This window comes from Streptomyces sp. STR69 (genome assembly GCF_024519455.1).
Lineage (GTDB): Bacteria > Actinomycetota > Actinomycetes > Streptomycetales > Streptomycetaceae > Streptomyces.
In genome coordinates this window covers 57672-115342 of sequence record NZ_JALJRY010000013.1, presented here as the reverse complement: position 1 = coordinate 115342, position 57671 = coordinate 57672, and the positions used below count along the sequence as shown (strand labels likewise).

Here is a 57671-nt window from a genome sequence, read left to right as displayed (position 1 = left end):
CGGCGTCCCGGCCCGGGGCCGGACCCCGGCTCGACCGGCCGCGCGAGGCCGAGCGCGGCAGCGGCGGCGGTGTCGTCGACAAGACCCTGACTCATGCGGCAACCGCCTTCCGGCCCGAGGCCACCACGATCCGCGGATCGAGCAGCGGATAGACGAGGTCGACGAGCAGGTTCGTCATGACGAAGATCAGCGCGCCGAACACCACCACGCCCTGCACGAGCGGGATGTCCTGGGCCGTGACCGCGGCGGCCGTCACCCGGCCGAGTCCGTCACGGGAGAACACCGTCTCGACGACCACCGAACCGGCGATCAACTGCCCCACCAGCAGGCCGACTACGGTCAACGCGGGCAGGGACGCGTTGCGCAGGGCGTGCCGTAGGTGCACGCGCCATCGGCCGGCGCCCTTGGCGCGGGCGGTCTCCACATAGGCCTGGTCCAGCGCGGTGAGCAGGCTCTTGGCCAGTACTTGTGCCACCTGCGCGCCGGTCGGGATCGCCAGCGTCAGGGCCGGCAGGATCAGCCCCCGCAGGCCGTCGTTGCCGAACGCCGGGAACCAGTGCAGCCGGAAGGAGAACGACTCGACGAGCAGCAGCCCCACCCAGAACGTCGGGACCGACACCCCCAACGGCGGGAGGGACAGCAGCAGTTGACGCAGCCACCGACGCGAGGTGTAGGTGGCGACGATCGCCAGTCCACCGCCGAGGAGCACGGCGAGGAGCAGCGCGGCACTGGTCAGCTGGAGGGTCTGCGGCAGGGCGTCGGCCAGCGTCGAGGACACCGGTCGGCCCGTGGAGACCGAGTTCCCGAAGTCCCCGCGCACCGCCCGGCCGAGGTAGTCGGCGTACTGCACCAGAATCGGCTTGTCGAAGCCGTACTCGTGGCGCAGCGCGGCGAGTTGGGCCGGGTCGACCGTCCCGGAGTCCATTCCCGCACTGGCCATCGCTGTGACCGGATCACCCGGCAGGAAGTCGAGGACCAGGAAGGACACCGTGTAGGCGGCCCACAGCACCCCGACCGCCTGGGCGAGCCGCTTGATCGCGTAGCGACGCATGCGTCAGCCGATCCAGGTGTCGTGCAACTGGATCCGGCTGGAGGCGTCGAAGTTCAGACCGTGCACCTTCTTCGCCACGCCGATCTGGGTCTGGAGCTCCACCACCGGCGCGTAGTAGGCGTTCTGCACGATCAACTCCTGTGCCTGCTTGACCAGTTCAGCGCGTTTCGTGGAATCCGTGGTCGCCGCCTGGCCGGTCAGTGAGGTGTCCAGCGGGGTCACGGGAAGGCGGTAGAAGTTGGCCAGCTTGGTGGAGAAGGAGCTGCGCAGGATGTCCGGGTCGGCACGGGTCACGTTCCCCCACGCCGCGTCGTAGTCGCCCGACTGCAGCGTCGGGGCGAGCTGGGTGACCTGCAGCTGCTTGAGCGTCAGACCGACTCCCACGGCCTTCAGTTGCTGCTGGATCAGCTCCAACGCGGGCTGATTGGTCGCCGAGTTGGGGATCCAGTCGACCGTCAGGCTCAGCTTCTTTCCGTCCTTCGTCCGGATGCCGTCGCTGCCCGCCTTCCAACCGGCCGCGTCCAGCAGGGACTTCGCCTTGGCCGCGTCGGTCGTCAGGTCCGAGGACAGGTCGGCGTAGTCGGGTGTGGTGTGTGCCAGGACGCTGGTCGCGGGCTGGGTCCCGGTCGGGAACACCGTGTCGGCGATCTGCTTGCGGTCGATGGCGAACCCGATGGCCTGACGCACCCGCGCGTCCTTCAGAACCGGCCGAGAGTTGTTGAAGGACAGGCCGAACACCACGCCCGGATTGGCCCGCCGCTGAAGGGTGACCTGGCCGCCCTTGAGAGCCGCCTCGTTGGCCTTGCCGACGCTGCTGATCGCGTCCACCTGCCCCGACTGGAGGCTGCCGGCCCGCACTCCCGCCTCGGGTACGACCTTGAAGACCACCTTGTCCAGATAGGCCTCGCCGCTCTTGTGCCACAGCGAGGAACCCCAGGCGTACCCGGTGCGCTTGGCGAGCGTGATGGACTGGTTCTGTACGTACTGCTTGAGGACGAAGGGCCCGGAGCCGACCACTCCCTGGCTGCACTTCTGCTGCGGGGTCTTCTTTGCGCTCGCTGATGACTCGATGCCCAGCGAATGCGTCGAAGTGGCCTGCAGGAACTGGGCGTTGGGCTGCTGGAAGGTCACCTTGACGGTGAGCGGGTCGACCACGGTGGTGCTCTTGACGCCGCTCAGGTAGCCCTCGGCGAGGGTGCCCAGCGCGCCGAGCTTCGGCACGGCGTCGAAGTTGTCCTTGACCACCTGCGCGGTCAGCTCGGACCCGTCGCTGAAGGTGACACCTGATCTCAGGTGGAACGTGAACGTGGTCGCGTCGGAGCTGATGTCCCAGCTCTTCGCGAGCCACGGCACGATCTTGCCGGTCGTGGGGTCCTGGTCGGTGAGGGAGTCCACGATCTGCCGCACCGAGTAGATGGTGTCGTTGCTGGCCACCTGCTGCGGGTCCACGCAGCCGGCGTCGGAGCCCACCGCGAAGGTCAGGGTGCCACCGGACCTGGCCTGTCCGCCGCCGCCGTCGGAGCCACCGCCGCCCGATCCGCAGGCGGTCAGCAGGAAACTGGTGGTCAGAAGGGCGGCCGTAGCCGCGCGTCGAGTGGTTCGGGAGACCGGATGGCCTGTCACGGAGAGGTGCTCCTACTCATGTCACCGCGTGCTCGCGGACCTGTGCGGACCGTGGCTGGGCGCGGGCGGTGTCGACCCCGACGGGGGTGGGACTCCTGAGGCGTGGAAAGCGCGTCGACGGGCACGGGGCGCACCCGCGCATACGTCGACTCGTGGGAGAAGGGGGGAAGGGGCCCGTTCGAGACGGGCGACCGCAGATGTCAGCTTCGAAGGCCGGACAGATGTCAGCCCGGAAGGCCGGACAAGGTCAGCTGTGACACAGACAGCTGGTGAAGCGCTGCAGGTCGATGTGGCGCCGGCGCGACAGCCGGGAGAAGACGACGGCGTCGTGACAGGAGGCAGTCGGGTCGTAGCTGTTGGGCACGCCGTCCTCCATATCCGGGACCCCGGTCATGGGGCCGCGCGTTCGCAGAGCCATCAGCGTCCCTGCCGGGCTTTCGCCCTGAGTGCCCCACTGCGTCGGGGGGTTGCCGGTCGGTCGGCCAGGATTCGATGCTGACACTCAATGCCGCTGTTGATCGTATGGAGCGGTGCCGCCGTGCGTCAATGGCGGGTCAGAGGCGCGGAGTTGGTAACGCGTTCACCGCCATCTCACTCACACCTTCCACCACCCACGCGCAACTCGGCCCCGACCGGCGGACGGCGACCGGAACAACACCGCCTGGGCATCTGCGCCGCTAGCCGACAAGTTCGCGGACGAGTGCCGCGACCTGTTCCGTCTCGATCAGGAATCCGTCGTGGCCGTAGGGCGACTCGATCACGCGGAGACGGTCCGCGCCGGGGATGCCGGCCGCCAACTCCGCCTGCTGGGACGGGGGATAGAGCCGGTCGGAGTCGACTCCGGCGACGAGTGTCCGCGCGGTCACCCGGCGCAGAGCCGTCCGCGTGCCACCGCGGTCGCGGCCGATGTCGTGGCTGTTCATGGCCTCCGAGAGCGTGACATAGCTGCCCGCGTCGAAACGGCGCACCAACTTGGCGGCGTGATGGTCGAGATACGACTCGACCTGATACCGGCCGCCGTTCCACGGATCCTCTGCACCCTGCGGCGCACGGCCGAAGCGGACCGCCAACTCCGGCTCGCTGCGGTAGGTGACATGGGCCAGGCGACGGGCGAGGCCGAGTCCGGCATGAGGGCCCCGGTCGGTGTCGTGGTAGTCGCCGTCCTGCCAGTGCGGGTCCGAACGGATGGCGTGGAGCTGGATGGTGGTCCACGCGATCTGCTCGGCGCTCGCCGAGGCGGGGGTGGCGAGCAGCAGGAGCGCGTCCGTACGCTCCGGATACGTCACGGCCCACTCCAACGCGCGCATCCCGCCCATGGAGCCGCCGATCACCAACGCCCAGCGTTCGACGCCGAGTTCGTCGGAGAGACCGGCTTCCACGGCCACCTGGTCGCGCTGCGTCACGAACGGGAAGGCCGCGCCCCAGCGGCGGCCGTCCGGGCGGAGCGAGGACGGGCCGGTGCTCCCCTGGCAGCCGCCGAGCACGTTCGGCGCGACGACGAACCAGCGGTCCGTGTCCAGGGCCCGTCCCGGTCCGATCAGCGCGTCCCACCAGCCGGAGGTGGGGTGACCGGGGCCGACCGGTCCGGCGGCGTGGCTGTCGCCGGTGAGCGCATGCAGCACGAGTACGGCGTTCGAGCGGTCCGGCGCGAGCCGTCCCCAGGTCTCGAACGCCAGCCGTACGCCGGGCAGTTCACCGCCCGCCTCCAGGGCGAGGGGCTTCTCCCGGGCGTGCCACTGGCGGCGCCCGGGCGGGTTCCCCTCCCGCCAGGCCCCGGAGGCCGGCGGGAGGGGGACCGCTGACGGAGTCGGTACGGTGTTCAGGACGCGCCCTTGGCCGCGCGGAACCCGGCCTCCAGGTCGGCCTTCAGATCGGCGAGGTTCTCGATGCCGACGGACAGACGCACCAGACCCGGCGAAGTGCCGGTCGCCGCCAACTGCGCCTCGTCCAGCTGACTGTGGGTCGTCGACGCGGGGTGGATGATGAGGCTGCGTACATCCCCGATGTTGGCGAGATGACTGAAGAGTTCCACGGCGTCCACGAAACGCTTTCCGGCCTCGACCCCGTCCCGCAGCTCGAAGGCCAGTACCGCTCCGGCGCCGCGCGGAAGGTAACGCTGCCCCGCCTCGTACCACCTGTTGGACTCAAGTCCCGGGTAGTGGACGGCGGCCACCTCGTCGCGCTGCTCCAGCCACTCGGCGAGGGCCTGGGCGTTGGACGAGTGCCGCTCGATGCGCAGGCTCAGCGTCTCCACGCCCTGGAGGAGCAGGAACGCGGAGTGCGGCGAGATCGCCGGGCCGAGGTCGCGCAGCAGCTGCACACGCAGCTTGATGGCGAAGGCGCCAGGGCCCAGCGCCGGCCAGTACCGCAGGCCGTGGTAGCTGGGATCGGGCTCGCTGAAGTCGAGGAAGCGCTCGGCGTGCGCGCCGAAGTCGAAGGTGCCGCCGTCGACCACGACACCGCCGATGGTGGTGCCGTGCCCGCCGAGGAACTTCGTCGCCGAGTGGACGACGATGTCGGCGCCGTGCTCGATCGGCCGCAGCAGATACGGCGTCGGCACGGTGTTGTCGACGATCAGCGGGACGCCCGCCTCGTGCGCGACGTCCGCCACGCCTCGTACGTCGAGGACGTTGCCGCGCGGGTTGCCGAGCGTCTCGGCGAACAGGGCCTTCGTGTTCGGCCGGATTGCCGCCCGCCAGGCGTCGAGGTCGTCCGGGTCGTCGACGAAGGACACCTCGATGCCGAACTTCGGCAGCGTGTGGCGGAACAGGTTGTATGTGCCGCCGTACAGGGACGTGCTGGAGACCAGGTGGTCGCCCGCGGACGCCAGCGTCAGGATCGCCAGGGTCTCCGAGGCCTGCCCGGAGGCGAGGGCCACCGCGGCGACTCCGCCCTCCAGGGCGGCCACGCGCTGCTCGAAGACGTCCTGGGTGGGGTTGTGGATCCGGGTGTAGATGTTGCCCGGCTCGGCCAGCGCGAACAGGTCGGCCGCGTGCTGGGTGTCTCGGAAGACGAACGAGCTGGTCTGGTAGATCGGCGTCGCCCGCGCCCCGGTCGTCGGGTCGGGTACGGCACCGGCGTGGATCTGCTTGGTCTCGAACGACCAGGCCGAGGTGTCCGGACCTGCGGGTGCGTCCTCGGGCGTGTGACCCCCGGTGACGGCGTCGATGGGCTGGCTCATGGTTCTCCCTTGTGCGGGCGTGCGGGTGCGTGGGACGAGACGATCGCGGGGCCGCTGTCCTGAAAGAAGGCACGGCGAATACCGGCGCGGCGCGCCCGTGAAGTGGGGAATCGGATGCCGGAGCGGAGCGTCAGCTCAAGGCGGGACACCCCGTGCTGGTGACACGCACGTAGTCGACGTGGCGGCGGGTCACGAGCACGGTCATGCAGTGAGAGAACCACAGCCGTTGCCGGAGAACCAGCGTGACGTGGGCAGTTGAAACACGACTGCCACAACCACGCCGACTCCCGGCCCCGTTCACCCCGTGGACGCGAGCACGGCCGTGCGGCCTCTCAGCGCGCTGGAGAAGAGATCCGTGACCTGCTCCAGCGCCGAGGCAGCGGCGGGCGCCACGGTCAGGGTGCAGACGTGGGGCGGAGGAAGGGGAGTTGGGAGTCAGTCAGGTGTGGTCCGCCGTTCGCTGGCGTTCAGACCGCGGAGTGTCCAGAGCCCGTACAGCGCCAGCAGCGGTTTGACGATCAGCCACTCGCCGGGGCGGTAGTCGTCCGCGCGCACGAGCCTCTTCGCGAGATCGGGGCGCTGTCGCCGCAAGTACGCGCGGGCCTTGAGGGCGTGTGCCGGCTGGGAGGCGATCTTGATGCGGTCGACGTTCTCAAGCAGCGGGATCACATGGGTGACGTTCTCCCACGTCGTCGTGCTTTCCTCTTCGAGGAGCACTGTGCCGTCGAACTCGAGCACCGATCGGGCGTAGTCGGCCATCAGTCGGGCTTCGGAGACGCCACCGCTGGTCGTACCGCCGCTGAAGATCACGCGGGTGTCGTGCGTGCTGTCATCGGTGAGGGAGCGAATTCCGGCGCGGACGCGCCAACGGTTGATGAAGTTCGCCGTCGACTGAGGGTTCCGGTATCCCAGCACGACCACAGCCTCGGCATCACCCTCGTTGTCTCCCACGAGAGTTCGCGACCAGCGCCGGTTCATCCACTCGCCCCAGGCGAGGACCGCCACTCCAGCTGCCGCCACACCTGTCCTTCGTCGCATCCGGCGACTCTAGCCCCGCGGTTTCATGGTCGGGAGCAGACTCCTTGACGGACCGGCCGCCACATGGTGGTGACGATGTGGCCGGTGGCGATGGTCGCTCTCCTCGCTGTCGTCCGGAAGGGACGCTCGCCGCGGGCAGACGGCCCTGGTGTGCGACCGCGAAGGCGCGCAGTTCAGCTCGGGGGCGGTGAGCGGCAGCAGGCGGCCCCTCCGCCCTAGGTGTCGTACTGCTGGCCCAGCCTGGCACGGGGGCCTCGACGCGTTCAGGGCGGGATACGCGTCGGCCGCCGCGGCCTGCTGAGCCGCCTGCATCTCGCATTTCTCGCCCTGCGCCGCCAACGCTCCCAGTCCGGTTGACAGCATGGCTACCCTCTGCTGTTCCGCGGAAAGGAATCCACCGTGTCCGACCACCTCGACACCCAGATCCCCTATTGGGATGCCGCCTCGGCCACGAAGACTTTCACGCATCCCCTCCATCTGCCCTGGCTGGAGGGGATCAGCAGGCAGGCCGCGATGCTCGACTACGGATGCGGATACGGCCGCACGATGGACGAACTCCAACAGCACGGTTTCCGCGATCTCACAGGCGCCGACATCTCACCGGCAATGATCGAGCGGGCCCAACACCTCCACCCCGCCCTGCACTTCACCACCCTCGACACACCTCCGTCCTTGCCCTCCCCGGACGCCGCCTTCGACGTGGTTCTGCTCTTCGCCGTGCTGACCTGTGTCCCGGGTGACGAAGCCCAACACCGGCTGATCGCCGAGCTGCACCGCGTCCTCAAGCCCGGCGGAGTCCTCTACGTCAGCGACCTCCTGCTGCAGAACGACGAGCGCAACCGCAGCCGCTACGAGCACTACGCCACCCTCAACGGCGGCTACGGCGCGGTCGGTTACGGCGTGTTCCAGACCGGTGACGGCGCCGTGTGCCGCCACCACTCCCGGGAGTGGTTCACCACCCTGCTCCTGGACTTCGAAGGCATCAGTACCCGGACCGTGACGGTGTCCACGATGAACGGCCATGAGTCGACGGGGATCCAGATCCTCGCCCGCAAGGCCGCCGTGACGTGAACCCGGGCGGGATCAGGCATCCTTTCCGGCTCGGGCCAGTGCCTCCTCGGCCTGTGCGGCAAGGGAGTTGACGAGATCGGTGGCCGATGGGAGGTCGTTGATGAGGTCGACGGCTTCGCCGGCCCACACGGGCAGGGGTGGTATGTCGCCCTGAGACAGGGCGACTTGGTAGGCGTGCCGGGCGTGGGGATCGTCGGCGAGCTCCGTCTCCCGGCCGCGCCACTGGTCGAGGAACGGGTGGCCGAGCGTGCGGGCGGTGTACTTCGACGGCCAGCGGGAGCCCCGGGCGATGTCGAGGATCCTGTTGCGCTCGGTGTCCGCGCCGTGGCCCTGGATGATGGCCTTGCTGGTCGAAGCGGTGACCAGGGCTTCGGTGGTGGCCTGGAAGCGGGTGCCGATGAGTGCACCGGCGGCTCCCAGAGCGAGAGCCGCGGCCACCCCGCGGCCGTCGGCGATGCCACCGGCGGCGAGTACGGGTACCGGAGCGGCCAGATCGACGACGACCGGCACGAACGGCAGCGTGGAGCGACCGTGCCGGGCGCCGTGTCCGCCGCTCTCGCAACCCTGGGCCACGATGACGTCGGCGCCCAGGTCCGCTGCCCGCCTGGCTTCCTCCAGATCGGTGACCTGGATGACAAGTGCCGTGTCTGTGCGGCGAATTCGTTCGGCGAACGGGCTCGGATCCCCGAAGGACAGCATCACCGCCCGGGGTTGGTGTTCCAAGGCGTGCTCTATCGCGCGGACATCCATCTGCCAGGTGAGGAAGCCGATTCCCCACGGGTTCGTGGTGTTCTCGGTGACGATGGCCAACTCCCGCGCCAGCCAGCCGCGTTCACCGTTGGCGCTGCCCAGCAGACCGAGCCCGCCCCCACGGGAGACGGCCGCGGTCAGTGCGCCACCGGCCGATCCGCCCATCGGCGCCAAGGCGATGGGGTGTTGCACTCCGAAGAGCTTCGTGAACGCCGTCGTCAAAGCCATGGCCCCCATCATCACCCGACGGACCTCTCGGGGAAATGGGCGGCTTGGCCACGTACCCGCAGCCTAATCTCGGCCCATGAAGCAGCGGCAGCAGAAGAAGCTCACCCGGCGTCTCTTCGGGGCGATGGTCGTGGGTGACACGGGCGTGGTGAGGGCGGTGCTGCGGGCCGGAGCCGACCCCGGGCGGGCCGACAGCGAGGGCACCACACCGCTCTACGCCGCTTCCGTGAACGGGGAGGCCGCGATCGTCCGTCTGCTGCTGGAGGCCGGTGCTTTCCCCGACGTCGAGAGCAGCGGAACCGGCGCGGAGGGCCTGCCGTTGTGCGCGGCGGCTTGCTGGGGGCACACAGACACGGTCCGCGCACTGCTGGCGGGCGGCGCCGATCCGAACGTACGGGAAGATCACGGCACTGGTCGGTCCCCTCTGGAGTGGGCGAACAACGGTCCTCATCCCGAGACGGCCGCTCTCCTCACCGAAGCAGGTGCGAGCGCCGGGCATGGCGGATACTCGGGTGTGGAGTGGCACGTGGGTGCTGCGCGGGCTGGAGGTGCGCCGGCGTATGGAGAATCCTTGGCGTAGCCTGCCCGGGCGGATTCCGGCGTGGTTGCGTGACCATGATCCGGGGCTCGCGGCCACTCGCAGGGCCGCACGCACCGCACTGGTGATGCCCGCGTTGTTCGCCCTGTGCGGGCAGCTGCTGAAATCCTCGACGATGGCCACCTACGCGGCGTTCGGGTCGTTCTCGATGCTCCTGCTGGTGGAGTTCACCGGCCCGATGGTGCAGCGTCTGCGGGCTCACGTGGGTCTCGCGCTGGGCTGGGCGGCCCTCATCTGTCTCGGCACGCTGGTGGCGCGGACGACCTGGCTGGCGGTCGCCACCATGGTCGCAGTGGGCTTCCTGGTGCTCTTCTCGGGGGTGGTCAGCTCCGTTCTCGCGGGCGCCTCGACCGCGCTGCTCCTGGCCTTCATCCTCCCCGTGACCTCACCGGCCCCGCTGTCACAGCTGCCCGACCGGCTCGCGGGAGCGGGCCTCGCCGCGGGCGCCGCCATGCTCGCGATCTCCCTGCTGTGGCCCCGGTCCACCGCGGACCCGCTCAGCGCGCCCGCCGCCCGGGTCTGCCGCGCGGCGGCGGCACAGCTGCGCACCGACGCCTCCTGGATGGACGGTGGGCCGCAGGCGCCGACCGCCCGGCAGTGCGAGGTCGCCGCCGACCGGGCCACCGCCGCGGCGGCGGACCTGCGCGCCGCCTTCGACGCCACTCCCTACCGGCCCACCGGCCTGTCCGTCGGCTCCCGCGCACTGGTCCGCCTGGTCGACGAACTCACCTGGCTCAGCGCCATCGTGGAGGAGAGCGGTCCCGTGTCGGACGAACACCGGGTCTGCGACGTCGACGCACGCACCGTACGACGGGCGGCGGCCACGGCCCTGGACGAGGCGGCCGTACTCCTCGACTCCCCGCGCGAAGCGCCCGACGCGCTCCGCGCCGCCCTGGTGAACCTGCGCGCGGCGATGGACGGGATGGAGGACGGTGCCACCCACCGGCTGCCGGTGGAACAGCCGAAGCCGCGCACGGAGTCGGAGGTCCGCGCCTTCATCGAGACCCTCGATCTGTCGTTCCGCGCCCAGGAGTTGGGCTTCGCCACCCTGCAGATCGCCGGCAACGTGGATCTCGCCGCGGCGGCCGAGCGGCGCAGCTGGCCGGAGCGGCTGCTCGGCGGAGAACCCGGCGCACTGGCCCAGCCGCTCGGGTCGGCCGTCGAGCGCGCCGCCGCCCACCTGGAGCCGCGTTCGGTCTGGCTGCACAACAGCCTCCGGGGTGCGATCGGTCTCGGCATCGCGGTGGCGCTGGCGAACGCGACGGGTGTCCAGCACTCGTTCTGGGTACTGCTCGGAACCCTGTCGGTGCTGCGCTCCAACGCGCTCAACACCGGGCAGAACGCGCTGCGCGCCCTGGGCGGCACCCTGGTCGGTTCGCTCGTGGGGGTCGGGCTGCTGCAGGTCATCGGTCACCATGGCACCCTGCTCTGGTTCCTGCTCCCCGTCGTGGTGTTCGTCGCCGGTATCGCCCCCGCCGCCGTCTCGTTCGCCGCTGGACAGGCGGCCTTCACCGTCGCCCTGGTGATCCTGTTCAACATCGGCCAGGACCCCGACTGGCACATCGTGCTGCTGCGGATCCAGGACATCGCCCTGGGCTGCGCGGTGAGCGTGCTGGTGGGCCTGTTCTTCTGGCCGCGAGGTGCCGGGGCCGCCGTGGACCGGGCGCTGTCCGCCGCGTACGACGCCAGTGCCCGTTACCTCGCGGACGCGGTGGAGTACGCGGCCAGTCGCTGCAGCATCGGCTGCCTGCCGACCGACGCACCGCTGGAGGCGAGCCGGCAGGCGGCCGCCGCGGCCCGCCGCCTGGACGACGCCTTCCGCAGCTACCTCGCCGAACGGGGTGCCAAGCCGGTGCGCCTGTCCGACATGACCACCCTGGTCACCGGGATCGTAGGACTGCGCCTCGCCGCCGACGCGGTGCTGGAACTGTGGCAGCGCAACGGCGGCGACGAACAGATCCAGCCCGACCGCTCCGAGGCCCGGCTGATCCTGCTCGACACCGTCGTCCGACTGTCCGACTGGTACCGCGACCTGGCCGCAGGCCTCGGCCAACACACCGCCGTACCGGCTCCGTTGGCCCGCAATCCGGAGGAGGAAGCGCGTCTGGTCGACTCCCTGCGCCGCGACCTGCTCGACGACGACGGACGTGCCACGGCCACGGCCGTCCGCATCATCTGGACGGCGGACCACCTCAACGTGGCCCGCCGCCTCCAGTACATCCTGACGGCGGCGGCGAAGCCGGGCGCTGCGGTTTGACGGCTGCGCTGCGTCCGTGATCCTGGCCGCCGGGGTCAAATACGTTGGCCATGCCCCGAGTTGGTGCATTCCTTTCTGCCCGTGCCCGACGCCGCCGCCCCGCACCCGTCGAGACCGTTCCTCCGTCCGGGTTGCTGGGCGTGTGCACCCCGTCGCGGGATGGTGGGTGGGTGCCCCTACCCGAACGGAGGGCAACCACCTTGAAAGCCATCGTGCAGGATGTCTACGGCCCGGCGGACGTACTGGAGTTGCGGGTCGTCGACCGCCCGGCGCCCGGCCCCGACGAGGTACTGATCCGTGTGCGGGCCGCCGGTGCCGGGCCCGACGTGTGGCACCTGATGACCGGACTGCCCTATCCCGCGCGGCTGGTCTTCGGGCTGCGCAGGCCGAAGAATCCGGTCCCGGGGTGGGACGGGGCGGGGGTGGTCGAAGCGGTCGGCCCCGGCGTGGGCGACCTCGCGCCCGGAGACGCCGTCTACGGCCAATGCCGGGGCTCCTTCGCCGAGTTCGCCCTTGCCAAGGCCGGCGCGATCGCGCGCAAACCCGACAGCCTCACCTTTGAACAGGCCGCCGCCGTCCCCTGTTCCGGTGTCACCGCCCTCCAGGCGCTGCACGCCAAGGCAGGTCTGCGACCGGGCCAACAGGTCCTGGTGATTGGTGCCTCGGGTGGAGTGGGCAGTTTCGCCGTCCAACTCGCCACCGCGCAGGGCGCCGAGGCGACCGCGGTCTGTGGTCCGGGAGCGGCGGACTTCGTCCGTTCCCTGGGCGCCGTCGACGTCATCGACTACACCCGCGAGGAGATCACCGACCGGCCCCGCCGGTACGACGTCGTCCTCGATGCCGCGGGCAACCGCAGCGTCTCGCTCCTGCGCGGCGTGCTGACTCCGCACGGCACCCTCGTCCGCGTCGGCGGCGAAGGCGGGAGCCGCTGGTTCGCCGACGCGGGCATCCGGCTGGAGATGGGGCTGCGTTCGCTGCTCGGGGGCCAGAAGCTCCGGGGCATGCTCGCGATCGTACGCCGTGCGGACCTCCTGACTCTCAACGCGATCATCGACAAGGGCGAGCTGACTCCCGTGGTCGCCCGCACCTTTCCGCTGTCCGAAGCCGCCGACGCCGTCCGCCACTTGGAGAACGGCCACCCGCAGGGCAAGATCGTCGTCACTGTCGCGGGACCGAAGGGTTGACCGTCGACTGCCACAACTCCCGTGCCTCCGCCGCGACTCCGGGCGCGGCCAGCAGCAACGGTTCGTCGTAGGACGGGAGTTGGGGTACCGCGACGGCCCCTGCCTCCGTCGCGATGAGCAGCGCCGGGAGACCGTCCACCGGGTGGAACTCGCCGATCGCGGCGGCGGCTGCCCGGCCCGCCGCGACCTGCACCAGGGACAGTGCCGTCGAGCCCATCACGCGTACCGTGCAGTGCCGGACGGCCAGTTGGGCCAGCAGCGCGTCCAGGCCCGGCCAGTGCGCGTGCGCCGCCCACTCCGTCATGAACACATGGCCGGTCAGCGTCGTGTGGTCCGCGGCCTGGATCGGGACGCCGTTGAGGTGCGCGCCCTCGCCCCGCACGGCCGTGAACACCTCGCCCCGCCACGGGTCCGCGACCAGGCCCAGCAGAGGGGAGCCGTCCGGCTGCGCGAGGCCCAGCGAGAAGGAGCACCAGCCAAGCCCGTGGGCGTAGTTGGTGGTTCCGTCCACGGGGTCGATCACCCAGTGCGGGGCGTCCGACGCGCCCTCCTCGATGCCGTACTCCTCGCCGTCGATTCCCCAGCCAGGGAACTCGCGCCGCAGCACCGACCGTACGTGCCGCTCGACCGCCTCGTCCGTGTCCGTGACGATGTCGGCCGGGCTCGCCTTCTGCCGGACCGGCCCCGAGGCTCCGGCGTTGCCGTTGCGGATCGTGTCCGAGGCCCACTCGGCCAGCTCCACGGCCACCCGTAGCGCGTCGTCCAGGTCATGGTCTTTCGTCACTGCTCTTCACCACTCCAGTCGTGTGCGGGGGAACCTGGCCGGGCCGGCCTCGATCCAGGAGATCACGTCGTCGTACGCCTTCGTCGGCGCCCTCCACCTCGTCGAGCCGTACGCCCGGTCCACGGACGCCTCACGAGTACGGGGTGTGGGCGTGGTTGGCGGTACATGACGTGCGATGCGGCACGGTTGCGGTTCGGATAGGCGGTATGCGACGACGAATATCAACCTGGGACGGGTTCTTCCGTCTGTGCGTGGCCGTGGTGCTGTCGGGCCTTCTCCTCACCGTGACCGGTATGGCTCCCGCGCCGACCACGGACGAACCCTTGCCCGTGCGGGGCAGCGCCTACATGGGCATCGGCGTCATGGCCCATGACGGGACGGGCGGCAGGACCGGCGCGGTGTCCCCGGAGGAGCGGGCCGGGCAGACCGAGGGCGTCGATGTCTCCAGCTATCAGCGTGCTGTGGCGTGGCCCAGTCTCTGGAGCGCCGGTACCAGGTGGGCCTATACGAAGGCCACGGAAGGTACCTCTTACCGCAACCCGTACTACGACGACCAGTACGCGGGTGCGTACGACGTCGGCATGGTCCGTGGGGCCTACCACTTCGCCACACCGGACGGGAGCAGTGGGGCCGCGCAGGCCGACTACTTCGTGAACCACGGTGGAGGCTGGTCGGGCGACGGCCGGACCCTGCCGGGGGCACTCGACATCGAGTGGAATCCCTACGGGGACTCCTGCTACGGCAAGTCCGCGAGCGGCATGGTCACCTGGATCGGTGACTTCCTGAACCGCTACAAGGCCCGTACCGGTCGTGATGCCGTGATCTACACGTCCACCAGCTGGTGGAACAGCTGCACCGGCGGCTATCGGGGATTCGGTGCCACGAACCCGCTGTGGGTGGCCCGGTACGCCTCGTCGGTGGGGGCGCTTCCGGCGGGCTGGTCGGCGTACACGATGTGGCAGTACACATCGTCAGGGCAGACGGTCGGTGACCACGACCGGTTCAACGGTTCCCCGGACGCGTTGCGCGTGTTCGCCGCCCACTGACAGGGCGTGATGAGCCGGGGGCCGCGGCCCCCGGCTTCGACCCGGGCCCGGTTTCGTCGGAGAGGTGTCATCCGTTCTTGGGTTGCGCCGGCCCGGCCAGCAGGACGGGCTCGATGGCTTCGTAGCGGTTGCGCGCGCGGGTGTCGGACCTTCTGCGGGACAGCACGGTGGCGATGAGGCCGCTGAGGAACCCGGCCGGGACGGAGACGAGAGCGGTCGTGGTGAACGGGAACCAGTTGAAGTCGGCGTCGGGGAAAGCCGATTGGGGAGTGCCGGAGACGAGGCTGGTGCCGGGGAGGAGGACGAGGACGCTGACGGTGCCGCCGATGAGGGTGGCCAGCAGGCCGGCGCGGGTGTAGCGGCGCCAGAAGAGGCTGTAGAGGAGCGCCGGGGCGATCGCCGAGGCGCCCAGACAGAAGGAGAGGATGGCGAGGGGCTGGAGACTGCGGTGCTGGGCGAGCACGGCCAGCGCGATCACGGGGATGCCCACGGCCAGGGCGGCCAGCCGTGCCAGTGCCATTTCGCGCAGCGGCGGTGTGCCGGGGCGGGCCGCGATGTCGTGGGCGAGGGAGTTGGCGCAGGCCAGGGTCATGCTCGCCACGGAGGCCAGCAGGGTCAGGAAGATGGCCGTGGTGACGGTGGTGAACAGCAGGCTCTCCGGACGGGAGAGGTCGGTGCCGAAGGCGGCGCGCGCCCCGAGCAGATAGGCGGTGCTGCCGCGCGGATCCGCGGCGCTGATGGTCTTCGCGCCGATGAGGGCGGTGGCGCCGACCGCGACGACGGTCATGACGGCGATGAACAGGGCGACCGCCGACACGGCCCAGGACATCGCGCGGCGTACCTGCCGGGTGCTGCCGGCGGTGTACATCCGCATGGTGACGTGGGGGAGGGACGCACCGCCGAGCACGATGGCGCACTGGGTGCTGACCATGTCGAGGGCGGGGTGCCGTCCGCCGGCGAACTGGAGCCCGTAGCGCAGGTAGTTGGGGCCTGCCCCGCTGTTCTGTGCGGCGGTCCGGAACATGGCCGGGGGGCTCCAGCCGAACGTGTGCAGGATGAGCGCGGCGACGACCAGGCCCGAGCCGAGGAGGATCACGGTCTTCAGGATCTGGATCAGTGCCGTGCCGCGCATGCCTCCGAGGGCCGCGTACGTGATCATCAGCCCTCCGGCCCCGACGACGCAGCCGGTGCGCATCGTGCTGTCCGAGAAGCCGAGGACGTATGCCAGCAGCTGTCCCACCCCGGCGAGCTGGACGACCATCATGGGCATCAGTGCGGCGAGGGTGACGGCGCACGCGGTGATGCGTACCGCGCGGCCGGGCATCCGGCGGGCGAGTACGTCGCCCATGGTGAACCTGCCGGTGTGGTGCAGCGGTTCGGCCAGCAGGAACATCAGGAGCAGCAGGGAGAGCAGAGTGCTCAGGGCCAGGACGACACCGTCGTAGCCGCAGAGGGCGATGATGCCGCCGACGGTCAGGACGGTGGCCGCGGAGATGTAGTCCCCGGCGATGGCCAGGCCGTTGCGCAGCGGGGAGAGGAACCGGTAGCCGGTGTAGAACTCGTCGAGGTCGTCGCGGTCGGGGCCGGTGACCACGCACAGCAGCAGGGTGAGGGTGACGACGCTGAAGAACGCCACGAGTGACCAGGACTGTGCGGCGCCCTTGAAGTCGGTCACGGCCCGGCCTGCTCGTCGCGGGGGCGCGGCGTCTGGTGGCGCACCCGGCGGGCGAGGGGGTCGACGTGGCGTCGCGCGGTGTACTCGTAGAAGAGCACGGCCAGCCAGGTGACGGGGAGTTGGACCAGGGCCAGGCAGAGCCCCGTGGGCAGGCCTCCCAGGGCGGGAGCGGTCATGACGGAGGGGAATGCGACGGTGAGGGTGAGGAAGACGACGAAGTAGCCGAGCGCGGCGAGTGCGGCGACGCGACGCTGCCGGCGGCAGGCCCGGCGCAGGAGTCGTAGATCGCGGTGTGGTCCGGTCCATGAACGGGCCCGGACCGCACGCCAGTTGCTGCTGTGCGCGGCGGGTGGCGGAGAGGACGGGGTGGGGGAGGCGTGTCGTGCGGGCCGGTGGCGCAGCGGGTGTAACTCGGAGCTGTCGGTGGACATTCCAAGGTCTCCTAGTGGGTCGTGGGCCCCAAGAAGTGCCGACCGTGAGAACGCGGGGGAGCGGTCCCGGTCACCGCACGCTATGCGGGTGTCGGAGCGCGCGCAGGACTTCCGGCGAACTCCCTGGTGAGGACCGCTGCACCGCGCTGACCTCGGATGTTGTGGGTGTGAGGGGTGAGATGGAACACCACGGGAGTGTCGTGTGAGCCCCTACTCAAGGACGCCGACAGCGGACCAGGCGTCGAGAACCGCGCGGTGTTCGTCGCCCTCGCCGTAGAGGCGGAGAGCCGCGGTGGCCGTCAGGCGGGCGAAGTCGGTGAACTGTACGTTCTCGCGGAGTTCGGCGCTGGTGAGGGCCGCCCACCAGATCTGTCCGGCCCGCTCCCACGCCTTGCCGCCGAGTCGCTCGGCCACACGGTAGAACGCGTGGTTGGGAATGCCCGAGTTGAGGTGCACGCCCCCGTTGTCGTGTTCCGTGTGCTGGTAGCCGTCCATCGTCCCGGGCTGCGGGTCGGTGCCCAGAACGGCGTCGTCGTAGGCGCTGCCGGGATCCTTCAGCGAACGCAGCGCGCGGCCGTTGACGCCGGGAGCCAGCAGACCGGCGCCCAGCAGCCAGTCCGCCTGATCGACGGTCTGATCCAGCGTGTACTGCTTGAGCAGCACTCCGAAGACATCGCAGATCGAGTTGAGCAGGGCCCCGGCCTGTCCGTCGTAGGGGATCGGACTCAGTTCGCCGATTCCCTTCCAGACCTCGACGCCGATGATGTCGAGGCACTTGCTGAACCGGGTGAAGATCCGGTCGTCGCCGTCCCCCAGGACCAGGACCTCACCGTTCCAGAACGCGTTGTTGTACTTCCGGTCGTAGTGGACGACCGCCGCGATCGGTCCCTCGCCGGGCCTCGCGACGTACTCGCGGCCGAAGACCTCCCGCAGAAACCTCGACGCGGCCACGAGCCCCTCGTACGTCTCGTCGACGGCCGGGTCACCCACCGGACCCTGACCTGTGGAACGGGCCGCCGTGGACAGGCGGTTGAGATCGGTGCCCCACCGTGCGTCGAAGACCACGTGCTTCACGTCGTCGGCCGACGCCATGTCCGGATTCCGTACGACGCGCCCCTCCTCCACGTACACCTCGGCCCGGCGGAGGAGGAGCAACGGCGGAGCCTGGTCGGTCAGCCGTTGCACGATGAACGGTGGGACCACACTGGAGCGCAGCAGCGCGGGGTCCAGCGGACTGGCGCTGCGTTCGACCAGTTCCAGTCGGCTCGTCCACGCCCGGATCTGGCCCTTGGAGATGCGGGCCACCTGGCCGATCTCCGTGATCGCCCGCACCAACCGCTGCACGGCGTCCCGGGCCAGGTCCTCGCGAGCCTCCTCGGAGACGGTGTCCCCGGTGATGAACGGCATTGCTTCCAGGGCCTCGTAGCCACGCAGCACGGCTTCGAAGATCCCGCTGTCGCGTTTGCGCGCGAGCAGCGGCCCGTGGTCGTCCCACGCGGTGCGACTCGGCGCGGGCGCCACCCAGTGCCCGTACCTGCGGTAGTACGCAACTGCCGCGCTGTTCCTGGTCAGTTCGGCGTAGATCAGCCTGGCCGCCGTGCGGGCGTTGCTGTGGGTGCGCAGCAGTCCGCCGGCGGCCGTGGCGACGCCGCCGCCCGCCGCACCGATGAGCGCGGCTATCAGTGTGCTGTCCATGCTTCCCCGCTTCCCCCTGGCGTTGACGCACACGGTCAGGCAAGCAGCCGGCCCCGGCGACGTCCAGGGTTTTCACCCACTCAACGAGGGGTCACGGACAGGGGAGGGGATGACGTTGGTGTCGGCGGTCGCCTGTGACGTATGTTTGGCATAGGACAAACGTTGGCATAGAGCGAATCCTTTCGCGCGGATGACTCCTTCAGCTCGGACGGAGCCGATCACGTGGGTATCAGGGGCACCACCGCGGCCGAGATCGCGGGGAGCGTGCGGGACCAGGTCGCCTTGGGCGAGCTGGCGCCGCAGTCGAGTCTGCCCCCGGTACGGACGCTCGCGGCCGAACTGGGCGTCAACCGGAACACGGTCGCTCTCGCGTACCGACGGCTTGTCGAGGCGGGAGTGGCCGAGACGCGGGGCCGCGGCGGCACGGTCGTCGCGGTGGTACCGCAGCTCGCGCGCGAAGGCGTCGGTGTCGGCGGCGACTGCGTCGACCTGGCCAGCGGCAACCCCGACCCGCGACTGCTGCCCGACATCCTGGCCGCCGCCCGGCGCGGCGACTACAGCCCGCCGCTGTACGGCATGCCCGCCATCGACGCCGGCCTGGAGATGTGGGCCTGTGCCGACTTCTCCGAGGACATCGACCAGCCGTTCCGCGTGCTGGTGACGCATGGAGCGGTGGATGCCACCGAGCGGCTCCTGAACGCCCACCTCACCCGTGGGGACCTGGTGGCGATCGAGGACCCCTGCTTCCTGGCGAGCATCGGCACCCTGCGTCTGAACGGCTACCGCACCGCGCCCGTCGGGGTCGACGGCGCCGGCCTGCGCCCCGACGCCCTGCGGGCCGCCCTGGAGGCAGGCGCCCGCGCGGTCGTCTGCACACCCCGGGCCCACAACCCGACCGGTGCGAGCCTCACCGAGGAACGGGCGGCCGACCTCCGTGCCGTCCTCGCGGAGCACCCCCAGGTCCTGGTGATCGAGGACGACCACTTCGCGGCGGTCTCCGCGCGGTCGTACCACCGGATCACACCGCCGAGCAGTTCACGCTGGGCGCTGGTGCGATCCGTGTCCAAGTTCCTCGGACCGGATCTGCGACTCGCCCTCGTCGCCGCCGATGCCGAGACCGCCGCGCGCCTGGAAGCGCGGTTGAGCGCCGGCACCGCATGGGTCAGCCGTCTGCTGCAACACATCACCCGTGAACTCCTGCGCGATCCCCGAGTCCACGAACTCCACGAACGGGCCCGTGAGCTCTACGCCCGGCGCAGCGGCCTGCTCGTCGAGCAGCTGCACGCCCATGGCGTCACTCAAAACCTCACCCACGTCGTCACCCACGGCATCGACGTCCCGCAGCGGCCCGACGGGCTGAACGTATGGGTCGAACTCGACGTCGACGGACGCGCCGCGGTCGCGGCCCTGGCGCAGCGGGGTTGGGCCGTGCGGCCGGGGCACCTCTTCGCGCCGGATCCGGCCGCTCACCAGGGCGCGATCCGGGTCACCTCCGCCACCATCACCGAACCGCAGGCCGAGGCCTTCGCCGCCGCGCTCGCCGCGGTCGTCGCCGAACTGCGCGCGGCGGTCAACTGACCATCACCAACGCCCCGCTCACTCAAGGAGTCATCATGTTCAGCGGCCTGAGCGCCTTCCCCCTCACACCCACCGACGAGCAGGGCATCGACGAAACGGCGTACGCGGCGCTCGTCGCACGGCTCGCCGCCGCCGGCGTGGACTCCATCGGCGCGCTCGGATCCACCGGTGGCTACGCCTACCTCACCCGGGAACAGCGAGCCCACGCCGCGAAGATCGCGGTGGAGGCCGCGGACGGCGTGCCCGTCATCATCGGCATCGGCGCGCTGCGCACCTCGCACGTGCGGGAGCTGGCCGAGGACGCCCAGCGGGCGGGCGCCTCCGGAGTGCTGCTCGCCCCGATGACATATCAGGCGCTCACCGAGGACGAGGTGTTCGGCCTGTACGAGGACGTCACGCGTGACCTCTCCGTGCCGTTGTGCGTGTACGACAACCCGGGCACCACGCACGTGCGCTTCACCGACGAACTGCACGGCCGTATCGCGCAGTTGCCGAACGTCGGCTCGATCAAGATCCCCGGCGTGCCCGACGACCCGCGCGATGCCGAGCTCCGGGTCGCCGCGCTGCGCGCGCTGATCCCCGACACCGTCACCATCGGGGTGAGCGGGGACTGGACGGCCGCGCGCGGTCTGAACGCCGGGTGCGACGCCTGGTACTCGGTCCTAGGTGGCACCTTCCCGCTGACCGCCCTCGCTCTCACCCGCGCCGCGCAGTCCGGCCACGCGGGCCCGACGGTGGACCTTTCCGAGCAACTGGAGCCGCTGTGGGGCCTGTTCCGCCGCCACGGCAGCCTGCGCGTCATCTCCGCCGCAGCCTCCCACCTCGGCCTGACAGCTGAACCGACCCTGCCGCTGCCGCTGCGGGGGCTGGACGAGAGCGCCCGCCAAGAGGTCGCCGCCGCGCTGGACACCCTCGGCCTCACCTCCTGAGCACGAACGCCGTGAACCCGCAGCACGCGACAAGCACCGCACCGAGGTCGCGGGAAGCCTCAACTCGGCCCGGACAGGGCGCCGGCGGTCTGGCGCGCTACGTCGTCGCAGCGGCCCTCGCCCGCACTGCCGACGGCGGAGCCGTGGTCGCCGTCGTACTGCTCGTCACCTCGTCCGGCGGCTCGGGGACGCTCGCCGGGGTACTCGGGGCCTGCATCACCGCCCCGCACCTGCTCGGCCCCTTCGTCGCGCGCTCGCTCGACCTCGCCCGGGACGGCCGCAAGGTCATCGCGGCGGCCTGCCTGCTGTACGCCACCGCGCTGACCGCAGGTGTGCTGAGCTACGGTCACTCGCCCGTCGTACTGACCGCGCTGCTGCTGGCCACGGTCGGCGCCTGTGGGCCGCTGCTGACCGGCGGCATCAGCAGCAGACTCCCTGCCATCGTCGGACCCCGACTGCGCACCCAGCGCCGGGCCCAGGGCTGGGACGTGGCCACCTACGGCATCGGCGGCACCGTCGGCCCGTCCCTGGTGGCCGCCCTGTCGGGCTGGGTCTCGCCCACCGCCGCGGCTCTCGCACTCGCGGTCGGGGCGGCCACGGCGGCGGTCGGTGTCCTGCTGCTGCCCTTCACCCCGCCGTCTCACGGTGGCGACAAGTCGGCCGTCCTCAAGCCGGGAGCGACCCTCGCGCTGATAGCCCGCACGGGCCGGCTCCGGCGCACCGTCTACCTGACGATGGTCGTCGCCCTGAGTGTCGCCGCGCTGCCGATCACCGCGGTCCACCTGACGAAGATCCTCGGCATCGAGCCGGCCACCGCGGCGCTGCTGACCGCCGCCTACGGCCTCGGCAATCTCACCGGGTCCATAGCCGTCATGGTCTTCCCCCTCACCGGCGCCCCGGACCGGCTGATGCGCCGCCTCGCCCTGGGCGTCGTCGCCGGCCTCCTCACGGTCACTGCGAGCCCCGCCTTCGCGGTGTCCGTCGTGGCCTACGCCCTCACCGGGATCCTCAACGCCTTCTTCTTCGCCTCAACTCTCGCGGCCCGCACGGAGTACGCGCCGAGCGGAGCGCGCGGCCAGGTCTTCATCTGGGTCGCGGCACTGAAGATCACGTCCGGATCCGCCGGTACGGCACTGGCCGGCTCCCTGACGGGCGTGTCGGTCGTACTGCCACTCGTCGTCGGCCTCCTGGCCGTCTCCGTTGCCGTCGCTGCCGCAACCGTCGAGACGCGTTTAGCGCGAGCCGACGACAAACATCCGTGACCGCACCGAGGGAATCGTCTTCGGGAAGTCGCCTGCGCTCAAGTGCGTTATTCGTCGGCGGTATCCAATTCGCGCACCATATACACCTCGTCGTACAGACTGCCGTCGGCGGCGAGTGTGTTGTGCGGCATGCGACCGACCTCGACAAACCCCTTATTTCCCGTGGAAGTCCACGGCCCTGTCTGCCTGTTGGTCGTCAAGTAGAGCTGACTCATCCCCAGGGCACGGCAGATATCGACAGCGGCGTCGAGCATCACCGTTCCGAGTCCCGCGCTCCGGGCTTCGGGAAGCATTTGAGAATGGGCATCTCATGGCGTCAGGATGACCCGGTGCTGGGAGATATTTGCCGGAATCATTGCCGCGCCCACCGGTTGTGCACTCCTTCGAGAGGCAAGCCGTCGGCTCGACGAGTTTGCGACGGTGTTTGCGCACAAGGGCGAGGTGTGTCGATCCGCTCCGGAACCCCGGCATCCCCCTGGGGTGCCGTCGCCGCACGCGCCTCTGGGTGAACTTCGCGTTCAGAAAGTCACGTTGGCCTCGTTGACACGCCATCAGCTCACACGTTTCACTCGACACTCGTGCATGGCAACGTTGTCAGGCCGTCGGGGGCGACCGGGACTGTTGCCTGTCGCCGACGTTCCGGGATCTCGGTGCGTCGGCATCTGTTGTGCCAGGCACGAATTGCTGCGGAGGCAACCGATGGTGAGACCCCGACATTCAGCTGCGCCACGCGACCGCAAGAGATCCCGCCGACATCTGGCCCTGTTCTGCGTCCTGGGAATGGCCGTTCTTCCGCTCCCGGCAGTGGGCAACGCCTATGCCGCGAGCGGCGCGACGCCGGCTTTGGTGAATGACCCCGCGTCCCTCGTCAACCCGCTCATCGGCACCTCCGGTGCGGTGGACACCTTCCCCGGCCCCGACATGCCGGCCGGGATGGTCCAGTGGGGTCCCGACACGACGCCCGACCGCCCCGACGGCGGCGGCTACGAGTACAACGACAACAAGATCTCCGGCTACAGCCTCACCCACATCTCGGGCCCGGGCTGCCCCGTCGCGGGCGACCTGCCCATCCTGCCGGTGACCGGCGCACTGTCGGGCGACCTCGGCAACACGTCCGCCGGCTTCAGCCACGCCGACGAGCAGGCGGGGCTCGGCTACTACAGGCTCACCGACGCGAACGGCGTCAAGACCGAGTTGACCGACACCACCCGCGCCGGGCTGGGCCGCTTCACCTTCCCCGCAGGGCAGCAGGCGAACCTGCTGTTCAAGCTCAGCGGCGGTGCCACCCAGATCGACGGAACCCGCGTCCAGGTCGTGAACAGCCAGGAGATCAGCGGCGCGATCGACAGCGGTCACTTCTGCGGCGCCGCCAACAGGTACACGCTGCACTTCGACATCAAGTTCGACCGGCCGTTCACCGCGAGCGGGACCTGGGTCGGCAGCACCATCACCCCCGACGCGACCTCGCTGAAGGCCGGCAAGGTCCAATCGGCCCCGCAGACCTCGAAGTCGGCGCCGCTGAAGGAGAAGCACTTCACCGTCCCGGCGAAACCGGCCCCGACGATCCACACGAGCGGGACCAAGCACTCCGGTACGCCGTCCCCGGCAGCGAGCGCCGCCGCCACGACCGGCTCGTCCGCCACGGCCAAGGCCGCCCAGCCGCCCACCACCGGTGCGAACGGCATGTACCTGACCTTCGACACCGCCTCGAACCCCACGGTGAACGCCAAGGTCGGCATCTCGTACACGAGCGACGCCGGAGCGGCGAACAACCTCTCCACCGAGATCAAGAAGTGGGACGTCGCCGCCGTCGAACAGGCCAACCACGACGCCTGGAACGCGGTGCTGACCAAGCTCCGGATCGGCGGCGGCTCCGCCAACCAGCAGACGCAGTTCTACACCGCGCTCTACCACGCGCTGCTGCACCCGAACGTCTTCTCCGACGACGACGGCCAGTACATGGGCATGGACAACCAGATCCACACGCTGGCCAAGGGACAGAAGGCCCAGTACGCCAACTACTCCGGCTGGGACACCTACCGCTCCCAGACCCAGCTGATGGCTCTGGTCGAGCCGAAGGTCGCCGGCGACGTCGTCACCTCGATGCTCAACGGGTACGACCAGACAGGCCTGTTGCCCAAGTGGGCCTCGAACAACGGCGAGAGCTACGTCATGGTCGGCGACCCGGCCGCCGGCATCATCGCCGACGCGTACGCCTTCGGCGCCACGAACTTCGATACGGCCAAGGCCCTTTCGGCCCTCCAGCACGAGGCCACCGTCCCGAACAACGACCGCCCCGGCGAGCCGGTACGGGACGCGAAGGGCTACCTCCCACTCGACGAGAACGACTACAACTGCTGCAACTTCTACGGCCCCGTCTCCACCCAACTCGAATACGACTCCGCCGACTACGCCCTGGCCGCGTTCGCGAAGTCGCTCGGCAAGACCGACGTCTACGAGAAGTTCGCCACCCGCGCCCAGGACTGGATGAACGTCTTCAACCCGCAGACCGGCTACATGCAGGCCAAGAACAAGGACGGCCAGTTCGCCGGCGGCTTCACCCCGGGCACCTCCAACGGATTCGTGGAGGGCACGTCCGCCCAGTACACGCCGATGGTCCCGTTCAATTTGCGGCAACTCATCCAGGCGCGCGGCGGCGACACGGCGTACTCGACATACCTGGACAGTCTGCTCGACGACATCACGCACCCCGGCAACACCGACGCCGACCTGAGCAACGAGCCCAGTGTCGAGATCCCCTGGGAGTACGACTACACGGGCCAGCCGTGGAAGACCCAGGCGGCGGTCCGCGACGCCCAGCAGAACCTGTACTTCAACGCGCCGGTCGGCTCGTTCGGCAACGACGACCTCGGCGCGATGAGCTCCTGGTACGTCTGGTCCGAGCTCGGTATGTACCCGGAGACCCCGGGTACGGACACCCTGGCGCTGGGCAGCCCGGCGTTCCCGGTGGCCAAGGTGACCCTCGGCAACGGCAAGACCGTGGGGATCAACGCTCCGCAGGCCGCGCCCGACGCGCCGTACGTGCAGGCGCTCGCCGTCAAGGGCAAGGCGTGGGACAGCCCCTGGCTGAGCTATCAGCAGTTCCAGGGTGCGGGCACGCTCGACTTCACGCTCGGTACCGAGCCCAACAAGGCCTGGGCGTCCGCTCCTTCGGCGGCACCGCCCTCGGACACCACGGGCGGCGGCCGGGTGCTGGCCGCGACCGGTCCCTCCAGCGACGGTCTGGTGCTCCAGCCGGGCGCGTCCGGTGACGGCACCCTCGACCTGACCAACCTCGGAAGCACGGCCGTCACGGTCGACTGGAAGGCGACGGCACCCTCCGGCGTCACGCTCGACACCTCGTCCGGCTCGCTGACGGTACCCGCGACGGGCAGCGCCGAGGCGAAGGTCGGGGTGACGGCGGGCGCGAGCGAGGGCACCTACCCGGTCACCTTCGCGCTGACCGACCACAGCACCGGTACGGCACTGAGCGGGGCGACCCTCCGCGTGGCCGTCGCCAAGGCCGGTGCGCTGTGGCCGTACGACACCAACGAGGGCATCTACCCGGACGGCACCTCGTTCTCGGGCGGATTCGACAACGGTGGCTGGGCCTTCTCGCAGAACGCACTGTCTGCGTCCGGTGTCACGAGCGGCTCGACCGTCACCGCGGACGGCATCTCCTACACCTGGCCGACGGTGACGTCCGGGCAGCTGGACAACCTGGAGATGGCCGGCCAGACCATCCCGATGCCGGCCGGTGCCTCCGGCGCGTCGCTCGGTCTGCTGGGCACGGCCACCAACGCGCCGACCGACGGGAGCGGCGTCTCGGGCACGGTGACCGTCACCTACACCGACGGCACCTCCTCGAAGGCGACGATCGGCTTCTCGGACTGGACGCTCAACGGCGGCGGCAGCAAGCCCCTCGCGGGGGACACGACCGCCGTCACGACCGCCTACCGGAACACCGGGAGCGGGGGCCGGGACAACGTCAAGGCCTACGTCTTCGCCACGAAGGTCCCGCTGGACGCGTCCAAGCAGGTCGCGTCGATCACTTTGCCGGTGACCGGCTCGACGGGAGCGGACCACCTGTTCGCGTACGGCTTCGGCCAGTGAGGCAGTTGAGGCACCGGCGGTCCTGATGACGCCGGGCCGGTTCCCGGACGTGAGTCCGGGGACCGGCGTCTCAACTGTCTTCTCCCGACCCATTGTGGTGCGCCCTGTGCACCTTTACTGTTCGGCTTTGCCTGAGTCTGTTTGATGTTGTTCGCCCAGTCGGTCTGGAGGCCGCCGTGCGGGGTAGTCGGAACGGTTCAGAGGGTGCGAGACCCGGTCGACGCCGGTGGTGGAGGGCCGTCCTCGCGGCGACCGCGACCATCGCCCTCGCGGCGGGCATGACCGCGCCGGCCACGGCGGCGGCGCAGGACGTCGGCGAGCAGACGCCCACCGTCAGTCCGCAGGCGCACACCGTGACCCTCGACGGCTACTCGTTCCTCGTCGACGGCAAACGCACCTACCTGTGGTCGGGCGAGTTCCACTACTTCCGGCTCCCGAGCCAGGACCTGTGGCGCGACATCTTCCAGAAGATGAAGGCCGCCGGCTTCAACTCGACCTCCCTGTACTTCGACTGGGGCTACCACTCGTCCAAGCCGGGCGTGTACGACTTCACCGGCGTGCGGGACGTCGACAAGCTCCTCGACATGGCCCAGGAGGCCGGCCTCTACGTCATCGCCCGCCCGGCGCCGTACATCAACGCCGAGGTCGACGGCGGCGGACTGCCCGGCTGGCTGACCACCAAGGCCGGGAACAACCGCAGCGACGACCCGCAGTTCCTCAAGTACGCGGACGAATGGCTGACGCAGATCGACCGGATCATCGCCCGCCACCAACTGACCAACGGCACCGGCTCGGTGATCGCCTATCAGGTCGAGAACGAGTACTACAACGGCTCGGCCGCCGGCCGCTCCTACATGCAGCACCTGGAGGACAAGGCCCGCGCCGACGGCATCACGGTCCCGCTGACCGGCAACAACAACGGCACCTTCAACTCCGGTACCGGCGCCCTGGACGTCGACGGCCCGGACTCCTACCCGCAGGGCTTCGACTGCTCCAACCCCGCGAAGTGGAACGGCGTCCCCGACATCAGCTACGACCACCCGGCCGGAAAACCGCTGTACTCACCGGAGTTCCAGGGTGGCGCCTTCGACCCCTGGGGCGGACCCGGCTACGACAAGTGCGCCCAGCTCATCAACGACCAGTTCGCCAACGTCTTCTACAAGCAGAACATCGCCGTCGGCGCGACCGCGCAGAGCTTCTACATGACCTACGGCGGCACCAACTGGGGCTGGCTGGGCATGCCCCAGAACTACACGTCGTACGACTACGGGGCCGCGATCCGCGAGACCCGCCAACTCGACCCGAAGTACTACGAGGACAAGCTCATCGGGTACTTCACGCAGTCGGTCGCCCCGCTGACGAAGACCGAGGCGATCAGGGCCACACCGCCGGACGACTCCGCGGTCGTCGACACCGCCCGGATGAACCCCGACACCCGGACGCAGTTCCACGTCCTGCGGCACGGCAACTCCACCTCCACAGCCGTGGACAAGACCCACATCTCCCTGGACTTCAACGCCCAGCCGACCAACGACACCACCTACACCTGGGACGACCCCGACTCCGCGCTGCAGTACGCCGGTTCGTGGTCCCACGTGGCCAACACGAGCTACACCGGCGGCGATTACAAACACACGGAGTCGTTCTCCAACAAGGCCGGTGACTCGCTCACCGTCCCCTTCGACGGCACCGCGATCCGCTGGATCGGCTCGAAGACCAACAACCACGGCAACGCCGACGTCTACCTCGACGGCACCAAGGTGGCGACGGTCGACGACTCCGGCAGCGAGAGCCAGGCGGTGCTCTTCCAGAAGACCGGCCTGGCACCCGGCGCGCACACACTGAAGATCGTCGTCGCCGGGAACCACAGCTCGGGATCCACCGACAACTACGTGGCCGTCGACGCCATCGACGTGCCCACGGCCGCCACTACGGAGGCGACCTACCCGGTGGTGCCGCAGCAGCCCGGCACCGCGATCACCCTCGACGGACGCGACTCCCACGTGATCGTGGCCAACTACCGCCTCGGGGATGCCCAGTTGCAGTACTCGACCTCCGAGATCATGACCAGTGCGACCATCGGGGACCGGGACGTCGCCGTGCTCTACGGCGACCAGGACAGCGACGGCGAGACGGTCCTCCGCTACGCCACTGAGCCCACCGTCACCGCCAACGGCGGGACGGTCACGACCAGTTGGGACCCGTCCACCGGTGACCTGCGGCTGAACTACACGCACAAGGGCCTGATCCGCATCAGCATCAGCGGCGACGGAAAGCGCCCGCTGCTCCTGCTCGTCGGCGACAAGGCCACGGCGGAGACCTTCTGGCGTCAGGACACGGCGAGCGGCCCGGTGCTCGTGCGCGGCACCCACCTGCTGCGGACGGCGACCAGCCTGCACGGCGGCCACACCGTCGCGCTCACCGGCGACAACGCCGACGACAAGAACATCGAGGTGTTCACCTCCGCCGCCCAAGTCACCTGGAACGGCAGGGCGTTGACCACCCACGCCGCCGACACGGGCAGCCGCACCGGAAAGATCCCGGTGGCCGCCCCCGTACACCTGCCGACCCTCACCAACTGGAAGCACGCCGAGGAGTCCCCCGAAGCGTCCACCGGATTCGACGACACCAGCTGGCAGGTTGCCGACAAGGCGACCACCAACAGCGTCTCCGGCGTCAACTCGCTACCGGTGCTCTACGCGGACGACTACGGCTTCCACACCGGCAACACCTGGTACCGGGGCCGCTTCCGCGCCACCGGCAAGGAGACCGGCATCCACCTGGTCTCGGACTCGGGAGGAGACGCGCAGGCGTTCTCCGTCTGGCTCAACGGGACCTTCCTGGGCAGCTCCACCACGGGCGGCGGTGACTTCACCTTCCCGGCGGGTTCGGTGAAGTCCACGGGCGACAACGTCATCTCCGTGCTCACCGTCAACATGGGACACGAGGAGGACTACAACTCCACCAACGGCAACAAGGCCGCACGCGGCCTGACCAGCGCCTCCCTCGTCGGCGCGCCACTGACGTCCGTCACCTGGCGCCTCCAGGGCGTACGAGGCGGCGAGGACCTCCAGGACACCGTGCGCGGTCCGCTGTCGACGGGCGGCCTCTACGGCGAGCGGGCCGGCTGGTCCCTGCCGGGCTACCCGGACGGCAAGTGGAACCGCGTCTCCCTCCCGACGGCCGACACGACACCCGGGGTCTCCTGGTACCGCAACGACGTCACCCTGGACCTGCCGCACGGTCAGGACACCTCGCTCGGGCTCACGTTCACGGACGACCCGGCACGCAAGTACCGGGCCACGATCTTCGTGAACGGCTGGCAGGTCGGCAACTACGTCAACTACCTCGGCCCACAGCACACCTTCCCGGTCCCCAACGGGATCCTGAACCCGAACGGCCACAACAGCATCGCCATCGCCGTGTGGAACCTCGACGGCAGCACCGGCGGCCTCGGCCAGGTCTCACTGACCGACTACGGCAGCTACGCCTCCTCCCTGCGCGTCGCACAGAACGACAGCCCGCGCTACGACCCCCGGACCTACGCGATGCCGAAGCGTCCGGGCGCGGATGTCACCCTCGACGTGCCGGACACCGCCCAGCCGGGACAGGCCTTCACCGCCACGACGACGGTCCGGGTACCGAAGGACGGACAGTCCGCCTCCGCACTGACGGCGTCGCTCTCGGCGCCCGACGGCTGGAGCGCGAGTGCCACGAGCCCCCTGTCGGTGAAGCGCCTGCGGCCCGGCACGTCGGCCACCTTCACCTGGCAGGTCCGGCCCCCGGCCGGAACGCTGCCGTCCGCCTCGGCACTCACCGCCACGGTGACCTACCGGCAGAGCGGACGGCAGGCCGTCGGCGACGACGAGCGCATCGTCCGCGGGATCCCGCCGGCTCCGCCCGCCGGACAGAGCGACGTGAGCGGTCTGCCGTTCCTGTCGTCCACCAACGGATGGGGCCCGGTGGAACGCGACACCAGCGTCGGCGAACAGGCGGCCGGTGACGGCCGTCCGATCACCATCGCGGGCGTCGGCTACGCCAAGGGCCTGGGCACCAACTCCGTGAGTGACGTCGAGCTGTACCTCGCCGGACAGTGCTCGCGGTTGACGGCGTACGTCGGCGTCGACGACGAGACGAACGGTGCGGGCACGGTGACGTTCTCCGTGATCGCCGATGGCAGGACCCTCGTCACCACCCCGACGATCCGCGGCAAACAGGCCGCGGTGCCGATCGACGTCGACATCAGCGGCGCCCAGGTGCTCGACCTCAAGGTCGGCGACGCGGGGGACGGCAACGGCAACGACCACGGCGACTGGGGGACACCCACGCTGACGTGTGACTGATCGGGCGCAGGACCCGGATCGTCTCCCTGCGGACGGATGCGGCACCGGTTTCAGGAACAGGGCAACCAGGAGCGTTCTTCACGGGTCTAGCGACCGATGACACTCCATCAGGTCCGTCGCGCGGGGAGGCGGCGGACCCAGCGTCCCGAGGGGGGACTCCATGCGCATCCGCCCGGCCGTCGCCGTCACTTTCCTGACGGCCACCCTTTCCGCATCGATGCTTCCGGCCACCGCCCAGGCGGCCGACCGGAGCGCCGCCGACGACACCACGTTCTCGAACGTCGTGGTCAACGGAGGCAAGGACATCGTGCTCGGCCCGACCACCAGAACGACGGTCACGATCACGTGGACGGCCCACGACCCGGAGGGGGTCGCCACGTCCTGGGCCTATCTGTGGCACGGGCCCAACACGGACGACGCCGACGGCGCCCTGCCGCTGTACCCGCCGACGGGAACATGCGCGGTGTCGCCGGCGGACCCGACCACCTCCACATGCAAGGTGAGCCTCGCTGTGGACGCCGCGCGGGACTTCGACCACAACGGCCTCGCCGGAGCCTGGAAGGTGCTCGCCGGGGCGCAGGACACCAAGGACGAATGGACGGAGATCGACGTCGCCGGCACGGCGAACTTCAAGCGGTACGCCAAGGTGACGGTCAACGCCTCGCCCGAGCCGGTGAAGAAGGGCAGGACGATCACCGTCACCGGGAAGCTGACCCGCGCCAACTGGGAGAGCGGCACCTACACGGGCTACCAGGGACGGCCGGTCCAACTGCAGTTCCGTAAGAAGGGCAGCTCCGTCTACACCACGCTGAAGACCGTCACCAGCGGCGTCGGCGGCACGCTGAAGACCACGACCAAGGCCAGGACCGACGGCTACTTCCGGTTCGTCTTCACCGGCACCCCCACCACCGGCCCGTCCACGGCCGCAGGCGACTTCGTCGACGTCCGGTGACGATCGGCGCCCGCGCCCGCCTGTCGGCGCGGTAGTCCGGGGCCGGTCCGGCGTCCGTCCGGGGTGGACGCCGGCCCGGCCGACGGATGCGGAAATCGCGCCCGCAGGTGACGATGAGCGTCAGCGAGGGGAGTGGAGACACCCGAAAGGCCACCGCATGTCCGGAACCGGAACCTCGTCCTCGTCCGGGCGGCTGACGCTGGCCGCGATGATCTTCGCGGTGGCGATGACGTTCATCGACCAGACGATCGTGTCCATCGCCGCACCGAACATCCAGGCCGAGCTGGGGCTGTCGAACACCGGCGTGCAGTGGGCGATCAACTCCTACCTGCTGGCCATGGCCGCCCTGTTCGCCTTCGGGGGACGGCTGGCCGACACCGTCGGGCACCGGCGCATGGTCGTCCTCGGGGTGGTCGTCTTCGCCGTGGCCTCCGCACTGTGCGGACTGACCCCCGAGGGCGGCGCGGCCGAAGGATGGCTGATCGCGTTCCGGGCCCTCCAGGGAGCCGGCGGAGCGATCATGTACCCGGCGGCCCTGGCCATCGTGGTCGACTCCTACGCGCTGCAGGAACGCGGCAAGGCGCTCGCCCTCTTCTTCGGCATCGCGGGCGGACTCACCGCGGTCGGACCGATCCTCGGCGGCTGGCTGACCCAATGGACCTGGCGGGCCATCTTCTGGGTCAACATCCCCGTCGCCGTCGTGGCACTCGTACTCATCGCGATGGCGCGCCCGCACACCCCGAACCGGCCGGCCCCGATGGACTACCGCGGACTGGCACTCATCGTGGCCGGCGTGGGCCTGAGCATCTTCGGCTTCCAGCAGTCCTATCTGTGGGGCTGGCACTCCGCGGCGACCTGGCTGTGCATCGTCGTGGGCCTGCTGCTGCTCGTGGTCTTCGTCCTCGTCGAGCGGCGAACGACCCATCCGCTGCTGGACGTCGACCTCTTCCGCGACCGGGCCTTCACCGTGCAGAACATCGTCCTGGGCGTGGCCATGGCCGCCTTCGTGCCGGTGTTCTTCTTCACCAGCGTCTACGCGGAGGTCGCCCTCGGGAAGAAGGCCTCCGACGCCGGCCTCGACCTGCTCTACTTCTTCCTCGGCTTCGTGGTGGCCGCCCAGGTCGGCGGACGGATGCTCGACCGGATCGGCGCCAAACGGCCCGTCGTGCTGGGCTGCGCACTGGCCTGCGTCGGCTTCTTCCTCTGGGCGGGCCGGGTGACTGACCTCAGCGAGAGCCGCATCGTGTGGTGCATCGTCCTCGCGGGCGCGGGAATGGGGCTGATGCTGGGACAGGCCAACACCGACGCGGTCAACCGGGTGCCCCAGCGCTCCTACGGCGAGGCGACCGGCGTCACACAGACCGTGCGCAACTACGGCTCCAGCCTGGGCCTGGCCGTCCTCGGCACGATCTTCGCCTCCGTGCTGCAGTCACGGATCACCCAGTCCCTGACCGCACAGGGCATGGACCACGAGGCGGCGAGCCGGGAGGCCGAGTCGATCTCCCGGCTGAGTTCGGGACAAGGCGGTGGAAGCACCGAGTCCATTCCGCACTTCGTCCGGCTGGGCGTGGCCGAGGCCACCCGCTCGGTTCTCCTCGGCATGGGCGTGATCATGGCCGCCGCCTTCGTCGTCGCCCTGCTCGGCCTGCGCCGCGGAGTCCAACAGGAACTGCCCCCGGACAAGCGGGAGTTGAGGGCGACCCCGGCAGCGGGAAAGGGAGACTGAACGCCCAGGGGATCGGTCCGACCGGTCAGCTCGCGTCCGGCGGCTCCCAGGTCGCGCGGACCAGCGCCCGTTCGGTGTCGGCCAGGTAGACGGCCGCGGCGAGCCAGGCACGCGCGTACCCGTCCGGGTCGGCTTCCTCGGTACGGCCGAACACATCGCGCCCACGCCGATCCGCCTCCGCGGCGAGGGCGTGCGACAGGTCGGCGGCCGTCCGGAAACCGGCCCGCCGCAGCGCTACGACGGCCCCGCCCCGGTCGCCGTCACGCGCGGGCTCGGCTGCGGCCCTGCGTCCGCCGGACACGGCGACTTCGACCATTCGCCGTAGCCGCCACAACGGCGCCTCGGCCACCGGGTCGGACGGGACGTGGGGGAGCCCGGCCGTTTCCGGGAGAGCGTCGACGGGTGGCAGATGGATGCCCTCGATGCGGTCGTAGCCCAGATCGGCGTGGCCCAGCCACTCCGCGGGCAGCCGCAACGTCGCCGTACTCGCGTCCGGTTCCGGTAGGGGGCCGACTGCGAGCGGCCGTAGCGTGGCGGCGTGATCGGGGTCGAGGCGGCCGACGACGCGCAGCCGCAGCCCGGGGCGGGAGGCCAGGCGGCGAAGGTTCGCGGTGTGGGCGAGGTCGGGGTGACCGTTGGACGGCAGGAGGCGGATCAGCAGACCGTCCGAGTCCGCCCGGCCGGGGGCCAACTCCTGGGCGAGCACCTGCTGGTCGACCACTCCGACGATGACCAGATCACAGCCGATCAGCTCACCGGCCGTCCGCTCGGCGCCCTCCGGATCGCTCACCGGAGCGTTCCCGAGCCTGGCGGCGACGGCCTCGGCGAGCGGCCGGGCGAACAGGGCGGCCAACGGGCCCGAGGTCCAGGACCGGCCGGCGACCGGCGTCGCCCGGACTCCCTTGCCGGCACCGAGACGACCGTCCGAGGACAGCGTCGCCCCCGAGATCAGCAGCCCGCCTCGGGAGAGCCCGGCATGGTCGACGCTGCCCGAACCGAGCGCGACCGTGGCCGTGGCGGCTCCGCGCGCACGGGCTGGACCCCCCGGTTTCACGTCCGCGACGGTGAACCAGCGCCCGTCGTCGGAGATGACATGGGTGACCACCCCGCCGTAACCGGTGGCGGAGATCACCGGCTCCCGGCACACCCCGTGCACGCGCAGCGCGCCCTCCGGCCGGTAGGCGCGGCGGGCGGTTCCGACCAGCGCCGGGGCCGGATCCGCCGCCGCCAACAGGCCTGTGGTCAGCAGGAGTTCACGCAGATCGGCGACCAGGTCGGCCAGTCGGTGGCCGTCGTGGCGCGATCGGGCGCCCCGCAGGCCGCGGACCACCCGCAGCGCCGCCGCCTCCGCGCGGTGCAGCCCGGCCAGGCGCGCCGTGTGCGAGGCCCGCAGCACCTCCGCCTGCGCCACCGCGCCCGCGGCGGGCACCCCGGCGGCCAGAACAGCAGCCGCGGCGTCCCACAGCGAGCGTGCCGCGGTCGACTGCGCGTCCGTGGGGCCCGTTTGCGGCGGTGGTGCGGCGGTGTCCGGTCCGGGCACGCCGACGACGGATTGGACGGTGCTGTGCGTCGGCGATTCGGCCTCCGCAGCGGTGCCGACCTCTTGGGCTACGGCTGTCTCCGCGTCCGCCACCGGACACGCGCCGAGCACAGCGGCGAGGTGCAGGCACCTAGGGGCCAGCAGACAACTGCACACGGCCTCCCCTGCGTCCGCGACCGCCCCGGAAGGACCCGGAGTGAGGACGACCTCCGCGTCCTCACCGCACCGCACACGCCGCACGGCGCCCTCGACGACGACGGGTGCGGCCACATACGTCTCGATCGCGGCGTCCAGCTTCTTGCGCAGTCGGGAGGTCAGGGCCTCCACGGCGGCAGCGGCCACCTCGGGCGCCACCGGGGGCAGTTCGGGGTTCATCGGGACTCTCCGCGGAGGCGTTCGCCCACCCAGCGGGCGAGGGCGAGGGGACTGAGGGCGGCGACGGGCATTCCGGCCGCGACGAGTTGTCGGGCCACCGGCACGGAGTAGCGCGGGGTGCCGTGGTCGTCCAGAGCGGCGCAGCCCATCAGATGCACCCCGGAACTCGCGAGCGCCCGTACCTCGCCCAGGAGTCCGCCCAGCGGGTAGCCCTCCTCGAAGTCACTCACCACCACGACGAGGGTCCGGCTGGGTACGGTCACCAGGGAGCGGGCGTGGGCCAGACCGGCCGCGATGTGGGTGCCGCCGCCCACACGCACCTCCAACAGCAGGGACAACGGGTCCTCGACCTTGTCCGTCAGGTCGATCACGTCCGTCGAGAACGCCAGGAAGTGTGTGCTGAGCGTGGGCACTCCGCCCAGCACGGCCGCGGTCAGCGCCGCCCAGATCACGGAGGCCTCCATCGACCCGGACACGTCGACCACCAGGATCAGCCGCCAGTCCGCCTCCTTGCGCGAACGGGTGCTGAACACCGGCCGTTCCGGTACGACCAGGGTGCTGCCGTCGGCCCTCCTGCGAGCGTGGGCCAGGTTCGCCCGCAGCGTGCGCGGCAGGTCGATCCGGCCGCCCGGACGGCGGGTCGGGCGAGGCGTGGCCAGTCCGGACAGTGCGGGCCGCAGCCGGGTGGCCAGCTCCTTGGCCAGTTCGTCGACCAGCCGGCGCACCAGCGGTCGCAGCCGGGCCAGCTGTTGCTCGGGCATCCCGCCGGCCAGCGACAGCACGGATGACAGCAGGTCGACCGAGGGACGTACGGACGTGGGGTCGAGCTCGGCCAGTACGTCGCTACGACCCTGATCGGCGGCGCCGGCGAGAACCTCCTCGCGAACCTCCGCGCCGAACAGCACCTGGAGTTCCTCGGCCCACTCACGCGCGGACGGGAAGGAGGCGTCCTGCCCGCCACCGGGACCGCTGTCCCGGCCCAGGTCCGAGGAGCCCTCGCCGCGTCCCCTGCCGTACAGCTCGTCGAGCGCGTGCGCGTAACGGCGGGCGCCCGCAGGCAACTTGTCGTTCTCCCTGCCGAGGAGCAGCCGCCACCGGTCCGTCGGTGTGAGACGGAGTACGTCATTGATCGACGGATCCGGTACGGGCGCGGGACGTGTGACGGCGGTCCCGGGGTCCGGCGCATCGGCGGTTCGAGGCGTCGGGGGTGTCATCCGCAGCGCCTCCACCGCCGTACGGCCGGCCTCGTCCGCCGCCGCCCACAGGGCCAGCAGACGCGGGGAGGCGGAAAGCGTCAGGTCGAGGCGATCACCCAGCCTCTCCGTGACCGTGTGCAGAAGACGGTCGCGGCCCGCCGGGCTGAGGGTGTCGAAGCCTCCGCGCAGCGCGGGCAGTCGGTCCAGGAACGCCTGGTCGCCGAGCGAGTCGACCCGGTCGAGGAGTGGGTCGAGCGCGGTCGGCGCCGACTGGAGCAGGGATGCGGCACCGGTCAGCAGTCCGGCGAGTCTGCGGGCCAGTGCGTGCCGTGCGTCGGGGCCGGTGGCGGTGTCGATCCAGCCGGCGGCCCGTGCGCCGAGAGCGTCGGCGTCGTCCAGGTCGAGCAGGACCCGGCAGGCGAGAGCGGCTCCCTGGACGAGGGGCGAGCCGGTGTGCGCGAGACCGCCCAGGGCTTCGTCCATGCGCAGTCCGAGGCGATGGTCGGCGGCGCGCGTGGCGAGGGCGACGAGCGCGGCGGCCTCCTCCGGGTCGTCGCTGCCCGCCAGACCCGGCAGGGACCGTACCGCCGACTCCAGTAGGTCGGCGGCGAGCAGGCCGGCAGCCTGTTGGGTCTCGGGCGTGGTGCCGGGGAGATGGCCCCGGCGCAGCGCCTCCAACAGGTCGAGTCCGGTGAGGAGTTCGGGGAGCGTCGCGGAGGCGGGCAGCACTTCGGCGGCCTCGGTCAGCCGCTGGGCGACCAGGACAGGCAGGTCGCAGCGGGCGGCGTCCCGAAGTCCCGTCAGGACGAGGCCACTTGTGGGGCCGCCCTCCGCCGACTCCCGGCGGAAGGTCTCCCGCAGCGTTCCTTCTGCCGCCAGCGCGGCGGTGACGCCCCGCACCCCGGCCAGGTCCAGCCGCACGGGCACGGACGGCACCCACGCCAGCCGCCATCGGGTGGAGAGCGCGGCGGCGTCGCCGGTACCGGTCACCTCCACGGGTTCGCCGTATCCCACCCCGCACACGTCGAGCCGCCTGAGCAGGATCTCGCGCCGGTTGTCGAGGGCCGAACGGAGCGGGTCCAGGCGCAGTTCGCGCGAAGCGGGGTCGTCCGGACCGGGCAGTCGCAGGGCGGCGAGTTCGGACTCGACGGAAGGGGCGAGCCCGGAGCGCGGCGTGCCCGGCGCGACCCGGCCGCGGTCGGTGCCCACCAGGACCACTTCCAGGGCCCGCGCGAGAGCACGGCCCCGGCCGAGCGGCTCACCCTGCCCCATCACGGACGTGAGCGCCTCAAGGACCTCGCCCCGACCTGGCGCCGGGAGCCCGCGCACCCTCGCAAGATCGCAGGCCACGCGCAGCGTCTCGCGGGCCTCGCCGGTCCCCGCGGTGTGCCCGGCCGCGCGCAACTCACGGCACACTCCCGTGATGGCCCGGGCGGCGGCGTCGTACAGCAGCTCGGGATCGCCCGCCGCGCCGAACACCGCCTGCTGCCAGCGCGGGTCGCGGATCCCGGCCGGATAGCCGGACCGTGAGTCCAGCAGATCGAACGCGTACGGGACCAGGGAGGTGACGACGGAGGACGGCTCCGTCGGGAGCGCCGAGCCGGCCGACGCCTGCTCCGGTCCGTCGGCCCCGTGAGCGAGGGCCGGTGCGTGGAAGGCGCCGATCACCGCTGCGACGCGGCGTCCGCCGGTCGCCGCGAGGGCGATCGTCTCCCGCATATGGGCCTCGCGCGCCAGGTCCACCGGGGGCACACCGCCGTTCGACTCGGCGTCCTGGCGCAGCGCCCAGCCGACGCCCAGGGCGGCCCGGCGGAGCGACTCGGGGGCGCAGCCGGGGGCGCGGACCTCCACACTGCGGTCCCACAGGTCGTCCCCGTCACGGCCGGTCCCGGCCGCGGTGAGCGCCTGCGCGAAGGAGGTGGGCGCCTGCCGGCCGGCCGCCTCGGTGCACTCGGGCACCTCCGCGTGCCAGCGCGCGTCGGCCATCGGCAGGTCGCAGCAGACGACCTCAACTCCCCGCTCCCGCGCCCAGCGGACCGCGGCGAGTTCGGGCGAGAAGTCGGCGAACGGGTAGAAGCCGAGCCGTCCGTCCGCACCGGCACCCGCGAGCGCGACCGGCGCCAGTGTGCCGGGTGCGCCGAGATGGGTCAGCCACGGCTGGAAGTCCACCGGCAGCTCCACGCACACCACCTCGGCACCTGCCGCGTTCAGCAGCGCGGGCACGGCGGCGGCGAGCGCCGGGCTGTGGTGCCGTACGCCCAACAGGTACGGCACCACCGAGTCGGCCAGGGTGTCGAGCGCGACCCTGGGATCCTGAGCGATCGTCACCGAAGGTTCTCCCGCAGGTCCCAGAGGCGGCGCCAGGTCGCCGAACCGTCCTCGGCGCGGCGGCGCACCGGACCGTCCCAGTAGCCCAACAGGCGTGCGTGGTCGGTCGGATCGTCCTTGCGGACCACGCCCAGGAGATGGCCGGGCACCAGGTCGAGGGGGTCCCCGGCGGGCAGGTAGGCGGTGGCCACCCCGAGGGACACGGCGACCTGCACCGCCTCCGCGGTGGACATCACCGTGCCGGGGCGCTCCACGTCCCAGCCCTCGGCCGAACGCCCGGCCCGCAGATCACGGAAGACGGTCACCAGGACGTCGAGCACCGCGTCGTCGACGTCGAAGGCAGCGCCCGCCCGCTCGACGGCCGCGACGGCCTGTCGTTTCACGAGCGCGGTCTCGGCGTCGACGTCCGCGATCGGGTGCACCGTCTCGAAGTTGAAGCGGCGCTTGAGCGCGGCGGACATCTCCGAGACACCGCGGTCGCGCAGGTTCGCGGTGGCGATGACGGTGAAGCCGGGAGCGGCGGCGACCTGCGCGTCGTCCGTGCCGGACAGCTCGGGCACACTCATCCGCCGGTCGGAGAGGATCGACACCAGCGCGTCCTGCACCTCGGGCAGACAGCGGGTGATCTCCTCGACGCGCGCCACCCGCCCGGAGCGCATCGCGCCGAGCACGGGCGAGTCCACCAGCGCCTGGGGAGTGGGGCCCTGGGCGAGGAGGAGAGCGTAGTTCCAGCCGTAGCGCAGGGCGTCCTCGGTGGTGCCCGCAGTGCCCTGCACGGTCAGCGCGCTGGTGCCGCAGACGGCCGCCGCCAGCAGTTCCGAGAGCATCGACTTGGCCGTGCCGGGCTCACCGACCAGCAGCAGTCCGCGCTCTCCCGCGAGCGTGACCACGCACCGCTCCACCAGGGCGCGTTCACCAACGAACTTGGGGGCTATGACGAGTTCGCGGGGCAGTGTCTCGTGGGGCTTGGCGAGCTTGAGCGGTCCGCCGGCGCTGCCGCACACGAAGGTGATGACGGAGCGGGGCGTCAGCAGCCACCCGGGCGGGCGGGGCCCCTCGTCGTGGGCGGCGAGGAAGGCGAGTTCGGTGGCGTGGCGCTCTTCGGCGGGCAGCGTCTGCCGGTCGGGCAGAGTCGTCGCCGTGTCGGTCGGGGTCATGAATGTCCTTGCTGCGTAGGTCTGTTGGTCGTTGATGAGGGGGCGCCGGTGATGTCCGGCACCCCCGGTACGGCGTCCGTCAGCGGCGGCGGCCCCGGCGCACCTTCAGCTCCTCGAACCGGGGAGCGTCCCCCTCGCGGACCCGCTGCCAGGCTCTGCGGTACAGGTCCGCGGCCGGTTCGGTCGGCACGATCACGCCGAGCGGCGCCTGATCGCCGTCGACGAGGTCGAACAGCGGCAGTTTCCAACGCTCCAGGGGGACACGCGGGGACGGCTGTTCGGCCCAGCCGCCGGGCAGGAAGAGCGAGCGTCCGGCCCTGGTCCGGGTGGCCCCGACCACCATGTCCGTGGCGGCCAGCTCGGCGCGGGCCGCCTTGAGACGGACCGGCTTCCACCCCGTCCACCGGGCCGTCGTGCGGTCGGTCGGGTCGGGCATGGCGAGCAGCATCAGATACAGCGTGGCCGCGTCCTCGCCGAGGCCCTGCTCCTTGGCCACCTCGATGACCAGGTCGGGCACGGAGTGGCCCGGGTCCTGCGGCCACCAGGTGCCGTCCTTGTCGCACTCGCCCGCGATCGGCTCGCCGGGATCGGCGAGGAGCGCCGCGAGACGGGGGTCGCGGACCAGGCGCAGGGCGACCTCGGCCGGATACGGCTGGTCGTTGACGCGGGTCGCGGGCAGGTAGGGATCCTGACCGGCCTCGTCGAGGAGGTCGACCCGGATGCCCGGGGCCGGCTGGTCGTCCTGGGTGGCGAGGACGACGGCGCCGTAGCGCTCGAAGCCCGCACCGGTCTCGGTGGGAGTGCCCGCCGTCTTCCGGAACGCGGGGAGGCTGATGTACTGGCCGAGGTCGAGCATCAGCCCGGGGGCGGCGAGGCGTTGGCGCACGGCGGTGAGCGCGGGCGGCAGCGCGGCGCGCAGCGGGTCGCCGGCGGGCAGCCGGTGGGCGAGCCACGCGGCGAGGCCGACCGAGCCGACCAGGGTCTGCGCGGTGAACCCGGCCGTGTCGTCGCCGACCGGCCGCACCCGGTCGCCGATGACCTCCCAGCGCAGATCCCGGCTGAGCTCCGGGGCGCGGGCCGGGTCCAGCAGCGCGGGCAGGGCGTCCCGAACTCGCCACGGCGCGTGCTTGAATGCGCGGATGGCGTCGCTGAGCAGGTCCTCGGGTATGGCCGGACGCTTGCCGAGCCTGCTGTTCCACACCGCGGCGCCCGCCGCCACGTCCGGGCCCTCGGTCCACAGGCGCACCGGGTCGGCGGGCAGCAGCGCGGCCACGACCGCGGCACGGACGGCACCGTCGAGGGCGCGCAGTTCGTCCTTCGCGACCCCCGCGGGGGCCACCTTCACCCCGATGACGGTTCGGGCCTCGGTGGTGAGGAAGGTCCGCTGGTAGGCGTCGACTCCCGGCAGCCCGGCGACGACGAGCCGGGCCATGGTCTCGGTGACACCGGTCAGCCGGGCGAACTCCTCGGCGGCGTCCGGGAACCACGGTGCCGGACCGCGCTCGGCGAGCGCGCCGAGGAAGGCACCGAGCCCGCCCGGGTGCTCCTCCTCGCCGATCGGGTCACAGGCCAGGACCTTGTACGGCTCCGGAACGGCGAACCGTCCTGCCGGATCGTGGAACAGACCGGTGAAGTCGCAGCCGTCGTCGTCCGGCAACCCGTGTCCGGTCACCGCGACGAAGGCACCGTCCGCCAGCGGCAGCAGTCCGTTCCAGGAGCCCTGCCGCCAGACGCCGGGGGCCGACCGCAGCCGGTGCGCGTCCAGGTGCAGGGTGACCGTGCGCCAGCGGCCCGGAGCACCGGACTGCCCCAGCCCCAACCGCTGGAATCCGGCGAGCAGTTGCTGAAGTGCCTCGCGGTGCTCCTCGGGAGTGGTGCCGGCCGCCGCCCGGTAGGCGATGGCCGTCACCCGCCCGAGCAGGGCGTGCAACTCCACCTGCCCGACGGGCAGTTCGGGTCCGTCGAGATGGAGCCGGGCATCGTACGGTTCCGGTACGACCTCGGTGGCGTCGGCGGCACGGGCCAGCACCCGCAGGACGCGGAAGACCGTGTCGGCCTGGTCCTCGCGGTTCCACCAGTAGCCGTGTGCCGCGCCGAGACCGCTCGTCGCGTCGCGCAGCAGGCTGTCCGACGGACCGGCCGGACCCTCGTCCTCCAGGCCGCCTTCCAGGGCCAGGGTCAGTCGGGTCGCCGCCTCGTCCAGGACCGCCTGCTGGGCAGCCGCGTACCGCACGACCCCGGCGATACCCGCGAGCAGGGCGGGGTGGGTGACGGGCAGCAGCGCGCGGATCGCGCCGGGCAGCGCCTCCGGTTCCTTGTCGGTGGCGGCCGACAGCAGGGCGGCGGCGGTGTCCCGGTCGATGTGGCGCAGTCCCGTGGAGCCCGCCGGGTCGCGCGGGGTCAGGCACTCCCAGTACTGCACCGGCGGCAGCAGCAGGGAGCCCTCGCCGAAGACGCCCGCCGTACGGTCGGTCTTTCCCCAGGCGGTGACGACACCGTCCGCGTCGACCAGGTCGAGCTGCCAGCCGTTGTGCACGACGGCGGTGGGCCGCTCGGCGCCCGGGAACATCACCAGCGTGAACGGCCGGCCCGCGTCGGCGGGCAGCGTGAGGGTGTGTCCGGCGAGATCCTCGACACGCGTGGAGCCGTCGGGGAGTTCCAGCCTGCGCAGGCCCACAAGGCCGTCGACGGGCGCCGAGGCAGGGGCGGCGCCGGTCGTGGGGGAGGGCCGCAGCCGGCCCCCGGCGAAGGTGCTGCCCGCAGGGGCGTCGCGCAGCGCGTCGGCGAAGAAGGCGGGGCGGCTCATGCGTCCGCGCTCGTCGGTGGCCGGGTCGTACTCGTACCAGCCGTGCGCCTCCCGGTCCTCGGAATCCGCCTGCCAGACCCAGTAGGTGGAGCCGTCGAAGAGCAGCGGACGCTCCTCGGGCACGGTGGTGTCCCCGGCGTGGAGCACACCGCGGCCGGTGGCCCGGCCGCCGCCGGGCAGCGGCAGGGTGATGGGGAAGTTGCCCTTGTACCAGTCCATTTCGGTGCCACGGGTACCGCGCGGGCCTTCCAGTTTCTCGACCCGGTCGGCGCGGGTGTGCCAGTAGCCGCGCAGGCCGTCGTTGCGGCTGTTCCAGTAGACGAGGAGCTCGCCGTCGACGTGGTGGAAGCCGGGGTCGCCGTACCGGTCGTCCTTGGGGATGCGCAGGTCGTGGGTGAGGAGGGTGCCCTCGGCGCCGATCACCCGGGCCTGGGCCTCGCCGGCCACCACGAGGTGGGGCCAGGCGTCGGCGACGATCAGATCCTCCACCTGCTTCTTCGGGACGAGTTCCGCCGCCGCCTCCTCCCAGGCGGGCCAGCCGAGTTCGTCGAAGAGCCCGGCCCGCAGGGTGCGCGCCAGCACGGGGGCGAGGTCGGTGGCGACCGCCTCGCGCACGTCCGCCTCGGCCAGCGCCAGCGCCTCGGCGGGCAGCCACTTCAGGCGCGCCAGCGCGTCGGGCAGCTGGGGCAGACCGACCGCGGTGAACCGCTCGACGACCCTACGAACCCACTGGGCCAGCAGCGGACGGCAGCCGGGCGACTGCGCGAGCAGCCGGATGGCCCGCAGACCTGGCTCGTCGTCGCCGAACCGGTCCGCGCCCTTCAGGAATGCGCCGTGGAACCGGGCGTCGGCGCCCAGGCGCAGCAGGTCCCGGTGCCCGTCGCCCGACGCCCACTGCTCCAGCGGCAGTGCGTGGCCCCGTTCCGGAGCCGCCACGGGAATGTCCAGGGACAGCAGCAGGTCGATCAGATCGATGTCGTGGGTGACCTTCAACGCGCCGCCGGACGCGGCGAGTTCGGCCCGCAGCCGGTCCACCGCCCGCTCCACGAGCGGGTACAGCTGCGGCATCCGGGTCGAGCCGCGCCAGGACCGGGCCCGCTCGCGGAACGTCAGGAAGCGCTCCAGCCAGCCCGCCGTGCCGTCCCGGGGACGCTCCTCCTCGGGCAGGGCGGCGTCCCACAACCCCGCCGTTGCACCGGAGTCCTCCAGCACCTGGAGCCACAGCGCGGGCATCTCGTCGTCGGAGCCCGCGGGGAGCATGTCCAACAGGGTGCCGCGCACCCGCCGTTCCCGCGCGGCCAGTGCCACCAGCGCGGCACGGTGGCCCTTCCACCAGCCGGCCGCGGCACGCAGCGTGGCCGGCAGACCGAGCAGCTCGGACAGATAGTGCTGCTCGGCCAGGTCGGCGTCCTGCCCCGCGGCGCGGGCCAGCTTGCGCAGGTCACCCGCCATCTGCGCGGACGGCGGCAGACCGCCCGCGGTACGGCGCAGACACAGCCGCGTGAACCGCCGCAGCGCCTCCTGGGCCGGCACTCGGGCGCCCAACTCCTTGCCGTAGGCGGACAGCACCTTCACCGGCAGCGCGCCCGCCAGCGCGAACTCCAGGAACACCGCGTCGAGTCGGTCCTCCTCGATGACCAGCCCGTGTTCCGCCTCGGCCTTGCGGGCCCGGGTGAACAACTGGGCCGCGTAGGTGGCGTTCTCCTCGGCGAGGAACACCCGGCCCGCCTGCTCGTAGAAGGTCGGCAGGAAGTGCGGTACGGAGGCCGCCAGTCGCGCACCGAGTTCCACGTAGGCGTCCAGCGCGGCCTTGGGCCGGGACTTCGCCTGCCGGGCCGCCCGCTCCAGGTCCGGCACGACACCGAGCGCGTGGTGTCCGTCCTCGGGATGGTGCACCAGCACCCACTCCGGGAAGCCCAGCGACTGACGCAACCCCAGCCCCACGACGGCCGGTTCGGCGGCCTGCTCCAGGCCGAGGAAACCGGCGGCCAGGTCCTCCGCCGCGCCCAGTTCACCCGCGACCAGCCGCACCACCACCCGGTCGTCAAGACCCGGGTGCGTATAGGTGCGCGCCGTCAGCGGCACCGCCCGCTCACCGGCGCCCTCCGCGTCCGGCGGCAGCACCGCCCCCGCAGCGAGCATGTCCTCGTACGACACCTGCGTCCCCCCGCTCATGCGCTCTTGCCTTCCTCGATGTCACACCCGGCGTGCAGTGCCGCGGCCATGCGCATCCCCTCGGACCAGGCCACCGGGCCCACCTCCCGCAACGGGAGGGCACGGCCGTTCTGGTCCTGCCAGCTGAGGCCACCGGTCTCCACCGTGTCCTCCCAGTACGGCTCCCCGATCCACACGGAGGCCTCGACCGTGTGCCCGCCGTCGCGCACCCTGGCCGTGGCGTAGCCGCCGGAGACGCGGTAGCCCAGCGAACTGGCGCGCGCGGCGAGGGCGAAGCGCGAGCGGAACGAGCCGCCGGCGAACTCCCGTACCTCGGTGGCCTTGGGGGCGAGTTCGTCGGGGCGCTGCCAGGTCGCCCGGTGGATCTGCTCGACGCGCTGGACGATGCCCAGCTCGGCGGCGAACTCCCGGATGTCGTCGAGGTCCGGCAGCAGCACCGGGTGCGGCAGGGTCACCGTGCGCGGGGACAGCCGTACCGTCTCGCCGTCGAGGTTCACCACCCGCAGCTCGCCGTCCTCGGTGGTGCCTCGCAGGAAGCCGACCTCGTCGGGGTCGTCGCCGACTACGGCCAGGTCGCGCAGCGCCGACTGCCAGGCCTCGTCCGGCCACACCCGGACCAGCAGACCGGTCGGGACGGGCAGTGACGACACCATCCAGGAGTCGACCTGCGCGACGCACCCCGCAGCGTGCCGATCCAGCCATTCGGCGAACCGCCGCAGCCGGTCCACCTCCGGGTGGTCCTTGAGCGCGCGCGGCAGGGACTTCAACTGCCGCCCCGCAGACCGGCCCCCGGTGGCTCGCGCCGCCACCCGCCCCTCCACCAGGGCGACTTCATACCCGTCACCCGCCGACAGCCAACCCACTATGCCCCCGCCTCCACATCAACGCAGCCCGAAGAAAGCACAGTTCAGCCGGGACGTCCCGACATCTGTGCGACGACAAGTGGAACGTTAGCGGCGATCACTGACAATCGGCCGGGGAAGCTGTGGACGGGCTGAGACGAGACAGCGATTGAACCGGCGAACGCAGCGCGCGGCCATGCTCGTTCCACGTCCTCGCACAGGGCCGGCGGGCGGTTCGCCGGGCCACGAGTTCAGGCCAAACGCACGGCCCCTGCCCGGAACGGACGTGCTGTCAAAGACGCAGGACGATCAGGGCCGTGTCGTCGGTGTTGCCCTCGGCGGGGAGCAGGTCGGCGAGCAGGGCGTCGGCCAGGGACTCGGGTTCCGCGTGCCGGTGGTGGGCGAGGGAGTCGGCGAGGCGGGCCAGACCGCGGTCGATGTCCTCCGTGCGACGCTCGATCAGTCCGTCGGTGTACAGCACCAGGGTGGCACCCTCGGCGAAGGGGATGCTCGTCTGCACCCGGCCGACATGCTCGGGTTGGGCGCCCAGGGGCGGGTCGGTGGCCTGGTCGAGGAAGGTCACCGTGCCGTCGGGGGCGAGCAGGGCCGGCGGCGGGTGGCCCGCGCAGCTGTAGGTGATGGTGTGATCGTCCCAGTCGATGAACGTCGTGACCGCGGTGGCCGACTCGGCGCCCTCGACGAAACGGGAGTACAGACCGAGAGCCTCAAGGGCGGGGCCCGGCCCGTCCGCGACCCGGCAGGCCGCGCTCAGGGCGCTGCGCAGCTGGCCCATGGCGCAGGCCGCCGCCAGACCGTGTCCGACGACGTCACCGGCGGCGACCGCCATCCCGCCGTCGGGCAGGTCGACCAGGTCGTACCAGTCCCCGCAGACGTTCAGCGCGCCCACGGCGGGCCGGTAGCGGACGGCCGCCCGGTGGTGGCCGACGGGGCGTGGCGGGGGCAGCATCGCCGCCTGCAGGGTCAGGGCCACCTCGCGCTCGTGGGCGTGGGCCGTGCGCAGCCGCTCGTTGACCTGCTGCAGCTCACGTGCCCGGGTGTACAGCTCAGCTTCCAGTACCCGGGCCCGGTTGTCGTCGGCCCGGCCGCCGAAGGCCCGGACGAACTCGGTGACCTCCTCCACCCGGTGGACGATCAGCATCACTCGGCCGTCCGGACCGCGGACGGGCGCGTTGACCGGGCTCCAGAAGTGCTCCACCCATCGGCCGGACAGCTGGGGGTCCTCGATGTCGTAGCGGAGCAGGGCCATGGTGTCGCGCTCCCCGGTGGTCAACGCCCGCAGCATCGACTCCCGGGTCTCGCGCATGCCGGCCGCCGCCGGGTCCTTGGGGTTCTCGGGGAAGACGTCGAAGATGTAGCGGCCGACCAGTTCCTCCCGCTTGCGTCCCGACAGGCGCTGGAAGTCCTCGTTGGCGTCGAGGTAGACGAGCTCGGGGGTGAGCAGCGCCACCATGCCGGGCAGGTCGCGGAAGACCGCCGCGTAGTCGATCTCCGGATCCGGATCCTGCATGGCCTGCCCGCTTCGACGCCGATGGTCACTGTGTCGCTCCACGATAAGAGGGATCTGGCCATGAAGCCCGGAAACGGCACTTTTCGGTCCGGCAAGCAGCGATGATGCCGCCGGCCGTCACCCGACCGAGTGGCCTGCCCGCGGGGGCCGCCGTGGGCGGCCGGGCGATGGTATTGCCCGCTGAGCGGCCACACCGTTCATGATCCGGTGTCTGTCGCGCCGGCGACGCCGGTGGTGACCCGGCGGTAGGCGGCACGGGCGTGGAGGGGGCGGGTCAAAGCCGCGATGCCGGGGGCCGCTGTGAAGCGGGCGCACAGACCGAGCACTGCGGACAGCAGGGCCAGCGCCGCCGGCGCCGGCGAGGGCCGATCGGGACCTATGAGCGCGTTCAGCAGTGCCACCAGCACCGACGCGCCACCGGATGCCGCGGCCCGGACCAGCGGCGTGGCCATGGGCGACGGGACGGGCCCTGCTCCGGTACGGAGAGGCACCCGGTCGATCATGGCTGAGACTCCTTCTGGTCGCCCCGCTCCTCCTGGCGACCGGGGAAGCAAGCCCGCGCGAGTTCGTGCCACCGCTACAACCTCACCCCATGGCTCAGGGCGCCGTCCTCACGACGCCCTTCGACGACTTCGTCGCCCGTCGCTCGTAGAGGATCGGCCACAGGGTGATCAGGACGAGCAGCCAGACAACTGTCACGGTGCGCAGATGTGCGCCGAACGCCGCCAGCAGCAGAGGGAGACGATCCACGGGATCACGCCGAGCGACATCTGAGCGGCCGGCCAGTCGACGAGGATCTGGCGACGGTGCTGCCAGGCCCGGCTCGCAAGCCCCCGGATCAGGACGTAGGCGAGCGCGAACACCCGCGCGTGCTGGTCGTCCCCCTCGTGCACTCCGGCAACCGCCGCGGCCATGACGGCCATGCCGAACATCGCGGCGAGCACCGTACGGACGTGGGTGTTCTGGTAGGCCACGTTCGCGTAGAGGGTGAAGATGATCCAAGCCGTCCAGAAGGCCAGGAACAACAGCGCGTACATGCCCAGGTCGGACACGTCCGGGACACCGTGCAGCAGGTGCGCGATCTGCGCCACACCCGCCACGGCGACCAGATCGAAGAACAGTTCCAGCCAGCTGGCGTGCCGGTTCTCCTCAGCGGTCGGTTGCGGGGTCGGCGCGGTCGTGTCGTCGTCGCTCACCGCATCACCATGCCTTGTCATGGCGGCGGTCAGGCCTGGGACGGCGGGGGAGCCAGGATGATCGGCCACTCGTCGTCGGCGAGCAGATCGTCGAGCGTGACGTCGGGTCCCGCGATGAACACGGCGGTCGGCTCACTGAGGCGCGCGCAGAGTGCCGGATCGACCGTCGTCCGGGCCGACAGAAGCAGCACGGCGTCCGGGTCGATTCCCGACCGTTCGGGGAACTCGGCCGGGTCCGCGCCCGCCTGCCGGAGCGGCAGGGGATGGACGGCGATGCCGACCACCAGCCGCCCGGCATCGAGCGACCGCTCGGCCCAGCCGTCGGTCCGCACGAGGAAGAACGCCCCCTCGCCTTCGTAACAGTGACCACCGAGCCGGGCCACGGCACGCTCGCCCGGGGTGCCGTCGGGATCGACGACGAGGACGGGGAAGGCCGCGTCCGGCGGGTCGGGGGCGATGCCGGAGCGGACGTACAGGCGGGCCATGGGCCAGGGCCTCCGAAGCGGATCGGATCTGGGCGGGGAGGGGCGTCAGTACGGTATGCCACCGATTCCTGCCGGAACTGATGCCCCGGTGATCCCGATCCCGGCCCAGCCACAGTCAGCCGGCCGCGACCGCAACCGATCTGCCGGAACGCGTCCGTACGGCGATCCGGGCCGCCGCCGTCTCCCAGCGCGAACTCGCCCACCGCATCGGCATGGACCCGACCGCCCTGTCCAAGGCACTGCGCGGGACCCGGCGGCTGCGCGACGAGGAGATCGCCGCCATCGCGAAGGCCTGCGGGGTGTCCACCGGGTATTTGGTCGAGGGAACCGGCCCCGAGCCCGTACTTCCGCCCGACACCGGGCGGGACCGGGCGCAGCCGGTGACGGCACAGGAACGCCGGGACCAGATCCTGGAGGCCGCGACCGTCCTCATCGCCCGTCACGGCTACCACAACGTGCGCGTCTCGGACATCGCCCGCTACTGCGGGACCAGCACGGCGACGGTGGGTCCCGGCGCCCCCGCCGACATCGATCTGTTGGAGCCTGGGATTCAGGCTCGGGGTGTCACGGCTTGCGGGCGAGGCCGCCGTGCTCGCCGATGGGTTCCGGAGCCGGAGAGGTGGATTCCGGACGCCAGAGGGGAACCGAGACCACACCGGGGTCCACCAGTTCCAGGCCGTCGAAGTACGCCGTGATCTCGTCGACGGTACGCAGGTTGTAGGGGACGGCGCCGCTTTCGTTGTAGGCGTCCTGAGCCTGTTCGAAGACCGGGTCGATGCCCCGCGAACCGTCGTTGATGGAGAGGTAACTGCCGGACGGCAGCGCGTCCATCAGGCGGGTGACGATGGAGAGCGCCTGGTCGTGCTCGGCGACATGGCCCAGGATGTTGCTGAGGATGAGGGCGGTGGGCCGGGTGAGGTCCAGCGTCTCGGCGGCTTCCGCCAGGATGCGGTCCGGGTCCGTCACATTGGCGTCCACGTAGGCGGTCACCCCCTCCGGCGTGGAGTAGAGCAGAGCGTGGGCGTGCGCGAGGACCATCGGGTCGTTGTCGACGTAGACGATCCGGGCCTCGGGGGCGATCCGCTGGGCGACCTGATGGGTGTTGTCAGCGGTCGGCAGGCCGGTGCCGACGTCCAGGAACTGCCGGATGCCCGCCTCGGAGACCAGATACGTGATGTTGCGGCGCAGGAACGCGCGGCTGCTGCGGGCGATGGTCACGATGCCGGGGAAAACGGCGGTGTACGCGTCGCCGGCCTGCTCGTCGACGGGGTAGTTGTCCTTGCCGCCCAGCCAGTAGTTCCAGATCCGGGCCGAGTGCGGCACCGATGTGTCGATCTTCTGATGTGCAGCCGATCCGGGTGTCATTGCTTGGTCTGGCATGGGTAGCGTTCGTCCTTCAGCCGAGGTGTGCGGTGTCCGCCGCTCAACTTACGTCCCAACGGCCCGGCCGCGTAAGCCAGTTCGTCTCTCCCGTGGAGCCGAGTGTCGGTCCGTGCACATTCCGTGGCCCGGGGCCGCTGTCCGACCCCGGTCGGCCCGGGAGCAGTGGTTATCCTCACAAATGGTACCCATGGTGCTTTTTCGTGGCACTGGTCACGTCGCGAAACCGCCGCCTCGTCTACGTTCGCAACTCTGTGCCCCCGCCCCCGAACCGCCGAGGCCCCATGTCGTACCGATCGAATCCCCGACCGACCACGCCGACCGCGAGCACGCCCCTCCGACGGGGCAGGCCTGCAGGTCTCCGCGCGACGCTCCTCACCGGCGCCGTCTCCACCCTTCTCGCGGTCGCCGTGGCCGGTCCCGCCGCTGCGGCCGACTCCGGGACGCCGGCGCGCTCCGTAGCCGGCAGCACGCAGACGGCCACGACGAGCGAGGCACGCCTGACGACCGCGGTGCTGGACCTGGACCACCCCGCCCTGAAGCCGCAGGTGCGTGGCAAGGACGTCCCCTACGACACGGCCAGCATCATCAAGGTCGACATCCTCGCCACGCTGCTCCTTCAGGCCCAGGACGCCGGACGCGGTCTCACCCAGCAGGAGCTCACCTGGGCCACGGCGATGATCGAGCACAGCGACAACGACGCCGCGAACGCACTCTGGCGCCGGATCGGCCAGGCGCCCGGCCTGGCGGCGGCGAACAAGCGCCTCGGGCTCTCCTCCACCGTGGGCGGAGCCGCCGGCAAGTGGGGACTCACGCAGACCACGGCGACCGACCAGATCCGCCTGCTGCACGCGGTCTTCGCCGACGGCGGGACCTCCTCCGCGAGCGGCTCCGCACTGACCGAGGCGTCCCAGAGCTACATCCGTACGCTGATGACCCGCATCGCCGCCGGACAGTCATGGGGCGTCTCGGCGGCCTCCGACGCCGGGTGGGCGCTCAAGAACGGCTGGCTGCAGCGCAGCACCACCGGCCTGTGGGACATCAACAGCGTCGGAGAGATCACCTCGGGAACGCACCACTACCTCGTCGCGGTCCTCTCCGACGGCAACGCGTCGATGGCGGGCGGCATAGCGGCGGTCGAACGCGCGGCCCGCACGGCGGTCTCCTCGGCACGGACGGTCGGCTGACGTAGGACCGCGACGGCACATCGGGCCGACGGCCCGACCGCACCCGACACACCGCGTCGTGCCACCCCGTGGAACTCACTCGCTGTTCCCCGCGGCCGAGCCGCCCAACGTCGGGTCGTACCCATCCGCGTGCCGGCGCGCGAGAGGAAGGGGATCGACTACCGACACCCACTCGACGGACCGCATGCGCCAACTCGTCCAGGCGCAGCACGCAGACCACCCACCGAGCCGGGCCGTGCTCACCGAAGGCAGCACCCTGCTGGAGCGCATCCCTCACCCCAGACCGCCCCAGGCCGTGGTCGGTCTGCTCCGCCTGCGCCCCACCGATGTCGACTGGCTGCATCCCCTCGTGCACGACACGACCCTCCGGCACGAACTGACCCTCGTCACCCGCCGCTGGCGACAGCAGTGACGGGCCGGCGCAGGGACACGCGTCCGTAGCCTCCCGGCTTCCGTCGTGGTGCCCCCAACCCGTGGGCGTGGAAGCCGAGTTGCCGGCCGTGTCGACACCGCCCCGGACACTCAGGTCCACCGTGGGCACGACGTCCCGCCGCCGATCCCGCCGATCCCGCCGATCCCGCCGATCCCGCCGATCCCGCCGAATGGGCCGCAAGGTTTTCGCAAGGCGGTCCCTCCAGCATGGAGCGCGCACGGCATGTTCAGGTCATACGGAAAGGTACGAGCGTGAGAATGCTCAACAGATCGGCTGTCGCTCTCGGGATGAGCACGCTGTTCCTCGCTGTCGGTGCCGCCGGAGTCGCCACCGCCGCTCCTGCGGCACCCAACACCCCGCGAGTGGCGCTCGGTGGATGCAGCAGTTTCCCGCCCACCCCCTGCGGTGAGGTGCAGAACAACTCCAGCCGAACGGTCCGTGTGTCCTTGAACTGGACCTGCACCGCGGACACCGGCAATATCGGCTCGACCTGTCCGAAGGACATCAAGTCCGTTGCGGCGGGCCACCACATCGGCGGCGGCAGCGTCGACGTCGATGCCTTCGAAGTGCCGACCGGCTGCACCTTCGCGTTCGACATCGACGGTCTGAATCTGACCCGGGGCGCGGGCTGGTACAAGTTCTCCAGCCTGAACACCGTCACCATCCACCGGGCCACCTGCTAGGGGCTTTCCGCGCCACCAGGCACGCCGTGTCGCCTGCCGCCGAGGGAACGGCAGGCGATACGGCCATTTCACGGACGAGATCGCCGTAGCTGCGTCCTGCTGGCACGTGGGCACCTCGGGGCCGGTGCGCAAGGTTTTCGCAAGGTGGATGGTTCAGCGTTGGTGTCATCGAGCACGGACGATCGTGTCCCGGGGGCGTGAACATGCAGGTGAAAGAGACGATCACCAAGCGGTGCGGCACCGGGCGGACGGGCAGTCCAACTTAACGCGCACCTACGACCGTCGGGGCACACGTCAGCGCTCCGGGGCCCCGTGGGAGTCAGCGGTGGGGCGTTCGGAACCGGGAGACATCCGCGAGCGGGCAGGTGCCGTTGCGCGCAGTGCCGACGTGCCGAACGCCGTCGGAATGTTCATCGTGACGGAGGGATCCAGCATGACCATGAAGAGGACAGTGGCGGGGTGGGCGGCGTTCGCGGCCGTGGGCGCGGTGGTGGCGAGTGCCCAACCGGCGGCTGCCGAGACGACCTTGCACGGATGTGTCTATCCGCGGGTCTGCTTCTACCAGACGGAAGCCCAGTTCACCGCCGGCAATCCCACGGCCGCGTACCAGGACGCGGACTACAACCAGACGCTCGGTCCCAACAGCAAGGGGGCTGATGTGGTCTACAACTCGCGCAACGACGACACGGTCCTGCTACGAGTGGGCAGCACGAGTATCGCGATCTGCCTGGATCCGAACACCACTTTGCACAACGACTCGACCGTCACGGTGACAGCCATCCGGATCCGGTCCAACCCCTCGACGTGCAGCGACCTGCTTGTGACGTGGCCGTCGAGTTGATCGTCGCAGGACCGTCCGCCCGCTGTGGGTGAAGGCCGTCGAGCGGTCGTCCGAGAGTTTGAGCGACGTACTCAGTGAAGGGGATGCATGGTGAAATTCAGAACGCGGGCTTCGCTGCCGAAAAGGCTGGCCGTGGTCGCCGTATCGGCCTCCGCCGCCCTCATCGGTTTCTCGGCTGTTCCTGCCCAGGCGCTGACCTACAACCTGAGCACGACCGGCGCCGCAGGTTCCGTCACCTATGTAGGGAACGGGGACTGGTCGCTCCACGCCCATGACCCTCTCACCGATGGCCACTGCGCGCGCTTCCAGGTGAAGGACACGGACGACACCAGCTGGCGGTGGTACGGCGACATGGTCTGTACGTCCGCCGATCAGTACGTGACGGGAGCACGCAGCTTGTGGTCCGTCCGTATCTGCCGGACGGGAATCGGGAACTGCTCCGCTGCCGTCAAGCTGTGAACCGGACAGCCGTCGTCCGCGCCAACCTGATCGGCTGAGGGTGGCCCTGCCTCGGCTGCTACCGGGGCGAGGCCACTCCGGCACGGTGGGCGGGTCACTGCACGTCGAGCATCTTGCGGATGTCCTGGGCGCGTGGGGAGTTGAGCGCGGTGTAGAGGTCGAGGGCTTTGGACAGATGGTCGGCGACCTTCTCCGGTCGGCCGTTGTCCCGAAGGACGGCGGCTGTGCCGAGGTGGGCGCGGGCCTGTTCTTCCTGTTCCTCGATCTCAAGGGCGACATCCAGCGCCTGGGCGTGCGCCTCGAGCGCCTCGGTGGCCTGTCCGAGGCCGTTGAGGGCTTCGCCGAGGCCGTTGAGGGCGCCGGTCTCGCCGTACCGCTCGCCGATGTCGCGGAACGTTCTCAGGGCTTCGCGCTGGTGTTCGGCTGCTTCTTGGTGGCGGCCCAGGGCGCTGAGCGCGTTGCCCAGGTTGGACAGTGCGTGTCCGGTTCCGGCGGGGTTGGTCAGCCGCCGGAACAGTGTCAGCGCCCGCTCGAAGTAGCCCGCTGCCGCCGTGTGGTTGCCCTGCCGCGCTGTGAGGATGCCGAGGTTTCCGAGGGCACTGGCCTCGCCGAAGGGGTGGTGCGCGGCGCGGTACAACTCAAGGGCCTGCTCGTAACGTTCGGCCGATGCGGTGAAGTCCTCCAGCAGCTCCAGCACAATGCCGAGGTTGTTGAGGACGTCCGCTTCGCCGTGGGCGTCGCCGGCCGAGCGGAAGAGCACCACCGCCTGCTCGTGGTGTTCGGCGGCCTGCCGGTAGCGTCCGCGCAGCTCAAGCAGGACGCCCAGGTTGGTGAGGTGCCGGGCTTCGCCGGCCGGATGGTCGGTGTTGCGGCACAGGGCGAGAGCGGTGTCGTGGAGTTGGCGCGCGCTGTCGTAGTCGCCGAGCCGCCGGTGGACGGCGCCCAGGCAGGCGAGGACGTCCACCTCGCCACGCGTGTCGCCCGCGGAACGGGCGGCCCGTAGGGCGTGCGTGTGGATGGTCAGGGCGTCCGTGTAGTGCCCTGAGCGTTCGTAGTGGCGGTGCAGCGTGGTGGCGATGCGCACCGTGTGTCCGGACGGGCCGGGCTCCTCGGTGCGGGAGCACAGTGCCACGAGGGTGGGTTGCGTGGCGGTGAGCCAGGCGCGTGCCTCGTCCGCGGTGCGCAGGGGTGGCAGTCCGGTGCCGGGGTGCTCGACGAGGGGGCGCAGGTGGCGTTCGGCGGGGTAGAGGAGGTCCATGGCGGCTGCGGATGTGGCGAGGCAGTGGTCGAGCAGGCGGGTGAGGGCAGCCCGGTGTTCGGCCGGTGTGTCGTGCCGGGCGGTGAGTTCTGCGGCATAGGCCCGCAGCAGGTCGTGCATGGCGTACCGGCCGGCCGGGGTGCGGTTGAGCAGGTGCGCGCGGGCCAGTACGTCGAGGGCCTGCCGTACGGTGTCCACGGGCTCGTGGGCCAGTGTGGCGGCCGAGTGGGCGTCGATGTCGGGTCCGGGGTACAGACCGAGGAGCCTGAAGAGGCGGGCTGGCAGGTCGGCGAGGCGGGCGTAGGACCAGGAGAAGACGGCGCGGACGGCGGCGCGGGGGTCGTCGCCCAGGTCCAGCAGGTCCAACCGCCGCTGGTGGTCCGCGAGTTCGGACACCAGGCGGGCCAGTGTCTCGGTGGGCCTGGACAGGACCAACTGCGCCGCCACTCTGAGAGCCAGCGGCAGCCGTGCGCACTGCTCCGCCAGATCCGTGGCGGCGGGGCGCTCCGCCTCCATCCGTTCACCGATCAGCGCCCGCAGCAGCTTGAGGGCATCGGCACGGGAGAGCGCGTCGAGCACCACGGAGTGTGCTCCGTGCACCGCCATGAGCCCGCTCAGCGAGTCCCGGCTGGTGATCAGTACCCGGCAGCGTGGGTTGCCCGGCAGCAGATGCCTGACCTGCGCGGTGGAGGCGGCGTTGTCGAGGATCACCAGCAGCCGGCGTCCGTCGAGGGCCGTACGGTAGCGCGCCGCCCGGTCCTCCAGGCGCAGCGGGATCTCTGGCCGGGGCACTCCGAGGGCAGTCAGGAAGCCGGTCAGTGCCTGGGCCGCGGAGACCGGTTGGTGCGGGTCGTAGCCTCTGAGGTCGACATACAGCTGTCCGTCGGGGAAGGCCTCCCGCGACCGGTGCGCCCAGTGCACGGCGAGCGCGGTCTTGCCGACGCCCGCGGTGCCCAGGACGGCGGAGACGGTCGCTTCGGTGTCGCCCGCGGCACCGCCTTCGTCGAGCAGGACCCGGGTCAGGGCGGAGAGTTGGTCGTCCCGTCCGGTGAAGGGCCGGATGTCCATGGGCAGTTGGGCCGGAACGGGAGCTGCGGCCGGTGGAACGGCCGGCCGCGGCCTCGCCATGGTGTCGGCGGTCAACTCCTCGTACACCGACCGCAGTTCGGGTCCGGGCGCCTGCCCCAGCTCGTCGGCCAGCTGCTCACGGATCCTGGTGTAGACGTGCAGCGCGTCCGTACTCGAGCCGGTGGCCGCCAGTGCGCGCATCAATACCATGGCCAGGTGCTCGGACAGCGGATGTTCGGCCAGCAGGGGCCGTAGCAGCTCCGGCACGTTGTCCGGGCTGCCCTGCCGGAGTGAGCCCTGTGCCCAGGCGTATGCCGCTTCGATCCGCTCCTGACCCCAGGCCGCCCGGATGCGCTCCGCCCAGGCTCCGGGCAGTCCCTCCAGCGCAGGGCCCTGCCACAGTCGCAGCGCCTGTTCGAGGAACTCCGCACGTTCCCTGTCGGAGTACGCCGGCTTTCGCCCGCGGGCCACGAGCCGGCGGAACTGCGTCAGGTCGACGGCGTCGTCGTCCGCCTTCAGCAGGTATCCGCCGGACACCTTCCCGATGTGGATGGACGGGCGGCGCACCCCCGTGCCGCTCTCCTCGGCCGCGGCATCGTCCAACAGCCGCCGTAGACGGCTGACATGGGAGTAGACCACCGAGCGCGCGCCGTTGGGCGGATCGCCGTCCCAGAGCCGGTCAATGAGCGTTTCGACAGCCACGGGCCGTCCGGCGTCGGCCGCCAGCGCGGCCAGGATCACCCGCCTGCGCGGCTGTCCCGGATCCCGCTCGCTGTGTGCGACGCGCAGATGCACCGGTCCGAGCAGAAGGAGCTTCAACAACCCTCCATCACAAGATTTTCGCAAGATGGATCCTAGATCCTCACATGGCTGGTCGTCAGGGGGATGGCACGACCCAACTGCCGTACACGCGCGGGACATTGACGACACAACAGAAAGTGACGCGACGCCGAGGCTCCGCGGTCCTGTCTCTCGACCTACGGCCTGCCCCGTCACCGAGGCCGTCCATGAACTCCACGGCGTCGATGAGGCGGCTGAGGGCTTCGCTTCCCGTACGGCGACGCAGTCCTCCGCGCAGGCAGGACGGAGCGGGGGCCGGTTCGGTGATGAACCGGCCCCCGCACCAGGTGTCGGTGGACGTACGTCAGCAGTAGAGGTTGCTGCCGGGGCTGACGCCGAGGATGGAGGTGAAGCGGTTGTAGGCGTCGACGCGGCTCTG

44 protein-coding genes, 1 pseudogene and 1 riboswitch (2 of these 46 cut by a window edge) are annotated in these 57671 nt (G+C 71.0%); of the genes and pseudogenes, 19 read left to right on the top strand and 26 right to left on the bottom strand.

What is annotated here, in order from left to right:
• From OC490_RS24595 to OC490_RS24565, 7 genes are all read right to left on the bottom strand, one after another.
• Positions 1–95 carry the 5' end (the start) of an ABC transporter permease gene (locus OC490_RS24595; RefSeq protein WP_262060154.1) on the bottom strand. The gene continues 832 nt to the left of window position 1, outside the view, so 95 of the gene's 927 nt are visible here — the first part of the coding sequence; the start codon lies at positions 93–95; its stop codon lies beyond the left edge, outside the window.
• Positions 92–1051: an ABC transporter permease gene (locus tag OC490_RS24590; protein ID WP_262060153.1), complete on the bottom strand. Its 960-nt coding sequence runs from the start codon at positions 1049–1051 to the stop codon at positions 92–94. The genes OC490_RS24595 and OC490_RS24590 overlap by 4 nt, the downstream gene beginning before the upstream one ends.
• A 3-nt stretch (positions 1052–1054) precedes the next feature.
• Complete coding sequence (locus OC490_RS24585) at positions 1055–2674, bottom strand: ABC transporter substrate-binding protein (RefSeq protein WP_262060152.1); 1620 nt, start codon at positions 2672–2674, stop codon at positions 1055–1057.
• 247 nt (positions 2675–2921) lie between these two features.
• Entirely contained in the window at positions 2922–3038 is a 117-nt protein-coding gene (locus tag OC490_RS49375; RefSeq protein WP_315986697.1) for a putative leader peptide, read from the bottom strand.
• A gap of 33 nt (positions 3039–3071) precedes the next feature.
• A riboswitch (SAM riboswitch) is annotated at positions 3072–3184 on the bottom strand.
• Positions 3185–3351: 167 nt separating this feature from the next.
• Entirely contained in the window at positions 3352–4497 is a 1146-nt protein-coding gene (locus tag OC490_RS24580) for a homoserine O-acetyltransferase (protein WP_262060296.1), read from the bottom strand.
• The gene (locus OC490_RS24575) at positions 4494–5855 is read right to left on the bottom strand and encodes a bifunctional o-acetylhomoserine/o-acetylserine sulfhydrylase (RefSeq protein ID WP_262060151.1); all 1362 of its coding nucleotides are present in this window, start codon (positions 5853–5855) and stop codon (positions 4494–4496) included. Before OC490_RS24575 ends, OC490_RS24580 begins: the two co-directional genes overlap by 4 nt.
• Before the next feature lie 435 nt (positions 5856–6290).
• Complete coding sequence (locus OC490_RS24565; protein ID WP_262060150.1) at positions 6291–6893, bottom strand: YdcF family protein; 603 nt, start codon at positions 6891–6893, stop codon at positions 6291–6293.
• 399 nt (positions 6894–7292) lie between these two features.
• Between OC490_RS24565 and OC490_RS24560 the strand changes: the two genes are divergently transcribed.
• The gene (locus OC490_RS24560) at positions 7293–7964 is read left to right on the top strand and encodes a class I SAM-dependent methyltransferase (protein ID WP_262060149.1); all 672 of its coding nucleotides are present in this window, start codon (positions 7293–7295) and stop codon (positions 7962–7964) included.
• 12 nt (positions 7965–7976) lie between these two features.
• Here OC490_RS24560 and OC490_RS24555 read toward each other — a convergent pair whose 3' ends face one another.
• On the bottom strand, positions 7977–8942 hold the full coding sequence (locus tag OC490_RS24555; protein ID WP_262060148.1) for an NAD(P)H-dependent flavin oxidoreductase: 966 nt from the start codon (positions 8940–8942) through the stop codon (positions 7977–7979).
• 76 nt (positions 8943–9018) lie between these two features.
• On the opposite strand from OC490_RS24555, the gene OC490_RS24550 reads away from it, so the two are divergent.
• The 3 genes from OC490_RS24550 (at position 9019) to OC490_RS24540 (ending at position 12981) form a co-directional block, all read left to right on the top strand.
• Positions 9019–9522 carry an ankyrin repeat domain-containing protein gene (locus tag OC490_RS24550; protein WP_262060147.1) on the top strand — a complete coding sequence of 168 codons (504 nt, stop codon included), beginning with the start codon at positions 9019–9021 and terminating at the stop codon, positions 9520–9522.
• A 25-nt stretch (positions 9523–9547) separates the two neighbouring features.
• A complete protein-coding gene (locus OC490_RS24545; protein WP_262060146.1) occupies positions 9548–11797 on the top strand; it encodes an FUSC family protein in 2250 nt (749 codons plus the stop codon).
• 200 nt (positions 11798–11997) lie between these two features.
• Positions 11998–12981 carry an NAD(P)-dependent alcohol dehydrogenase gene (locus OC490_RS24540; protein WP_262060145.1) on the top strand — a complete coding sequence of 328 codons (984 nt, stop codon included), beginning with the start codon at positions 11998–12000 and terminating at the stop codon, positions 12979–12981.
• Here OC490_RS24540 and OC490_RS24535 read toward each other — a convergent pair.
• On the bottom strand, positions 12956–13765 hold the full coding sequence (locus tag OC490_RS24535) for an inositol monophosphatase family protein (protein ID WP_262060144.1): 810 nt from the start codon (positions 13763–13765) through the stop codon (positions 12956–12958). The two genes, OC490_RS24540 and OC490_RS24535, sit on opposite strands and share 26 nt — an antisense overlap.
• Before the next feature lie 22 nt (positions 13766–13787).
• Between OC490_RS24535 and OC490_RS24530 the strand changes: the two genes are divergently transcribed.
• Both OC490_RS24530 and OC490_RS24525 read left to right on the top strand, forming a co-directional pair.
• Positions 13788–13934, top strand: coding sequence for a hypothetical protein (locus OC490_RS24530; protein ID WP_262060143.1), 147 nt, complete (start codon positions 13788–13790; stop codon positions 13932–13934).
• Between the two features lie 37 nt (positions 13935–13971).
• Positions 13972–14811: a lysozyme gene (locus tag OC490_RS24525; RefSeq protein WP_410098923.1), complete on the top strand. Its 840-nt coding sequence runs from the start codon at positions 13972–13974 to the stop codon at positions 14809–14811.
• A 67-nt stretch (positions 14812–14878) separates the two neighbouring features.
• On the opposite strand, the gene OC490_RS24520 is transcribed toward OC490_RS24525, so the two are convergent.
• The 3 genes from OC490_RS24520 to OC490_RS24510 form a co-directional block, all read right to left on the bottom strand.
• Positions 14879–16486, bottom strand: a complete 1608-nt coding sequence (locus tag OC490_RS24520; RefSeq protein WP_262060142.1) for a cation acetate symporter — start codon at positions 16484–16486, stop codon at positions 14879–14881.
• The gene (locus tag OC490_RS24515) at positions 16483–16917 is read right to left on the bottom strand and encodes a DUF485 domain-containing protein (protein ID WP_262060141.1); all 435 of its coding nucleotides are present in this window, start codon (positions 16915–16917) and stop codon (positions 16483–16485) included. The genes OC490_RS24520 and OC490_RS24515 overlap by 4 nt, the downstream gene beginning before the upstream one ends.
• 210 nt (positions 16918–17127) lie before the next feature.
• A complete protein-coding gene (locus OC490_RS24510; protein WP_262060140.1) occupies positions 17128–18612 on the bottom strand; it encodes a M4 family metallopeptidase in 1485 nt (494 codons plus the stop codon).
• A gap of 222 nt (positions 18613–18834) precedes the next feature.
• Here OC490_RS24510 and OC490_RS24505 point away from each other — a divergent pair, with 222 nt between their 5' ends.
• From OC490_RS24505 to OC490_RS24495, 3 genes are read left to right on the top strand one after another with little or no spacing between them, the layout of a single operon-like run.
• Positions 18835–20190: an aminotransferase class I/II-fold pyridoxal phosphate-dependent enzyme gene (locus OC490_RS24505; RefSeq protein WP_262060139.1), complete on the top strand. Its 1356-nt coding sequence runs from the start codon at positions 18835–18837 to the stop codon at positions 20188–20190.
• Between the two features lie 35 nt (positions 20191–20225).
• Positions 20226–21119 carry a dihydrodipicolinate synthase family protein gene (locus OC490_RS24500; protein ID WP_262060138.1) on the top strand — a complete coding sequence of 298 codons (894 nt, stop codon included), beginning with the start codon at positions 20226–20228 and terminating at the stop codon, positions 21117–21119.
• An 11-nt stretch (positions 21120–21130) separates the two neighbouring features.
• Positions 21131–22381 (top strand): MFS transporter, encoded by a 1251-nt coding sequence (locus tag OC490_RS24495; protein WP_262060137.1) that lies wholly within the window; start codon positions 21131–21133, stop codon positions 22379–22381.
• 47 nt (positions 22382–22428) lie between these two features.
• Here OC490_RS24495 and OC490_RS24490 read toward each other — a convergent pair whose 3' ends face one another.
• Positions 22429–22638 carry a hypothetical protein gene (locus OC490_RS24490; protein WP_262060136.1) on the bottom strand — a complete coding sequence of 70 codons (210 nt, stop codon included), beginning with the start codon at positions 22636–22638 and terminating at the stop codon, positions 22429–22431.
• 589 nt (positions 22639–23227) lie between these two features.
• Here OC490_RS24490 and OC490_RS24485 point away from each other — a divergent pair.
• The 4 genes from OC490_RS24485 (at position 23228) to OC490_RS24470 (ending at position 33515) form a co-directional block, all read left to right on the top strand.
• Positions 23228–26494 carry a lectin gene (locus OC490_RS24485; RefSeq protein ID WP_262060135.1) on the top strand — a complete coding sequence of 1089 codons (3267 nt, stop codon included), beginning with the start codon at positions 23228–23230 and terminating at the stop codon, positions 26492–26494.
• Between the two features lie 278 nt (positions 26495–26772).
• Positions 26773–30837 (top strand): beta-galactosidase, encoded by a 4065-nt coding sequence (locus OC490_RS24480; RefSeq protein WP_262060134.1) that lies wholly within the window; start codon positions 26773–26775, stop codon positions 30835–30837.
• A gap of 160 nt (positions 30838–30997) precedes the next feature.
• Positions 30998–31789, top strand: coding sequence for a hypothetical protein (locus tag OC490_RS24475; RefSeq protein WP_262060133.1), 792 nt, complete (start codon positions 30998–31000; stop codon positions 31787–31789).
• A gap of 157 nt (positions 31790–31946) precedes the next feature.
• Entirely contained in the window at positions 31947–33515 is a 1569-nt protein-coding gene (locus OC490_RS24470) for an MFS transporter (RefSeq protein ID WP_262060132.1), read from the top strand.
• A gap of 25 nt (positions 33516–33540) precedes the next feature.
• Here OC490_RS24470 and OC490_RS24465 read toward each other — a convergent pair whose 3' ends face one another.
• From OC490_RS24465 to OC490_RS24420, 10 genes are all read right to left on the bottom strand, one after another.
• Complete coding sequence (locus OC490_RS24465) at positions 33541–35430, bottom strand: hypothetical protein (RefSeq protein ID WP_262060131.1); 1890 nt, start codon at positions 35428–35430, stop codon at positions 33541–33543.
• On the bottom strand, positions 35427–38954 hold the full coding sequence (locus OC490_RS24460; RefSeq protein WP_262060130.1) for a vWA domain-containing protein: 3528 nt from the start codon (positions 38952–38954) through the stop codon (positions 35427–35429). The genes OC490_RS24465 and OC490_RS24460 overlap by 4 nt, the downstream gene beginning before the upstream one ends.
• Positions 38951–40111, bottom strand: a complete 1161-nt coding sequence (locus OC490_RS24455; protein ID WP_262060129.1) for an ATP-binding protein — start codon at positions 40109–40111, stop codon at positions 38951–38953. Before OC490_RS24455 ends, OC490_RS24460 begins: the two co-directional genes overlap by 4 nt.
• Positions 40112–40190: 79 nt before the next feature.
• Complete coding sequence (locus tag OC490_RS24450) at positions 40191–45092, bottom strand: DNA-binding protein (protein ID WP_262060128.1); 4902 nt, start codon at positions 45090–45092, stop codon at positions 40191–40193.
• Complete coding sequence (locus OC490_RS24445) at positions 45089–45955, bottom strand: DUF4132 domain-containing protein (protein WP_262060127.1); 867 nt, start codon at positions 45953–45955, stop codon at positions 45089–45091. The genes OC490_RS24450 and OC490_RS24445 overlap by 4 nt, the downstream gene beginning before the upstream one ends.
• 271 nt (positions 45956–46226) lie before the next feature.
• Positions 46227–47462, bottom strand: a complete 1236-nt coding sequence (locus OC490_RS24440) for a PP2C family protein-serine/threonine phosphatase (RefSeq protein ID WP_262060126.1) — start codon at positions 47460–47462, stop codon at positions 46227–46229.
• Between the two features lie 197 nt (positions 47463–47659).
• On the bottom strand, positions 47660–47965 hold the full coding sequence (locus OC490_RS24435) for a hypothetical protein (protein WP_262060125.1): 306 nt from the start codon (positions 47963–47965) through the stop codon (positions 47660–47662).
• Positions 47966–48157: 192 nt separating this feature from the next.
• On the bottom strand, positions 48158–48658 hold the full coding sequence (locus tag OC490_RS24430) for a low temperature requirement protein A (RefSeq protein ID WP_262060124.1): 501 nt from the start codon (positions 48656–48658) through the stop codon (positions 48158–48160).
• A gap of 29 nt (positions 48659–48687) precedes the next feature.
• Positions 48688–49143: a hypothetical protein gene (locus OC490_RS24425; RefSeq protein ID WP_262060123.1), complete on the bottom strand. Its 456-nt coding sequence runs from the start codon at positions 49141–49143 to the stop codon at positions 48688–48690.
• 115 nt (positions 49144–49258) lie between these two features.
• Positions 49259–49450 carry a hypothetical protein gene (locus OC490_RS24420; protein WP_262060122.1) on the bottom strand — a complete coding sequence of 64 codons (192 nt, stop codon included), beginning with the start codon at positions 49448–49450 and terminating at the stop codon, positions 49259–49261.
• On the opposite strand from OC490_RS24420, the pseudogene OC490_RS49590 reads away from it, so the two are divergent.
• A pseudogene (locus OC490_RS49590) lies at positions 49356–49637 on the top strand (TetR family transcriptional regulator); the annotation flags it as partial. The gene OC490_RS24420 and the pseudogene OC490_RS49590 sit on opposite strands and share 95 nt — an antisense overlap.
• A gap of 70 nt (positions 49638–49707) precedes the next feature.
• Here the strand turns inward: OC490_RS49590 and OC490_RS24415 are convergent.
• Positions 49708–50523, bottom strand: coding sequence for an SAM-dependent methyltransferase (locus tag OC490_RS24415; RefSeq protein WP_262060121.1), 816 nt, complete (start codon positions 50521–50523; stop codon positions 49708–49710).
• A 284-nt stretch (positions 50524–50807) separates the two neighbouring features.
• Between OC490_RS24415 and OC490_RS24410 the strand changes: the two genes are divergently transcribed.
• From OC490_RS24410 to OC490_RS24390, 5 genes are all read left to right on the top strand, one after another.
• Positions 50808–51710 (top strand): class A beta-lactamase-related serine hydrolase, encoded by a 903-nt coding sequence (locus tag OC490_RS24410; RefSeq protein ID WP_262060120.1) that lies wholly within the window; start codon positions 50808–50810, stop codon positions 51708–51710.
• A gap of 184 nt (positions 51711–51894) precedes the next feature.
• On the top strand, positions 51895–52122 hold the full coding sequence (locus tag OC490_RS24405; protein WP_262060119.1) for a hypothetical protein: 228 nt from the start codon (positions 51895–51897) through the stop codon (positions 52120–52122).
• Positions 52123–52430: 308 nt separating this feature from the next.
• The gene (locus OC490_RS24400; RefSeq protein ID WP_262060118.1) at positions 52431–52826 is read left to right on the top strand and encodes a hypothetical protein; all 396 of its coding nucleotides are present in this window, start codon (positions 52431–52433) and stop codon (positions 52824–52826) included.
• Positions 52827–53259: 433 nt separating this feature from the next.
• Positions 53260–53667 (top strand): hypothetical protein, encoded by a 408-nt coding sequence (locus OC490_RS24395; RefSeq protein ID WP_262060117.1) that lies wholly within the window; start codon positions 53260–53262, stop codon positions 53665–53667.
• A gap of 87 nt (positions 53668–53754) precedes the next feature.
• Positions 53755–54126, top strand: coding sequence for a hypothetical protein (locus OC490_RS24390; RefSeq protein WP_262060116.1), 372 nt, complete (start codon positions 53755–53757; stop codon positions 54124–54126).
• Positions 54127–54220: 94 nt separating this feature from the next.
• On the opposite strand, the gene OC490_RS24385 is transcribed toward OC490_RS24390, so the two are convergent.
• A complete protein-coding gene (locus tag OC490_RS24385; RefSeq protein ID WP_262060115.1) occupies positions 54221–57271 on the bottom strand; it encodes an AfsR/SARP family transcriptional regulator in 3051 nt (1016 codons plus the stop codon).
• 325 nt (positions 57272–57596) lie between these two features.
• Positions 57597–57671, bottom strand: partial view of a glycoside hydrolase family 19 protein gene (locus OC490_RS24380; protein WP_262060294.1) — the 3' end only. It continues 1002 nt past the right edge of the window; 75 of the gene's 1077 nt are visible here — the last part of the coding sequence; the start codon falls outside the window, past its right edge — the gene reads right to left on this strand; its stop codon occupies positions 57597–57599.

Coding starts and splice junctions, on each gene's coding strand:
- OC490_RS24590 (WP_262060153.1), bottom strand. CDS start 1,051: ATGCGTCGCTACGCGATCAAGCGGCTCGCCCAGGCGGTCGGGGTGCTG.
- OC490_RS24575 (WP_262060151.1), bottom strand. CDS start 5,855: ATGAGCCAGCCCATCGACGCCGTCACCGGGGGTCACACGCCCGAGGAC.
- OC490_RS24565 (WP_262060150.1), bottom strand. CDS start 6,893: ATGCGACGAAGGACAGGTGTGGCGGCAGCTGGAGTGGCGGTCCTCGCC.
- OC490_RS24555 (WP_262060148.1), bottom strand. CDS start 8,942: ATGGCTTTGACGACGGCGTTCACGAAGCTCTTCGGAGTGCAACACCCC.
- OC490_RS24550 (WP_262060147.1), top strand. CDS start 9,019: ATGAAGCAGCGGCAGCAGAAGAAGCTCACCCGGCGTCTCTTCGGGGCG.
- OC490_RS24525 (WP_410098923.1), top strand. CDS start 13,972: ATGCGACGACGAATATCAACCTGGGACGGGTTCTTCCGTCTGTGCGTG.
- OC490_RS24515 (WP_262060141.1), bottom strand. CDS start 16,917: ATGTCCACCGACAGCTCCGAGTTACACCCGCTGCGCCACCGGCCCGCA.
- OC490_RS24510 (WP_262060140.1), bottom strand. CDS start 18,612: ATGGACAGCACACTGATAGCCGCGCTCATCGGTGCGGCGGGCGGCGGC.
- OC490_RS24500 (WP_262060138.1), top strand. CDS start 20,226: ATGTTCAGCGGCCTGAGCGCCTTCCCCCTCACACCCACCGACGAGCAG.
- OC490_RS24480 (WP_262060134.1), top strand. CDS start 26,773: ATGACCGCGCCGGCCACGGCGGCGGCGCAGGACGTCGGCGAGCAGACG.
- OC490_RS24475 (WP_262060133.1), top strand. CDS start 30,998: ATGCGCATCCGCCCGGCCGTCGCCGTCACTTTCCTGACGGCCACCCTT.
- OC490_RS24470 (WP_262060132.1), top strand. CDS start 31,947: ATGTCCGGAACCGGAACCTCGTCCTCGTCCGGGCGGCTGACGCTGGCC.
- OC490_RS24465 (WP_262060131.1), bottom strand. CDS start 35,430: ATGAACCCCGAACTGCCCCCGGTGGCGCCCGAGGTGGCCGCTGCCGCC.
- OC490_RS24455 (WP_262060129.1), bottom strand. CDS start 40,111: ATGACCCCGACCGACACGGCGACGACTCTGCCCGACCGGCAGACGCTG.
- OC490_RS24450 (WP_262060128.1), bottom strand. CDS start 45,092: ATGAGCGGGGGGACGCAGGTGTCGTACGAGGACATGCTCGCTGCGGGG.
- OC490_RS24440 (WP_262060126.1), bottom strand. CDS start 47,462: ATGCAGGATCCGGATCCGGAGATCGACTACGCGGCGGTCTTCCGCGAC.
- OC490_RS24435 (WP_262060125.1), bottom strand. CDS start 47,965: ATGATCGACCGGGTGCCTCTCCGTACCGGAGCAGGGCCCGTCCCGTCG.
- OC490_RS24425 (WP_262060123.1), bottom strand. CDS start 49,143: ATGGCCCGCCTGTACGTCCGCTCCGGCATCGCCCCCGACCCGCCGGAC.
- OC490_RS24415 (WP_262060121.1), bottom strand. CDS start 50,523: ATGCCAGACCAAGCAATGACACCCGGATCGGCTGCACATCAGAAGATC.
- OC490_RS24410 (WP_262060120.1), top strand. CDS start 50,808: ATGTCGTACCGATCGAATCCCCGACCGACCACGCCGACCGCGAGCACG.
- OC490_RS24405 (WP_262060119.1), top strand. CDS start 51,895: ATGCGCCAACTCGTCCAGGCGCAGCACGCAGACCACCCACCGAGCCGG.
- OC490_RS24400 (WP_262060118.1), top strand. CDS start 52,431: ATGAGCACGCTGTTCCTCGCTGTCGGTGCCGCCGGAGTCGCCACCGCC.
- OC490_RS24395 (WP_262060117.1), top strand. CDS start 53,260: ATGACCATGAAGAGGACAGTGGCGGGGTGGGCGGCGTTCGCGGCCGTG.
- OC490_RS24390 (WP_262060116.1), top strand. CDS start 53,755: ATGGTGAAATTCAGAACGCGGGCTTCGCTGCCGAAAAGGCTGGCCGTG.